This is a genomic window from Rhizobium sp. BK060, assembly GCF_014193145.1.
Taxonomy (GTDB): Bacteria; Pseudomonadota; Alphaproteobacteria; order Rhizobiales; family Rhizobiaceae; genus Rhizobium.
Genome location: NZ_JACHYW010000040.1, coordinates 1 through 47,970 on the forward strand (window position 1 = coordinate 1; position 47,970 = coordinate 47,970).

The 47,970-nt window shown below is 59.4% G+C and carries 39 protein-coding genes, 3 tRNA genes, 2 pseudogenes and 1 riboswitch; of the genes and pseudogenes, 34 read left to right on the forward strand and 10 right to left on the reverse strand.

The genetic code is table 11. The annotated features are described in order from the left end of the window. Positions 1-504 precede the first annotated feature (504 nt). Both FHT71_RS28825 and FHT71_RS28830 read right to left on the reverse strand, forming a co-directional pair. Positions 505-1,469: pseudogene (locus tag FHT71_RS28825) on the reverse strand (hypothetical protein). Between the two features lie 214 nt (positions 1,470-1,683). Beyond that, positions 1,684-1,893, reverse strand: a complete 210-nt coding sequence (locus FHT71_RS28830) for a hypothetical protein (protein ID WP_132593958.1) — start codon at positions 1,891-1,893, stop codon at positions 1,684-1,686. Positions 1,894-2,317: 424 nt separating this feature from the next. On the opposite strand from FHT71_RS28830, the gene FHT71_RS28835 reads away from it, so the two are divergent. Continuing rightward, the gene (locus tag FHT71_RS28835; protein ID WP_132593960.1) at positions 2,318-2,662 is read left to right on the forward strand and encodes a cupin domain-containing protein; all 345 of its coding nucleotides are present in this window, start codon (positions 2,318-2,320) and stop codon (positions 2,660-2,662) included. A gap of 86 nt (positions 2,663-2,748) precedes the next feature. Here FHT71_RS28835 and FHT71_RS28840 read toward each other — a convergent pair whose 3' ends face one another. Together FHT71_RS28840 and FHT71_RS28845 are read right to left on the reverse strand one after the other, a co-directional pair. Next, entirely contained in the window at positions 2,749-4,113 is a 1,365-nt protein-coding gene (locus FHT71_RS28840; RefSeq protein WP_132593962.1) for a sigma-54 dependent transcriptional regulator, read from the reverse strand. Continuing rightward, on the reverse strand, positions 4,110-5,972 hold the full coding sequence (locus FHT71_RS28845; protein WP_132593964.1) for an ATP-binding protein: 1,863 nt from the start codon (positions 5,970-5,972) through the stop codon (positions 4,110-4,112). The genes FHT71_RS28840 and FHT71_RS28845 overlap by 4 nt, the downstream gene beginning before the upstream one ends. Positions 5,973-6,213: 241 nt before the next feature. Here FHT71_RS28845 and FHT71_RS28850 point away from each other — a divergent pair, with 241 nt between their 5' ends. Next, a complete protein-coding gene (locus tag FHT71_RS28850) occupies positions 6,214-7,548 on the forward strand; it encodes a dicarboxylate/amino acid:cation symporter (RefSeq protein WP_183723013.1) in 1,335 nt (444 codons plus the stop codon). 73 nt (positions 7,549-7,621) lie between these two features. Here the strand turns inward: FHT71_RS28850 and FHT71_RS28855 are convergent, their stop codons facing one another. Both FHT71_RS28855 and FHT71_RS28860 read right to left on the reverse strand, forming a co-directional pair. Further along, positions 7,622-8,866 carry a cytochrome P450 gene (locus tag FHT71_RS28855; RefSeq protein WP_183723015.1) on the reverse strand — a complete coding sequence of 415 codons (1,245 nt, stop codon included), beginning with the start codon at positions 8,864-8,866 and terminating at the stop codon, positions 7,622-7,624. 43 nt (positions 8,867-8,909) lie between these two features. Then, positions 8,910-10,115, reverse strand: coding sequence for a GGDEF domain-containing protein (locus tag FHT71_RS28860; protein WP_132593968.1), 1,206 nt, complete (start codon positions 10,113-10,115; stop codon positions 8,910-8,912). Positions 10,116-10,540: 425 nt separating this feature from the next. On the opposite strand from FHT71_RS28860, the gene clpP reads away from it, so the two are divergent. The 6 genes and pseudogenes from clpP (at position 10,541) to FHT71_RS28890 (ending at position 19,587) form a co-directional block, all read left to right on the forward strand. Then, positions 10,541-11,170, forward strand: a complete 630-nt coding sequence (clpP, locus tag FHT71_RS28865; RefSeq protein ID WP_007792131.1) for an ATP-dependent Clp endopeptidase proteolytic subunit ClpP — start codon at positions 10,541-10,543, stop codon at positions 11,168-11,170. Between the two features lie 293 nt (positions 11,171-11,463). Beyond that, a complete protein-coding gene (gene clpX, locus FHT71_RS28870) occupies positions 11,464-12,741 on the forward strand; it encodes an ATP-dependent Clp protease ATP-binding subunit ClpX (protein ID WP_007792128.1) in 1,278 nt (425 codons plus the stop codon). A gap of 415 nt (positions 12,742-13,156) precedes the next feature. Beyond that, positions 13,157-15,571: an endopeptidase La gene (gene lon / locus FHT71_RS28875; protein WP_007792121.1), complete on the forward strand. Its 2,415-nt coding sequence runs from the start codon at positions 13,157-13,159 to the stop codon at positions 15,569-15,571. A 207-nt stretch (positions 15,572-15,778) separates the two neighbouring features. After that, positions 15,779-16,054: a DNA-binding protein HupB gene (hupB, locus tag FHT71_RS28880; protein WP_007531759.1), complete on the forward strand. Its 276-nt coding sequence runs from the start codon at positions 15,779-15,781 to the stop codon at positions 16,052-16,054. Positions 16,055-16,176: 122 nt separating this feature from the next. Further along, positions 16,177-16,325: riboswitch (FMN riboswitch) on the forward strand. Positions 16,326-16,406: 81 nt separating this feature from the next. Then, positions 16,407-17,305 (forward strand): annotated as a pseudogene (locus FHT71_RS28885) (DMT family transporter). Between the two features lie 71 nt (positions 17,306-17,376). Continuing rightward, positions 17,377-19,587, forward strand: a complete 2,211-nt coding sequence (locus FHT71_RS28890) for an esterase-like activity of phytase family protein (protein WP_183723025.1) — start codon at positions 17,377-17,379, stop codon at positions 19,585-19,587. Positions 19,588-19,644: 57 nt separating this feature from the next. On the opposite strand, the gene FHT71_RS28895 is transcribed toward FHT71_RS28890, so the two are convergent. Continuing rightward, on the reverse strand, positions 19,645-20,631 hold the full coding sequence (locus FHT71_RS28895) for an aldo/keto reductase (RefSeq protein ID WP_132593972.1): 987 nt from the start codon (positions 20,629-20,631) through the stop codon (positions 19,645-19,647). Between the two features lie 309 nt (positions 20,632-20,940). Here FHT71_RS28895 and FHT71_RS28900 point away from each other — a divergent pair, with 309 nt between their 5' ends. Next, positions 20,941-21,342 (forward strand): cupin domain-containing protein, encoded by a 402-nt coding sequence (locus FHT71_RS28900; RefSeq protein ID WP_132594000.1) that lies wholly within the window; start codon positions 20,941-20,943, stop codon positions 21,340-21,342. A gap of 6 nt (positions 21,343-21,348) precedes the next feature. Here the strand turns inward: FHT71_RS28900 and FHT71_RS28905 are convergent, their stop codons facing one another. The 3 genes from FHT71_RS28905 to FHT71_RS28915 all read right to left on the reverse strand — a co-directional run bounded on the left by FHT71_RS28905 (position 21,349) and on the right by FHT71_RS28915 (position 23,557). Then, positions 21,349-21,954, reverse strand: a complete 606-nt coding sequence (locus FHT71_RS28905) for a class I SAM-dependent methyltransferase (protein WP_132593974.1) — start codon at positions 21,952-21,954, stop codon at positions 21,349-21,351. A gap of 128 nt (positions 21,955-22,082) precedes the next feature. Beyond that, positions 22,083-23,129: a GGDEF domain-containing protein gene (locus tag FHT71_RS28910; RefSeq protein WP_132593976.1), complete on the reverse strand. Its 1,047-nt coding sequence runs from the start codon at positions 23,127-23,129 to the stop codon at positions 22,083-22,085. A 352-nt stretch (positions 23,130-23,481) separates the two neighbouring features. After that, positions 23,482-23,557, reverse strand: a tRNA-Val gene (locus FHT71_RS28915). Positions 23,558-23,956: 399 nt separating this feature from the next. Here FHT71_RS28915 and FHT71_RS28920 point away from each other — a divergent pair. The 25 genes from FHT71_RS28920 (at position 23,957) to FHT71_RS29040 (ending at position 47,853) form a co-directional block, all read left to right on the forward strand. Further along, positions 23,957-24,033, forward strand: a tRNA-Asp gene (locus tag FHT71_RS28920). 53 nt (positions 24,034-24,086) lie between these two features. Then, positions 24,087-24,163, forward strand: a tRNA-Asp gene (locus tag FHT71_RS28925). Between the two features lie 323 nt (positions 24,164-24,486). Continuing rightward, on the forward strand, positions 24,487-24,852 hold the full coding sequence (locus FHT71_RS28930) for an NADH-quinone oxidoreductase subunit A (RefSeq protein WP_007789653.1): 366 nt from the start codon (positions 24,487-24,489) through the stop codon (positions 24,850-24,852). After that, positions 24,843-25,427 carry an NADH-quinone oxidoreductase subunit B gene (locus tag FHT71_RS28935; RefSeq protein WP_007789655.1) on the forward strand — a complete coding sequence of 195 codons (585 nt, stop codon included), beginning with the start codon at positions 24,843-24,845 and terminating at the stop codon, positions 25,425-25,427. Before FHT71_RS28930 ends, FHT71_RS28935 begins: the two co-directional genes overlap by 10 nt. A 15-nt stretch (positions 25,428-25,442) precedes the next feature. Beyond that, complete coding sequence (locus FHT71_RS28940) at positions 25,443-26,045, forward strand: NADH-quinone oxidoreductase subunit C (protein ID WP_183723019.1); 603 nt, start codon at positions 25,443-25,445, stop codon at positions 26,043-26,045. 72 nt (positions 26,046-26,117) lie between these two features. Continuing rightward, the gene (locus FHT71_RS28945; protein ID WP_007789658.1) at positions 26,118-27,308 is read left to right on the forward strand and encodes an NADH-quinone oxidoreductase subunit D; all 1,191 of its coding nucleotides are present in this window, start codon (positions 26,118-26,120) and stop codon (positions 27,306-27,308) included. Continuing rightward, a complete protein-coding gene (locus tag FHT71_RS28950) occupies positions 27,308-27,580 on the forward strand; it encodes a hypothetical protein (protein ID WP_132593982.1) in 273 nt (90 codons plus the stop codon). The genes FHT71_RS28945 and FHT71_RS28950 overlap by 1 nt, the downstream gene beginning before the upstream one ends. Positions 27,581-27,596: 16 nt before the next feature. Then, positions 27,597-28,733, forward strand: a complete 1,137-nt coding sequence (locus tag FHT71_RS28955) for an NADH-quinone oxidoreductase subunit E (RefSeq protein ID WP_183723021.1) — start codon at positions 27,597-27,599, stop codon at positions 28,731-28,733. An 11-nt stretch (positions 28,734-28,744) separates the two neighbouring features. Then, positions 28,745-30,049 (forward strand): NADH-quinone oxidoreductase subunit NuoF, encoded by a 1,305-nt coding sequence (gene nuoF / locus FHT71_RS28960; protein WP_007789664.1) that lies wholly within the window; start codon positions 28,745-28,747, stop codon positions 30,047-30,049. A gap of 5 nt (positions 30,050-30,054) precedes the next feature. Further along, positions 30,055-30,690 carry a helix-hairpin-helix domain-containing protein gene (locus FHT71_RS28965; RefSeq protein ID WP_132593986.1) on the forward strand — a complete coding sequence of 212 codons (636 nt, stop codon included), beginning with the start codon at positions 30,055-30,057 and terminating at the stop codon, positions 30,688-30,690. A gap of 219 nt (positions 30,691-30,909) precedes the next feature. Further along, positions 30,910-32,991: an NADH-quinone oxidoreductase subunit NuoG gene (gene nuoG, locus FHT71_RS28970; protein WP_183723023.1), complete on the forward strand. Its 2,082-nt coding sequence runs from the start codon at positions 30,910-30,912 to the stop codon at positions 32,989-32,991. 11 nt (positions 32,992-33,002) lie between these two features. Further along, entirely contained in the window at positions 33,003-34,046 is a 1,044-nt protein-coding gene (gene nuoH / locus FHT71_RS28975; protein ID WP_007789669.1) for an NADH-quinone oxidoreductase subunit NuoH, read from the forward strand. 40 nt (positions 34,047-34,086) lie between these two features. Then, a complete protein-coding gene (nuoI, locus tag FHT71_RS28980; protein WP_007789671.1) occupies positions 34,087-34,578 on the forward strand; it encodes an NADH-quinone oxidoreductase subunit NuoI in 492 nt (163 codons plus the stop codon). A gap of 141 nt (positions 34,579-34,719) precedes the next feature. Continuing rightward, positions 34,720-35,334 carry an NADH-quinone oxidoreductase subunit J gene (locus FHT71_RS28985; protein WP_007789673.1) on the forward strand — a complete coding sequence of 205 codons (615 nt, stop codon included), beginning with the start codon at positions 34,720-34,722 and terminating at the stop codon, positions 35,332-35,334. Between the two features lie 29 nt (positions 35,335-35,363). Next, positions 35,364-35,672: an NADH-quinone oxidoreductase subunit NuoK gene (gene nuoK, locus FHT71_RS28990; RefSeq protein ID WP_007531803.1), complete on the forward strand. Its 309-nt coding sequence runs from the start codon at positions 35,364-35,366 to the stop codon at positions 35,670-35,672. A gap of 6 nt (positions 35,673-35,678) precedes the next feature. Continuing rightward, positions 35,679-37,679 carry an NADH-quinone oxidoreductase subunit L gene (gene nuoL, locus FHT71_RS28995; RefSeq protein WP_007789675.1) on the forward strand — a complete coding sequence of 667 codons (2,001 nt, stop codon included), beginning with the start codon at positions 35,679-35,681 and terminating at the stop codon, positions 37,677-37,679. After that, positions 37,679-39,190 carry an NADH-quinone oxidoreductase subunit M gene (locus FHT71_RS29000; RefSeq protein WP_007789678.1) on the forward strand — a complete coding sequence of 504 codons (1,512 nt, stop codon included), beginning with the start codon at positions 37,679-37,681 and terminating at the stop codon, positions 39,188-39,190. The genes nuoL and FHT71_RS29000 overlap by 1 nt, the downstream gene beginning before the upstream one ends. An 18-nt stretch (positions 39,191-39,208) precedes the next feature. Then, complete coding sequence (gene nuoN, locus FHT71_RS29005; protein WP_132593990.1) at positions 39,209-40,654, forward strand: NADH-quinone oxidoreductase subunit NuoN; 1,446 nt, start codon at positions 39,209-39,211, stop codon at positions 40,652-40,654. Continuing rightward, a complete protein-coding gene (locus FHT71_RS29010) occupies positions 40,654-41,418 on the forward strand; it encodes a biotin--[acetyl-CoA-carboxylase] ligase (protein WP_007789682.1) in 765 nt (254 codons plus the stop codon). Before nuoN ends, FHT71_RS29010 begins: the two co-directional genes overlap by 1 nt. 17 nt (positions 41,419-41,435) lie before the next feature. Beyond that, positions 41,436-43,106, forward strand: coding sequence for a ribonuclease J (locus tag FHT71_RS29015; RefSeq protein WP_132593992.1), 1,671 nt, complete (start codon positions 41,436-41,438; stop codon positions 43,104-43,106). A gap of 3 nt (positions 43,107-43,109) precedes the next feature. Then, positions 43,110-43,514 (forward strand): methylmalonyl-CoA epimerase, encoded by a 405-nt coding sequence (gene mce, locus FHT71_RS29020; protein ID WP_132593994.1) that lies wholly within the window; start codon positions 43,110-43,112, stop codon positions 43,512-43,514. A gap of 133 nt (positions 43,515-43,647) precedes the next feature. Then, the gene (locus FHT71_RS29025) at positions 43,648-43,929 is read left to right on the forward strand and encodes a DUF1467 family protein (protein WP_007789695.1); all 282 of its coding nucleotides are present in this window, start codon (positions 43,648-43,650) and stop codon (positions 43,927-43,929) included. A 576-nt stretch (positions 43,930-44,505) separates the two neighbouring features. Further along, on the forward strand, positions 44,506-45,828 hold the full coding sequence (gene proS / locus FHT71_RS29030) for a proline--tRNA ligase (protein WP_132593996.1): 1,323 nt from the start codon (positions 44,506-44,508) through the stop codon (positions 45,826-45,828). Between the two features lie 16 nt (positions 45,829-45,844). Beyond that, a complete protein-coding gene (locus FHT71_RS29035; protein ID WP_007789700.1) occupies positions 45,845-47,155 on the forward strand; it encodes a lipoprotein-releasing ABC transporter permease subunit in 1,311 nt (436 codons plus the stop codon). A gap of 14 nt (positions 47,156-47,169) precedes the next feature. Continuing rightward, on the forward strand, positions 47,170-47,853 hold the full coding sequence (locus FHT71_RS29040) for an ABC transporter ATP-binding protein (protein WP_007789702.1): 684 nt from the start codon (positions 47,170-47,172) through the stop codon (positions 47,851-47,853). The last annotated feature ends 117 nt before the right edge of the window (positions 47,854-47,970 follow it).

Sequence of the window (47,970 nt, forward strand, 5' to 3'; positions counted from 1 at the left end):
GGCGATTTAATATCGACCGCGAAGACGACACTGCTCCCGGCAAACGACAGCTTCGATGTTCAAAAAAGGGCTTGCATTTTACCGCGCGATTAGACACAGCCCTGGCAGAGAGGAGACTGGCGTCCAATGTGGACGATGGTTGCGATGGCGACATTCAAGAAATCCTCGCACCGTCGGAACTGGCTATCCTCCGAAGGTCACTGCTCCGTAGTCGTACTAACAAGAGAGACCTCGTCGGGGGGCCGTAAAAAAAGCCGAGGTCCCCCGTACCCCTTCAGTAAGAATTTCTTGAGCTAGCGCGCATTGCTATTTTGGAAACCCGTTGCATACTCGCGGAAGACATTTCTATCTTCGGATTGTGACTGCTCATAATGGGCACATTACCTTGCTCAGTCCCTTCGGCGAGCACCGGTTCGTGTTCCAATTCTAAGAGATTGACTATGGTGTGAAGATGGTGACTCGCGCGCGCTGCGGGGCGGCCATTCGTTTCGGCGCTTAATCCGGTTATCGAATGACCGGCTCACCATGATAACGGCGCTTTGACGGTTTCGACACGCCAAATCCGACTTCCATCATCAGACGCGGCGTTTGCTTTGCCAGCGTGCCCATATGGAAGCCGAAAGGGTCCTCGACAAAGCCTGTGCCCGCCCTTCCGGTCATGGTGACGGCATTCTCCTCGCCATAGAAACCCAACACGTCCTCGACTGAATGTCCGACGAGCAGCGTCAATTGATGTTTTAGCCGCCGACGGTTGTGGCTGCCTTTGACGTAGACATGGGGACCAGCATCCGCATCGACGTCGGACAAATAGAAGAAGAACTTCAGCATCCGCCAGTCATCGAGATCGAAATGAAACTTGAACGAGGCTCGGCTCAAGTCGGCTTCCGAGGCCGACTTCGTCGGAAAGCTCCACCACGTCCGCGTGGTAATCAAATTCGCCTCGCCGCCGAGATAATGCCTAGCAATGTCGATGAGTAGCGGGTCCTGCTGCACGGCGACCGCTGCCTCGCACTGCAGCACTCGCTCGAAATGATGGCCGCTCAATAGGGTGCGCCCGAAGCGGCCTCGGCTTCTGCGTGGTCTCCTGCGCGAAACTCCAGGCCGCGCTCGAAATTGCCAAAACACGGCGTCTCGTGTCCAAATCTCGCGATTTCCTCACGGATCGCCGGCGGCAGATTTAGGCCGGAAAAGATGCCCGTTCTTCTTAATTCCGCAGCGACTTCTTCTGCCTTGATGTCGCCAAACATGGACGTCGCAGATTTTGCCGACGGCGGCACCGGGTGGGCGGTCAGCCAGTGTGCCCGGCGAAACGGTATCGTACGGGCCAGAACGAACATCGGCAACCAGGCGGGGTTTTCCCGCAAGTCGGTCAAATAGGTCGGTACACGCGCTGCCATGCGGCGGAGAGGTCCTCCTGTGCGGGCAATGGCTTCGAGGTCTTTCGGCTTGGAGTTCGGCGTATCAAGCATTTGATATCCTTATGCGTTCGTGGTAACCCACGGCGTTTCTTGTTCCCGTACCCCAACGTACGGTAACTGATTGGGACTATAATGCAAAGCAACATACTCCTTTTGCGATGCAGCGACCGGAGCCGGCTTCAAATCCAGCAATAGTACTTGGTCAGCTTTCGGAAGAGACAAAACCGGACGTTTTCCCGCCGTCAATTGCCGAAAGCGCGTTCCCTCAGTGGTCAGTCGACAGCGGCATGTCCTCGGCCTGGGGGGCAGGTTTCGGCGGAACCGTGATCGCAGACCGCAGTTCACCGTAGGCGTAAGCGCCAACCACCAACATCGCCAGGATCGCAAACAAGGTCCACCAGACGGCATGATGTCGACCAAATCGATGAGGAGTGGTCCGTAGGTCCAGGTCTCGATTGTCGTCGCCGGTCGTCATTTGGGCTCCACAACATCATAAGGGACGGACACGATAAGGTGCGACGGGTAAACCCTGTCCGATGGTCGACCCGTCGCAATATCTAACCCTCACAGCGCTCGGCCGCCTGGGTGAGTTCCCGTCTTACATGTCAGCGGCCGGACAGCCGGACGGCCGGCGCAAGCTTCCCTCGGACTTCCGAGGTGATCCTGATGGTTCCCCGCATCGTTCTGGCAAGCTTGGCTCCAGCCGAAGGAGGCACGATTGGCCAACGCCAGCATTATCCCAGTGGTTGTAAAGTTGAACAAGGGCATGCTGCGAAAGCTCAACAGATGAACAATGGTATGCTGCGAAGGTGTCGAACGTATATTGCGAACGCGCTCGAAAAAGCTCACGATTTCAATAGCTGCTTATGCAAACGTTTGCTGCGAAGGACACTGAGACGATGGCAAACTACCTGACCTTTGACATTAGCGGCGTCGAACCGGCGTTCGGCGCCCCGGACGCCGACCGTGTGCTTGTTGGGGATCCCCAGTTCAAGACCTGGAGTCTCGAGGAGGCCGATGGCGGCTTCTATTCCGGCGTATGGGAAGCATCCCCCGGCAAGTGGCGCATCGTCTATGACGAGTGGGAGTATTTCAGCGTGCTCTCCGGTTACTCCATCGTGACGGAGGATGGGGGCGATGTCGTGCATCTTCGCGCGGGCGATCGGATGATCCTCAAGCCGGGCTTCAAGGGAAGCTGGGAAGTCGTTGAAACGACTCGCAAGGACTATGTCATCAGACTCTGATTTCAGCGCAGCAACAGGCTGAGCGAAGGGGGGTCGAGGGAGTCCGTCGACGCATTTCCGTCTTGTCCTCCAAGGGCTAGATAGACCTAGCTCCTGTCGGAAGAAGACGCGAAGTCGCTGCGGACGATGCCGTGGCGTTGCAGCTTGTCGTAGAACGTCTTCCTGGGGATGCCTAGTTCCGCGATGGTACGACGCACGTCGCCGCCGTTGGCGTTCAGAGCTTCGCGAATGATGTGAGCCTCGTAGCGTTCGAGCCGGTCCGGCAGCGACAGGGTTTCGTCCGTCTCCGGTGCTGCTGCTGGTATACGGCCAAAGACGTGTCCGACTCCCAGTACAAACCGCTCGGCAAAATGCGATAGTTCGCGCACGTTGCCCGGCCAGTCGTGTTCCCGCAGATGGCGGTGGATCGACGGCGGGATCGCAGGCACGTCCCGCTTGAAGCGGCTCGCGGCGCGCTCGGCGAAGTAGCCGAAAAGAAGTGGAACATCGTCTCGGCGCTCCTTGAGCGGCGGGATGGAGATCGTCACAACGTTGAGCCGGTAATAGAGATCCTCTCGAAAATCGCCGCGTTGGCGGGGGTCGCCGAGATCGATCTTGGAGGCAGCAACGACACGCAGATCGACCGGCCGGACCTCGTTGGTGCCGAGCGGTGTAACCTCGCGCATTTCGAGGACGCGTAACATCTGCACCTGCGTTGCCGGTGGCATGCTCTCGATCTCGTCGAGGAAGAGGGTTCCGCCGCTTGCATGTTCGATGCGCCCGATGCGTTTCTTCTGCGCGCCGGTGAAGGCGCCCGGCTCGTGACCGAACAGCTCGCTTTCAACCACACTCTCCGGCAGCGCCCCGCAGTTGAGCGCGACGAAATTGCCGGATGCGCGCCGGCTCCAGCGGTGGAGCAGGCTTGCAACCACCTCCTTGCCGCTGCCGGTTTCTCCCATAAGGAGAACGTCGACATCAGTATCGGCAATCTGCCGCAAGGTGTGGCGCAGCCGCTCCATCGCCGGTGTCTGGCCGATCAGCGGCAGGTCGTCGCGCGCGTCTTCGGTGGCTTTCCGCAAAGATCTGTTTTCCATGACGAGGCGGCGCTTTTCGGCAGCGCGCCGCACGCTTTGGATGAGTCGATCTGTCGCGAACGGCTTTGTGATGAAGTCGTAGACGCCGTCCTGCATGGCTTTAACCGCCATCGGAATGTCGCCGTGGCCGGTGACCAGGATGACCGGGAGGTCCTCGTCCTGCTGTTGCACGCGGCTGAAGAGTTGCAAGCCATCGATCTCAGGCATTCGGATATCAGAAACGAGAACGCCTGCGAAATCCGGGTTCAATGCGGCCAGCGCTTCGCCAGCGTCCGAAAAGGCGGAAACGGCAAAGCCGGCGAGTTCAAGCGTCTGCTTGGTTGCCCGCAGCAGGTCCTTGTCGTCATCGACGAGGAAGATCGGTGTTACATCGCTCATGCTCTGGCCTTCCGCAGATGCACCGTGAAGCAGGTTCCGGTTTCATCGCTTGTTACGTCGATGCGGCCGCCGTAGTCGGCTACGATGTCCTTGGAAATGACGAGGCCAAGACCCAGACCTCTCTCCTTGGACGTGTTGAATGGTGTGAAAAGCGACTTCAGGATGGCAGGCGAAATGCCCGGACCATTGTCGGCGACTTCGATTGCAACCTCGTCGTCTGTCTCGGTTGCGAAGACGTCGACCTTCGCATCGGCTCGCCCATCAAGCGCTTCCAAGGCGTTCTGGAACAGGTTGATCAGAATCTGCTCAAGCCGGATCCGGTTGCCAAGCACGCATAGCCCCGTTGGCGGCGGCCGGATGTGGAGCGCCTCCAACCGGCCGGCAAATCGGCTTTTCAGCAGAACCACCGCCCCGTCGATAACGCCGCGCAATTCAACAGGCTCCGCCGCTGCACGGCCTTTCCGCGCGAAGGCCTTCAATTCGTCGGTAATCGCGCCGATCCGCTCGGTGAGGCCCGCAATCGCTTGGAGGTTTTCGTCGACGGGACTCGTTTGCTTGCGCTCCAGGAAGACGCGGGCATTGTCCGCGTAAGCGCGTATGGTCGCGACCGGTTGATTGATCTCATGCGCAACGCCTGCCGCGACTTGGCCGAGGATCGCGAGCCGGTTCGCCTGCACCAGCTCCTGCTGCACGATCTGCAGTCTTGCTTCCGTTTCCCGATGATCGGAGATTTCGGCTTGCAGACGGTCGCGTGCCCGACTGAGATCATCGGTTCGGGCGATGACCCGCCGTTCCAGCTCCTCGCGCATCGCTTGTTCTTCCGCGATCTTCGTCGCAGCCGCTTGGCGCCTCCACAGAAGAAATGCCGCGATGGCGAGAAGCGGTAGAAGCACGGCCAGAGACAGCAGCCGCATTTCGCGAACCGACGCCGCGACCGGCGCGTCAGTGGGCACAAGATATTCCAGATGCCAGGGCGTGGTGGGGACGGGTGTCGTGAGGCGCAGATACTGACCCTCACCACCACCGGGAAGCACAGCGGAAACAAGCGATGCCTCGGCGTCGATGGGCTGTGGGCGCATGATCGGCAATGTCGCCAGCGGCGCATCGCCGAACTGCAGACTCCTGCGAATGGCGGCAAGGTCGGCCTCCGGCACAGGCCTGTTCATCATAAAACGCCAGGAGGGGATGCTGGTGATCAGAACAACGCCGCGATCATCCGTAACGTAGACGGGGCGATGCGTGTCGCGCCAGTCGCTCTCAAGTCGGTCGAACTCAAGCTTGACGACCACGACGCCAAGCGGTGCTGTGGCACTGCCCACACGACGGGAAATGTAGAGGCCAGGGCGCTTGCTGACACTGCCCAGGGCAAAGTGCTCGGCGGTTCCTTCGTCCATCGCCTTTCGGAAGTAGTCGCGAAAGGTGTAATCATTGCCGACGAAGCTGATCGGTTCCCGCCAATTGCTCGAGGACACGGCGATGCCGTTGGGGCCGATGACGTAGAGCACAGCTGCCTGTGTTCCCGTGACGAGCCGCTCAAGCTTCCGATTCAATATGTCGATCGCATCGTTGCCTTCGGAGGAGAGACCATCGAGAACCTGTTGGTCTTCGGCAAGAAGCAGCGGTAGCGCGCGGGGTCTCTCCAGGACTGCGTTGAGGAGTGCGACCTTGAGGTTGGCGTCGGTTCGGCTTTGACTCTCAATCGCATCGATGGCGGAGCGGCGCCCATACACGTCCGCGGCAAAGAGTGCGGCAAGGACCAGTACTGCCGAAACGGAGGCAAACACGATCCACACGCGCCGCGCCCGCCGGCCGGTGCGGTCGAACGAGCCGAAACCTGACATCGAAGTCGACTGAAGCATTATTCACCTTGTGTGCAATTCCGCACTCGCGTCAAATCAATTTGTGCGAAAATACGCTCACGTCTTCCGGTCGACCCTACGATCTCTACAGAAAATGATTTCTGAATCAATAATTTAGTCATGAAATCTATGACTTGGCACGCATGTTGCAAATCCTCCGCAAACAGCCGCGTGGGCTGTTGACTTGGTAACGCAATCGCCCCGGGAGGCCACTTTGGTTTTGGGGCACATGGAGGACATCATGGGTGCAGCACTTCCAGTCGCGCAGCCGCGCGGCAAGGTTCCCTTCTATCGACTTCTTTACGTACAGGTTCTTGCCGCCATCTGTGCCGGCATCCTGCTTGGTCATTTCTATCCCGACATCGGCTCCTCGCTGAAGCCGCTCGGCGACGCCTTCATCAAGCTCGTCAAGATGATCATCGCCCCCGTCATCTTCTTGACGGTTGCGACGGGCATTGCCGGCATGTCCGATCTGCAGAAGGTTGGACGCGTCGCCGGTAAGGCGATGCTATACTTCCTCGTCTTTTCAACGCTGGCACTGGCGGTCGGCCTGGTGGTGGCCAATGTCATACAGCCGGGCGCCGGCATGCATATCGATCCGGCGACGCTGGATGCCAAGGCCGTGGCAAGTTACGCGGCGAAAGCTCATGACACGACCATCACGGGCTTCCTGATGAACATTATTCCGAACACCATCGTTGGCGCCTTTGCCGACGGCGACATTCTTCAGGTGCTTTTCTTCTCCGTCCTGTTCGGCATCGCGCTTGCCATGGTCGGCGATCGCGGCCGTCCGGTCGTCGACTTCCTGCAGGCACTGACCGCGCCGGTCTTCAAGCTGGTGGCAGTCCTGATGAAGGCCGCTCCAATCGGCGCTTTCGGCGCCATGGCCTTCACGATCGGAAAATACGGCATCGGTTCCATTGCAAATCTGGCAATGCTGATCGGTACCTTCTACCTGACGTCGCTGCTCTTCGTGCTCGTCGTCCTCGGCGCGGTCGCGCGGTACAACGGATTCTCGATCCTGGCCTTGATCCGCTACATCAAGGAAGAGCTCCTACTCGTTCTCGGCACCTCCTCTTCGGAAGCGGCACTTCCGGGCCTCATGGCCAAGATGGAGCAGGCAGGCTGCAAACGCTCTGTTGTCGGTCTCGTCATTCCGACGGGCTATTCCTTCAACCTCGACGGCACGAACATCTATATGACGCTCGCAGCCCTCTTCATCGCTCAGGCGACGGACACGCCGCTGACCCTGGCGGATCAGATCCTGCTTCTGCTGGTTGCGATGCTGAGCTCCAAGGGCGCTGCCGGCATCACCGGCGCCGGCTTCATCACGCTCGCTGCAACGCTCTCCGTTGTGCCCTCGGTTCCAGTTGCCGGCATGGCGTTGATCCTCGGCATCGATCGCTTCATGTCGGAATGCCGCGCCTTGACGAACTTTGTCGGCAACGCGGTTGCAACGGTCGTCGTCGCCCGCTGGGAAAATGAGCTTGACCAGACGAAGTTTGCTGCTGCCTTAGCCGGCAAGTTGCCGTCGGAACCGGAAGACGGAGTGCCGGCTCTGCAGGCTGCGGAATAACGCCTCGCCGCAAGGCGCCGGAACGAAAAGGAAGGCCTGCGTTCTCCCGAGCGCGGGCTTTCTTATTTGTGGCCTACCAAGCCAGATCCAGGCGGTCCAATCCATGGAAATGATAGACGTCTTTCACGACGGGCGTCCGGGCGAGCCTGAGCCCTGGCAGCCGCTTGAACAGAATTGGCAGGACGATGTTCAGTTCCAGTCTTGCCAGCGGCGCCCCGATGCAGAAATGGATGCCCGCGCCAAAGGAGAGGTTGGCAGCCTCGTTGCGGTCAGGCTTGAAGGTCAGCGGATCGCTGAATTTTGTGGGGTCGAGGTTGGCAGCGGCCAGAATGAGGCTCACCTTGTCGCCTCGTTTGAATGAAATGCCGTCGATCTCGACGGGTTCGAGCGCCCAGCGCTGGAAAATGTGAACCGGCGCGCAGAGGCGCAGGGACTCGTCCACGGTTCGTTCGGTCGTTGCCTCGTCCTTGAAAAGTTCGGTCGGATCGCGCCCGCTTTCCAAGATGATGCGAACTGAGTTACCGATCTGGTGGACCGTCGCCTCGTGACCGGCATTGAGCAGTACGATCGTCGTCGAGACGAGCTCGTCCTCGGTCAGATACTGGCCTTTGTGCTCGGTGTGGATCATGTGCGTCAGCAGATCGTCCCGCGGATTGGCGCGGCGCTCGGCGATGACCGTCTTTATATAGTCCGAAAATTCCTTGGCGGCCCGCTCGGCGCCATCTTCGTCCTCGCGGGTGCGACCGAAGAGATACATGCGAATGTAGGCGTGGGACCACTTCAGGAGCTGCGGTCCCATTTCCACAGGAATGCCGATCATGCGGGCAATCATCGTTACCGGAATAATATCGGCAAATGCTGAAAGCAGCTCGACTTCGTTGTCCTTCTCGAAGCCATCAATGAGCCTATCGGCGAGCTCGGCAAGCTCCGGCTTCATCTTCTCGACGTGGCGAGAGACGAAAGCGCGGTTAACGAGCGTTCGCAGACGGGTGTGCTCGGGTGGCTCCAGCTCTAGCAAGGAGTATCGTTCGGCGAGATCGAAATTCGCCACGTGCTGATCCGGTTCGGGAAGACCAAGCTCATCACGCGAGGCTATGTGAAGGATCTGGCGGCCGAAGCGGCGATCGCGAAGCAGGCTGTTGACGTGGTCGTAGCCGGTGAAGAACCACTGCTTCTGCTGCACCCAATAGAATGTGGGGCAGTGCGCGTGCAGAGCGGCGTAGACGGTGTTCGGATCGCTGTAGAAGGCGGGATTGCTTGCGTCGAGGGAGACGTGACGTGCGGCGGGATCGATGGAAAGGAATGGTGGGATCATCATGCTTCGAGGCTTAGCGGATTTGCCAAGCCTCGAAAAGATGGGCTCAACCTCTGGACAGTGATCCGACGCGGCGAAGCGCATGAATCTGGTCGTCAAGTGTTGGGACAAGTTCGCCACTAGTTTGATCGGGCTGCGGAGGCTGCGGAGCCGCCGCTTCGGCTTCACCAAAGATGACAGTGCAGTTGCGGCCGGCTGCCTTGGCGGCATATAGCGCGCGATCGGCCGCCGAAACCAGCTTGTCCCTATTGGCCTCGATGGCCGAGGCGAGGGCGACGCCAGTGCTGACCGTTGCGGGAATGATCGCGTCGCCGGTGCTCACCGGGACCCGGCAGAATTCGGCACGGATCGATTCCGCGAGCGCTTCCGCCTCGGTCTGGTCGGCCACCGTCGCGAAAGCGGCAAACTCCTCGCCGCCCATGCGACCGAAGGCGCCGGCAGAGACGAACTGGCGGGCCATGCGCGCAAAGACCGTCAGCACGATGTCGCCAGCCTGGTGTCCGAACCGATCGTTGACGCGTTTGAAGTGGTCGAGGTCGAAGAGCAGTACGGCGACCTGGCGGTTGTTGTGGAACGCGCTCTCCTGAATGTCATCGAACCGGCCGAAAAGGCCGCGCCGGTTCAAGACGCCCGTCAGCGAATCGGTCAGGCTGAGCATACGAAGATGCTTCTCCGAACGTTCCATGATGACGACGCAGGTGAGGGCGCACGCTAGGGTCAGCAGGAAGCCCGTCGCCATAGCGGCGGCGCCCGCGAAGTTGGCGGCTTCCGCGTCGGTGGGGCCGATGACCGCCATTGCCGTCGCCGTACCGAAGCACAGGAGGCTCTGGATCACAAAGATAGCCCCCAGTTTGCTTCTTGAGCCCTCGCTGCGCTGGCCGGTCATGCAGACTGCCATTGCTAGCGCCGTCGCGCCGGTGGCCGAGGCCAGGTTGTAGAGAATGACGCGATTGGTGTAGTCGTCATTGACCCACGGCAGGAAGACGCCACCCAACCAAACGAGCGGTGGCAGCAATGCCCACCATTCGAGCTTGCGACGGTCAAGCGCCAGGTACCCGGCAACCCACGCGCTCTGCCCACATAGCGCGATCGTGTTGCCGATCTCGATGGAGAGGATGTCAGGTATCTGCCCGCGCAGCGCAACCATTGCGAAGCCCACGCCGCTAAGAAGAAAACCCATTCCCCAATAGAAATAGGTCTTGTTTCGGACATTGTGGCGCCAGGCCATGAACGCTACCAGCGCGAGCGTCATGGCTTCCGAGCACCAAATGGCTAATCCAGTCGTAACATTGAACACGGCAATACCCCTTGCATTGCGCGCATTCTCTCGGAGGAAACTGGCAACTTCATTAATTACGCCTGGCTCGGCGGCGCATTTTTGTGCCGAGTTGTGGTTAGGCTTTCTGGTCTGTAAACGCAGCATAGTCGCAAGTGGATTCAGAATTCGTTCATCCTGGCACCGACAAAAGCTGTGCGACCGCGCGATCGCCGCTCGCTCTTCGAAGCTATTTGCAGGCATGAGCGTATATCGGGCGAAAAGTTGTTCGCCTTACGCCTGCCCCTCTTAACGTTATCCATCAGCGCGTCTTGAAGAGGAGGGCAGGGAAGCTCTATGTAGGGATAAGGCATTTTCTTTGATTCCCGGCTATAGCCGGCAGACGTTGACAAAGGACGCACATGAGAAACCCAGTCGATACCGCTATGGCCCTCGTGCCAATGGTCGTGGAACAGACCAATCGCGGTGAACGCTCCTACGACATCTATTCGCGCCTGCTCAAGGAACGCATCATCTTCCTGACTGGGCCGGTCGAGGATCACATGGCCACGCTCGTCTGCGCCCAGCTCCTGTTCCTCGAGGCCGAAAACCCGAAGAAGGAAATTGCGCTCTACATCAACTCGCCGGGCGGCGTTGTAACTGCCGGCATGGCGATCTACGACACGATGCAGTTCATCAAGCCTGCTGTCTCGACGCTCTGCATCGGCCAGGCCGCCTCCATGGGCTCGCTGCTGCTTGCTGCCGGCCACAAGGACATGCGCTTTGCCACCCCGAATTCCCGCATCATGGTGCATCAGCCATCGGGCGGCTTCCAGGGCCAGGCATCGGACATCGAGCGTCACGCCCGCGATATTCTGAAGATGAAGCGCCGCCTCAACGAAGTTTACGTCAAGCACACTGGTCGCACCTACGAGGAAGTCGAAAAGACCCTCGACCGCGACCACTTCATGGATGCGGACGAGGCTCAGACCTGGGGCGTCATCGACAAGGTTCTGACGTCTCGCGTCGAGATGGAAGGCGATGCCGCCTAGTGAGAAGTAGGGATGGTGTTGTATCCGCCACAGTTCTATCTCATTTGTGATTGAACAAGGGAAGAAACCCGGTGGCGGGTGCGGCAATCTCAAGTATTAATGCTATGTTGAATTTTTATGACATAGCATCGGCAGTCGAAGGGGAATTCGTTGCCGCCGGAGCCAGGACAGCATAGTTTGGACCGGTTCGTACCCCTTAACGGCCTTGGCCGGCTGGGGCTCCAAGCGTGGAGCAGGCCAATGAGTGGACCGTAATTTCACCTTGAAATGCGGCGTGCTGGAAGGAAAGTGATATGAGCAAGGTCAGCGGCAGCAACGGCGGCGACTCTAAAAACACCCTGTACTGCTCCTTCTGCGGAAAGAGCCAGCACGAAGTCCGGAAGCTGATTGCCGGACCGACGGTTTTCATTTGCGATGAATGCGTCGAACTGTGCATGGACATCATTCGCGAAGAGAACAAGTCCTCGATGGTCAAGTCCCGTGACGGCGTTCCCACGCCCCAGGACATCATCAAGGTTCTCGACGAATACGTCATCGGCCAGCGCCAGGCGAAGAAGATCCTGTCCGTCGCCGTTCACAACCATTACAAGCGCCTCGCGCATGCCACGAAGAACAGCGAAGTCGAGCTGGCGAAGTCGAACATCATGCTGGTCGGCCCGACTGGCTGCGGCAAGACCTATCTTGCCCAAACGCTCGCTCGCATCATCGACGTGCCCTTCACCATGGCCGATGCGACGACGCTGACGGAAGCCGGCTATGTCGGTGAGGACGTCGAAAACATCATCCTGAAGCTGCTGCAGGCTGCTGACTACAACGTCGAGCGCGCTCAGCGCGGCATCGTCTACATCGACGAAGTCGACAAGATCTCCCGCAAGTCGGACAACCCGTCGATCACCCGCGACGTGTCGGGCGAGGGCGTCCAGCAGGCGTTGTTGAAGATCATGGAAGGCACGGTCGCCTCCGTGCCGCCACAGGGCGGGCGCAAGCATCCGCAGCAAGAGTTCCTGCAGGTCGACACCACGAACATCCTGTTCATCTGCGGTGGGGCCTTTGCCGGCCTCGACAAGATCATCTCCGCGCGCGGCGAGAAGACCTCGATCGGCTTCGGCGCAACGGTCAAGGCTCCGGACGACCGCCGCGTCGGCGAAGTTCTGCGCGAGCTCGAGCCGGAAGATCTGGTCAAGTTCGGCCTGATCCCTGAGTTCATCGGCCGTCTGCCGGTCCTGGCGACGCTCGAGGATCTCGATGAGGATGCGCTGATCCAGATCCTGTCCGAGCCGAAGAACGCGCTGATCAAGCAGTACCAACGCCTGTTCGAGATGGAAGACGTGGAACTAACCTTCCACGAGGACGCTCTTCGCGAGATCGCCCGCAAGGCGATCGTGCGCAAGACCGGTGCTCGCGGCCTTCGCTCGATCATGGAAAAGATCCTCCTCGACACGATGTTCGAACTGCCGGCGCTGGAAGGCGTACGTGAGGTCGTTATCTCCGAGGAAGTGGCGCGCGGCTCCGCCCGTCCGCTTTACATCTACGCCGATCGTCAGGACGAGAAGGCCAACGCTTCGGCGTGAGGCATTAGAGATATCTTTAAGATACGAACCGTGAATTTAAGGGGCTTGCCGTCGGCAGGCCTCTTTCTATTTCAAAACCAGTGCACGACCTTGATAAATCTTGCTAAAGAGGTCTGAAAGCGCTTCTGCTGCCGTTGCGGATTTCCAAGTCCGTGGCAATTATGGAATGATTCCGTTGGTGTGTTTCGGCCTTGTGCGTTAGCCGGCGCGGAAGTGGCAAGCGCCGGTCCAGCCTGGCGCTCCAGAGTGAAGGTGTTCCGTTGTAGCATAGCTGTCATGTCCAGGGGGACACCGGCCATGGCGCAGCTTGAAAAGCATAGTCAGAACCTCCACTTGTTGTCTCAAGTGGAGTGCGGCCCGGTTCTAGTGGCCGCGCCAGAAGAGCCCGGCAACGGGACGATGGAAAGGAAATAAAATGACGAAGAAAACGTCAGTTGCGAGCATCGCATATCCGGTTTTGCCCCTGCGCGATATCGTCGTCTTCCCGCATATGATCGTGCCGCTATTCGTCGGCCGCGAGAAGTCGATCCGTGCGCTTGAGGAGGTCATGGGATCGGACAAGCAGATCATGCTCGTCACGCAGATCAACGCGAGCGATGACGATCCGGAACCCTCTGCCATTCACAATGTCGGCACCGTCGCCAACGTGCTGCAGCTGCTGAAGCTGCCTGATGGCACCGTCAAGGTTCTGGTCGAAGGTCGCGCACGCGCCGAGATCGACGCCTACACCGATCGCGAGGACTTTTATGAAGCCCTTGGCCATGTTCTCGAAGAGCCGCATGACGATCCGGTCGAACTGGAAGCGCTCAGCCGCTCGGTCGTGTCCGAATTCGAGAGCTACGTAAAGCTCAACAAGAAGATCTCGCCTGAGGTCGTTGGCGCCGCTAGCCAGATCGACGACTACTCGAAGCTCGCCGACACGGTTGCGTCGCACCTGTCGATCAAGATCACCGAGAAGCAGGAGATGCTGGAAACCACCAGTGTCAAGGCACGCCTCGAAAAGGCGCTCGGCTTCATGGAAGGCGAGATCTCGGTCCTGCAGGTCGAAAAGCGCATCCGTTCGCGCGTCAAGCGCCAGATGGAGAAAACCCAGCGCGAGTACTACCTGAATGAGCAGATGAAGGCGATCCAGAAGGAGCTCGGCGACGGCGAGGAAGGCCGCGACGAGATGGCCGAACTGGAAGAACGCATCTCCAAGACGAAGCTGTCGAAAGAAGCACGCGAAAAGGCCGATGCCGAGCTGAAGAAGTTGCGGCAAATGAGCCCGATGTCGGCCGAAGCGACTGTTGTCCGCAACTACCTCGACTGGCTGCTCGGCATTCCGTGGGGCAAGAAGTCGAAGATCAAGACGGACCTCAACAACGCCGAGAAGATCCTCGAAGCCGATCACTTCGGTCTCGACAAGGTCAAGGAGCGCATCGTCGAGTACCTGGCTGTTCAGGCTCGCGCGACCAAGATCAAGGGTCCGATCCTGTGCCTCGTCGGCCCTCCGGGCGTCGGCAAGACCTCTCTTGCCCAGTCTATCGCCAAGGCGACTGGCCGTGAGTATGTCCGCATGGCGCTCGGCGGCGTTCGCGACGAAGCTGAAATCCGCGGTCACCGTCGCACCTACATCGGTTCGATGCCCGGCAAGGTCATCCAATCGATGAAGAAGGCGAAGAAGTCCAATCCGCTCTTCCTGCTCGACGAGATCGACAAGATGGGTCAGGATTTCCGCGGCGATCCGTCGTCTGCTCTGCTCGAGGTGCTGGATCCGGCTCAGAACTCGACCTTCATGGATCACTACCTGGAGGTCGAATACGACCTGTCGGACGTGATGTTCATCACGACGGCGAACACGCTGAACATTCCGGCGCCCTTGATGGACCGCATGGAAGTCATCCGCATCGCCGGCTACACCGAAGACGAAAAGCGTGAGATCGCCAAGCGACACCTGCTGCCGAAGGCCATCAAGGAGCATGCTCTGCAGCCGAATGAATTCTCGGTCAGCGACGATGCCCTGATGGCGATCAGCCAGCAGTACACCCGCGAAGCCGGTGTTCGTAACTTCGAACGCGAATTGATGAAGCTCGCCCGCAAGGCGGTGACCGAGATCATCAAGGGCAAGACGAAGTCCGTTCATGTGACGGCCGAAAACATCGACGACTATCTGGGCGTTCCGCGCTTCCGCCACGGCGAAGCAGAACGCGAAGATCAGGTCGGCGTGGTCACCGGTCTGGCCTGGACGGAAGTCGGCGGCGAACTGCTGACGATCGAAGGCGTCATGATGCCGGGCAAGGGTCGGATGACCGTGACCGGCAACCTGAAGGAAGTCATGAAGGAGTCGATCTCCGCAGCGGCATCTTACGTCCGCTCGCGCGCTGTCGATTTCGGCATCGAGCCGCCGCGCTTCGACAAGAGCGACATCCACGTGCACGTGCCGGAAGGTGCGACGCCGAAGGATGGTCCGTCGGCCGGTGTTGCCATGGCAACCGCAATCGTCTCGATCATGACCGGTATCCCGGTCGACAAGAATGTGGCCATGACTGGTGAGATTACTCTTCGCGGTCGTGTTCTGCCAATCGGCGGCCTGAAGGAAAAGCTGCTCGCAGCGCTTCGCGGTGGCATCAAGAAGGTGCTGATCCCGGAAGAAAACGCCAAGGATTTGGCGGAGATTCCGGACAACGTGAAGAACAACATGGAGATCATCCCGGTGTCCCGCATGGGCGAGGTGATCAAGCATGCGCTGGTCCGCAGACCGGAAGCGATCGAGTGGGATGGCACGGTGGAAACGCCGGTCATTGCAACGGTCGAAGGGCTCGATGAAACAGGTGCAACCATAGCTCACTGAGCTTTGTTTGCCACATTCGTGCCCAATTGCTTAAAAACCCTGAAAAGGCTGGTGTTTTCGCCAGCCTTTTTTTGTGAAATTGACACGCAGGTGCTTGCATTTCCTTGATTTGCAGGGTCTTTGGGGTGCGGCGGGCCTGATGAACTCTATTCTGTGCCTAGCTTATAGATTTGAGTCGTTTCGAACCATTTAGAAAGGGGTGGAAACATGAACAAGAATGAACTCGTGTCCGCAGTTGCCGAAAAGGCAGGACTCTCGAAGACCGACGCTGCTTCCGCAGTTGATGCTGTTTTCGAAGTCGTCCAGGCTGAACTGAAGGGCAAGGGCGACGTTCGCCTCGCTGGTTTTGGTAGCTTCACCGTCTCCCATCGCGCAGCCACGAAGGGCCGCAACCCGTCCACCGGCGCTGAAGTCGATATTCCGGCTCGCAACGTGCCGAAGTTCACGCCCGGCAAGGGCCTGAAGGACGCCGTTAACGGCTGATATGAATTTGCTTGTCGGCCGGGCAACGAGACCGGCGGTGCAAGTTTCGAAGGGTTCGGCCACGGCCGGACCCTTTTTGTATTTCGCGGACTTGTCGGCACGCGAGGTATGTCTTACGAAAATACTGTTCTCAGGGCGGGGTGAAAGTCCCCACCGGCGGTAAGGGCCTCGGCTCAAGTCCGCGAGCGCCTTTTGGCCGGTGTCGAAAGGGTCAGCAGATCCGGTGCAATTCCGGAGCCGACGGTTACAGTCCGGATGAAAGAGAATGAGCGGAGCGGGCGAGGGCGAATTCTGTCCTGGCTGCGGTATCGCGCTCATGCGTCCTGATTTGTGTTGGTTTCGGAAAGAAAACATGAATCAGACTTCCCCTACATTTTCTGCTTCGCGAGCAATGATCGGCGCTGCCTGGATGGTCGCTGCAGGCATCGCCTTCTCGATCCTCAATGTCGTCACGCAATGGCTGACGATGAGGCTCGCCTTCCCCTCCGCCTCTGCAGCCTTCTGGCAATATGCCTTTGCGCTGGTCTTCTCGTTGCCCTTTCTCCGGCGCGTCGGCTTTGGAGCAATGCGAACGCGCTATCCTTGGCGTCACGTCGTGCGTGTCGCCTTGGCAGCCTTCGGTGTGATGACCTGGGTCGCAGGGCTTGCGTCCGTGCCGATCTGGCAGGCGATCGCCCTGGTAATGACTTCGCCATTCTTCATCATCATGGGCGCACGCATCTTCCTTGGTGAATACATCGGCCTCGCACGGTGGGTGGCGACTGGCACCGGCTTCGTCGGAGCGATGATCATCCTGCAGCCCTGGTCGGACAGCTTCAGTTGGGCGGCGCTCCTTCCAATCCTCTCGGCGCTTCTCTGGGGTGCCTCGTCGCTGATCACCAAGAGCTTACCGGGGTCGAACGGCCGGAAACCATCACCGTCTGGCTGCTGGCTCTCCTGACGCCCATCAACGGCGGATTGGCGGTCGCCGCGGGATTCAGCATCCCTTCCGGTATGACGCTCCTGCTTTTCGTTGCGGCAGGCCTCCTCACCGTGATGGCCCAGTATTTCTTGACACTTGCCTATTCAACGGCCGATGCCGCCTACATCCAGCCCTTCGACGATCTCAAGCTGCCGCTCAATGTTTTCGCCGGCTGGTTGGTCTTTGGTTATGCGCCGACCGGCTATTTGTGGTTGGGGGCGATGCTGATCCTTGGTGCATCGCTCTTCATCATGAGGAACGAAATGAAGAAGGAACGGGAGACCGGCTAGCGCAGTCAGAATGTGACGGCAGTGTCATTCCGGTGTCATGCCTATCCCGCAAAACCCCTTTGTTTGAATTCATGGGGGATTTCATGACAACTCTATCGCGCAAGACAGTGCTCGTTGCAGCGCTTCTGACGACGGCCGCGTTTCCGGCCGCCGCAGAGCCCGTTTTCAACCGCATCGCAACTTTTCCGGTGGCATCCAACCTGCCCGAGGGAAAAGACAAGCTTTCGGCCACTTCGGCGGAAATAATCACGGCCACCGACGACGGCATGACGCTGATCTATAGCGATAGCCCGCTCGGTGCGATCGGATTTGTCGATATCTCAGACGCCAAGGCGCCGAAGGCCGGGGGCGCGCTGATGATGGACGGCGAGCCGACCTCCGTGACGTCCGCCGCCGGCAAGGCGCTGGTGGCCGTCAATACGTCAGAGAGCAAGGCGAAGCCCTCGGGGCGCCTTGCGATCGTCGACGTTGCAACCAAGAAGGTCGAGAGCAGCTGCGATCTCGGCGGCCAGCCGGATTCGATCGCACTCAACAAGGACAAGACGCTCGGCGCGATCGCGATCGAAAACGAGCGTGACGAAGAGGTGAACGACGGCAAGATTCCACAGATGCCGGCAGGCGAGCTCGCCGTGTTCCAAGTCAAGAACGGCACGGTCGATTGCAGCTCGATCAAGCACGTCACGCTGACAGGCCTTGCGGGCATTGCGCCCGAAGATCCGGAACCAGAATTCGTCTCGTTCAACGACCAGAACGAGATTGCCCTGACCCTTCAGGAAAACAACGAAATCGTCATCATTGACGCGGCAACTGCAACGGTGAAGACGCACTTCTCCGCTGGCAGTGTCGATCTGGCCGGCATCGACACCAAACGCGATGGTGCCCTGAAGTTCACCGGCGAACTCAAGGGCACCCCCCGTGAGCCTGACGCGGTGAAGTGGCTCGACAATAACCGCCTGGTCGTTGCCAACGAAGGCGACTATCAAGGCGGCTCGCGCGGTTTCACGATTTTCGACAAGACCGGCAAGGTGCTCTACGAATCCGGTGCTTCCTTCGAACGTGCCGTCGCCAATATCGGCCACTATCCGGACAAGCGTTCATCCGCCAAGGGCGTCGAGCCGGAAGGTCTGGAAGTGGCGACGATCGGAGGCCAGAAATACATATTCCTGCTCGCAGAGCGCGCCTCTGTCGTCGGCGTCTACAGGGATACCGGTGCGGAGCCTGAACTGGTCCAGATTCTTCCGTCCGGCGTTTCACCTGAAGGCGCTGTGGCCGTACCGACGCGCAATCTCCTCGCGACCGCCAACGAAGTCGATCTTGGCGAGGACGGCGGCCCACGGTCGCACGTGATGCTCTACGAACTCGCCGAGGGCGAGGCGGCCTATCCGCAGATCGTTGCGGCCGAGAAGGATAGCAACCCGGTCGGCTTCGCGGCGCTTTCCGGTCTTGCTGCCGTTCCGGAAAAGTCGGGACAGCTGTTTGCCGTCAGCGATAGTGTCCTCGGCATGCAGCCGACGATCTACACGATCGACGCAACCAGGAAGCCGGCCGTGATCACCGAAACGCTGACCGTAAAGCGCGACGGCCAACCGGCACAGAAGCTCGACATCGAGGGTGTGGCCGTTGATGAAAAGGGCTGGTTCTGGCTGGCGTCCGAAGGCAACACTGAGAAGCTGGTGCCGCACGCTCTCTATCACGTCAATCCGAAAGGCGAGATCAAGGAAGAGATCTCACTTCCCAAAGAATTGGCAGCGAACGAAATCCGCTACGGCTTCGAAGGTGTGACGATCGTCGGCTCCGGCGACGACGCGACGCTCTGGATGGCCGTCCAGCGCGAGTGGAAGGATGACGAGAAGGGCCTTGTCAAACTTGTTTCCTACAATCCGAAAAGCAAGGAGTGGGGTGCCGTCCGCTATCCGCTCGACAAATCCGAAGCGGGCTGGATTGGTCTCTCCGAAATCTCCGCTCATGGCGATAGCGTCTACATCATCGAACGCGATAACCTTGTCGGCGACGCAGCGAGACTGAAGAAGCTCTACAAGGTAGCGATATCGGACCTGAAGCCCGCCAAGCTCGGTGGCGAACTGCCGGTCGTCAAGAAGATTGAAGCCCACGACTTCCTTCCGGAGCTGAAGACCGCCACCAATGGCTATGTCCTCGACAAGCTCGAGGGCTTCGTTTTCGATGCCTCCGGCAAGGCCTACGCGGTCACGGACAATGACGGCGTCGATGATTCCTCGGGCGAAACTCTGTTCTTCCAGGTCAATCTCGTTGGCACAAACTGAGATTGGCATGAAACAGAATGGCCGGGTCTACGCCCGGCCATTTTTCTTGCGGCTGCTTTACCAGCGCTGGTGGACATAAGGAGCGACGAGGCGCTCGTAGATCTCGCGTGTGGCGTCCATCACCTCATGCGAGAGCGGCGCGAGACTTGCCGCCGCCGCGTTGGCGCGTGCCTGTTCGGCATTGCGTGCACCCGGAATGACGACGGTGACTGCATCGCTCATCAGGATCCAACGCAGCGCGAAGGCCGCCATCGTCGCGCCAGCGGGAACGAGCTTGCGCACTTCCTCCACCGCCTGCAGGCCGACCTCGAAGGGAACGCCAGCGAACGTCTCACCGACATCGAATGCCTCGCCGTGACGATTGAAATTGCGGTGATCGTCGCTCGCAAACTTCGTATCGCGGGTGATCTTTCCGGAGAGCAGACCACTTGCAAGCGGCACGCGGGCGATGACGGCGATGTTCTTCCGCCGCGCCTCCTGGAAAAACAGGTGATCGGGCCGCTGACGGAAGATGTTATAGATGATCTGGATGCTGACGACGCCAGGATACTCGATCGCCTTCAGCGCTTCCTCGACCTTCTCGACGCTGACGCCGTAGCCCATGATCTTGCCGGCCTTCTGCAGCTCATTCAGGGCTTCGAAGACCTCCGGGCGATAAAGCACTTCTGTCGGAGGGCAGTGCAACTGCACGAGGTCGAGGCCGTCGACGCGCAGATTCTTGAGACTGCGATCGATGAAGCCTTCGAGGTTGGCCTTGGTGTAGCCATCGGCGACATGCGGGTTCAGCCGGCGCCCTGCCTTGGTCGCAACCATCGGCCGTTCGCCGCCACGGCTCGCAAGAACGTCGGCAATGATCTTTTCCGATCGGCCGTCGCCATAGACGTCGGCGGTGTCGATGAAGGTCATGCCGGCGTCGAGCGCCGCATTCAGGGCGTCGCGGCCGTCGGCTTCGCTGACATCGCCCCAGGCGCCGCCGATCTGCCATGCGCCGAAGCCGATATTCGTGACGGTATGGGGCAGGTGGCCGAAAGAATGCTGTTTCATGGAAATCCTCCGCGTGATGAAATGCCTCGCCCTAGCAGTCGCCCAGGCAAGGAGCAAGCGCCTGCAGCTGAGATAGGGCGGCATCGCCGGAGCGCCGCCATTTCTTCTGCGGAGCGACATGAACGCCACGATTCGGAGCGCGCTCTGCTATCCGCGGTTATCGTCGGATTCGCTCCTGTCTCCGATTGGTGACAAGGCGCTGTGGTCAGGGCCACGCAGCCTGGGACCGAGCAATGCGTCGCTTGGACAATGAAGCCGCTTGGCTTACGGTCGCCTGGACAGATCGTCATGCTCGAAAAGGAAACGTCGATGGAGATCAAACCCTGCGGATCGCGGCCCTCTATGAAGGCGCCGAAAGAATATTTCACGGGGTCGGTCCGTCAGGACCCACTGATGGACGCGCCAACCCCGGCAAGGGTGAGGGTGGTCAGCGTCACGTTCGAACCGGGCGCTCGAACCGCCTGGCATACGCACCCGTTGGGGCAGACCCTGATCGTCACCGCAGGCAAGGGGCTGGCGCAGAGCGAGGGCGGCCCCCTTCGTGAAATTTGCGCCGGCGACACGGTCTGGTTCGCGCCGGGCGAAAAGCACTGGCATGGCGCCGGACCCGATACCGCAATGACCCACATCGCGATCCATGAAGCGCTGGACGGCAGCGCCGCCGACTGGATGGGACAGGTCAGCGACGAGCAATACGCAGGAAAGGCCTGAAGCGGCTCAGAGGCGCTTCAGGCAATAGGAAAAGTGAGCGTGCGATTCGACCGTCAGGAACTCGAATTGCCAGCCATAGTCCTTGCAGAACTTGGTGACCGCTTCGACGACGCCGTAGACGATCGGCTTAACGGCATTGCCGGTGCAAAAGTCATGCCCGGCGATTCTTCCCGTTCGTTTCACTTTCTTCTCGCACAGCAGGAGTTCCTGCCAGGTGAGCCCGAAGGAATGATCGGTGTCGATGTAAGCCCAGTCGAGAAAGTCATCTTCGAATTCGGCGAGCTTTTCGAGCGATGTGCCCTGCATCAGGTGCAATTGGCCACTCTCTATCTGGTCTTTGAACTGATTGTGGATTTGATCGAGCCCCGAACTGTAGCGGTCCATGCTCCAAGGATCGATCAGGTAAAGCTGTGCAGGCCGATTCTTCTCAAGGATTTCCGCCGTATACTCCCCAAAGGCAGCTCCAACTTCGACGCCGATGCCGCCGTTCGGGATACGGTAGAGCAATTCGCTCCGATCAGGCAGCAGCCGTGCATTTTCCATATGGTGCGTGCTCAACTGTGTGCGCGGCATACTAGCCCGCTGTGCCTGCCGTTCCTCGCGTGTCTTCATGATGATGTCTCGGATAATGCGTGTGTTGTTGGACCTTGCGGCCCGCGGGAACCACCTTATAGCCAGCGCAACGCGATGTTGGCTAGGCTTCTTCGGGAGGCGCAACGACAGATCGCTGCGATCTGATCTTACCGATAGATCAGCCAGTCCTTGGGCACATGCGAGACATTGGCCACACCATGGACAGAGACGTTGTCTCCGCCCGATGCCTTGGCCATGCCGAGCGCCTGTTCGGCGAATGCTATAAGCGCATCAGCCGTCCGGGCTTCCTTCGACATACATATCCCGACCGAGAATGAAATTGGCGCTGCCCGTTTTCCCGATACGGGATGCACCACCGGCAATCCCCTAAGCCGATCGCGGAGCCTATCGACAAGCCGCATGATCTCCGTCTCGTCCGCCGTTCGGAAAATGAAACCGAAGCGCCCCCGATCGAAGCGGCAGGCCAGATCCTTTTCACCGAACATCGCCTGGATCAACTCGCCGATTTTCCTGAGGACGGGCTCAAGAAGGTTTGGAACGGCTGCAATGGTCTCGTAGCGGTCGATATCCGCAAAGGCGATTCCGCACAGATCAGGCAGTCCTGATTTCTCATAGACATTGGCGAGTTCCTTGTTGAATACCCGACGGTTCCCCAGGCCGGTCAACGTATCGACAAATCTTGCGGCGTTTGCCGCGGCGGCCTCGCGCTGTACCTCCTCGAGCTTCTGGGATTTTTCCACCACCTTGGAAGCGAGCATTGCACTTTGCGCCTCGCGAGTATGTGTTGCCGAGCTTACCGATTGCAGCGATCGCGTGAGCGCGGCCGTGTCTGTCACATCATTGGCTTCAAAGACGCGGGCCGCTTGGCTGATGATACTTCCGTAGCGCGTCAGTGCTGACTTTTCCTCGTTGAGTAGGGAGAGAATGCTCTGCAGTTCCTGCTGCACCTGGCCGGAACGGGCCTCGAGCAGGCTGCCTTCGAAGTGGTGGGGCAGGTAACGGCGTCCGATTCCATCCAGGGCCTCCTGTGTCTTTACCGGGCCAAGTGATCTTAGCTCGCGGGCGAGATCCGGACTGTTGCCAGTCAGGGCCTCGAATACGAGCTCATAGTTGCGCGGCAGCCCTTCGATTCCAAGTTGTTGCAAAACCGTTGCAATGCGAAAGGCTAGATTCGTGTGCGTATTGGACTGCACCAGATGCCCTCTCCGACGTGACTTCGTCTTTACCACTGACGAGGCTGGGTGACATGAGCGGCGGCCATGGCCGGCTGTGTCACTATTGCAGGCAAGCTATGCTGGAAGCTTTTCCTGCAACCGCTTGCGCTGTGCCGGAAAGCAGAAGAATGACGTATGTAGAAAGCCACCGCGGAACATCATGCTCCGTATGACAAACAACTTATGAGGACAATACTGCGCCCGCTCAATTAAAACGAAGTAAATGAGCACTCTGGCGCAGCGAGGGGGGTACGCAACGCACGCCACCTGCTCGAGCGGATCCGATACGTTGCCATCATCAGCAGCAAACTATGAGTATGTAGGAAAGAAATGGTGGGCGATGAGAGACTCGAACTCCCGACATCCTCGGTGTAAACGAGGCGCTCTACCAACTGAGCTAATCGCCCTCGCGAGATCGGTCCGGTTCGGCCCGCCGCGTCGGTGGCCGTGATCTATGCGGATCGCGGACAAACCGCAAGAGTGTTTGTGAAGATTTTTTGATTTTTTTGAATGGAGCTGCTCACCCGGCTTTCGTCTCGGCGATTTCTGAGCTGTAGAAAGCCGCCGGCGAGTACAGCGTGAGGGCTCGGGGATTGATTGCTTGTGCAAGCCCGACAAGCACTCCTCTAATAATACACTGAATTTGCCTAGGGATTTTCGTTCTCCAAAAACAATTCGCAGACTGTCATCGTTTTGTCTCCAAAGCTGCTTGACACTCAAATGCGAACCCCTTAGTTAGCCGCTCATCGAAGCGGCGAAGCTGCTTTGACACGGACGCGAAAGCTTCCGGATCGCTTGAAATGAATGCGGGTGTAGCTCAGTCGGTTAGAGTGCCGGCCTGTCACGCCGGAGGTCGCGGGTTCGAGCCCCGTCACTCGCGCCATTTCAAAATGGAGTGCCGTGTGGCGCTTGGTCCGGTCCTTCTGTCCACGATGCGCGGGTGTAGCTCAGTCGGTTAGAGTGCCGGCCTGTCACGCCGGAGGTCGCGGGTTCGAGCCCCGTCACTCGCGCCATTTTCTTCTCTCTTTCTATAATATGGTGTCCCGGGCGAGCGTCGGTTTTCGCAGTTCTCTCTTGGTTTGGACTTTCTCCTTTGTTGCGAGCCATGCAATATCCGACGGGCTGACATGCAGTCTGAATCAACTAGTGTGGATTTGTCGCGACATCATTGCATCTGCTTGATAATGTCGCGCCTCGACAGTCGAATTGGTGCTCTAAAAGTCTTGCGCCCTGGCGCTGGCTGCGCTAACGACGGCTCTGTTGCAACGCACGTTCGCTTGCCGGGCAATTGCCCACTGGTGCCTTCCTGGCGCAGCCGCAAGCAGGGATGAACCTGATGACTGGACTGCTCAGTTCCTATATTCCGATCGCTATTTTTATTGGTATCGCCCTTGTAATCGGCCTGGCGCTTCTGATCGCGCCGTTTGCCGTTGCCTTCAAGGCGCCCGATTCGGAAAAGCTTTCGGCTTTCGAGTGCGGCTTCAATGCATTCGACGACGCTCGCATGAAGTTCGATATCCGTTTTTATCTGGTGTCGATCCTCTTCATCATCTTCGACCTCGAAGTCGCCTTCCTCTTTCCGTGGGCTGTTTCGTTCGGCGCGATCGGCTGGTTTGGTTTCTGGTCCATGATGGTCTTCCTCGCTGTGCTGACCATCGGCTTTATTTATGAATGGAAAAAGGGAGCCCTGGAATGGGAGTAGCCCAAAGCGATAAGGCGCTCGTCGCGCCGCACCCGAAAGGCGTCATCGACCCGGCAACGGGCAAGCCGATCGGCAGCGACAGCGCCTTCTTCGGCGAAATCAACGATGAACTGGCCGATAAGGGCTTTCTCGTTACCTCGACCCGCGATCTCATCACCTGGGCCCGTACGGGCTCGCTGATGTGGATGCAATTCGGTCTTGCCTGCTGCGCAGTCGAAGGCCTGATGCAGGTCTCCGGTCCGCGTTACGACATGGAGCGCTTCGGTGTCGCTCCGCGCGCGTCGCCGCGCCAGTCTGACGTCATGATCGTTGCCGGCACGCTGACCAACAAGATGGCGCCGGCGCTCCGTAAGGTCTATGACCAAATGCCTGAGCCGCGCTATGTTATCTCTATGGGATCCTGCGCCAACGGCGGCGGTTACTATCACTATTCCTATTCGGTCGTGCGTGGTTGCGACCGTGTCGTTCCTGTCGATATCTACGTGCCGGGCTGTCCCCCCACGGCAGAAGCGCTGCTCTACGGGGTGCTGCTTCTGCAGAAGAAGATCCGTCGAACCGGAACGATCGAGCGCTAAGGGCGGAGGACTGTCATGACTGAAGCCTTGAGCGAACTGTCTTCGTATCTCCGCGAGATGCGGGGCGATCTCTTTGTCGATGCAGCCATCAGCTACAATGAGCTTAACGTGACTGCGACGCCGGAAACGATTCTGGCGCTGCTGACGTTCCTGCGCGACGATGCGCGCTGCGGTTTCATCAGCATGATCGATATCTGCGGTGTCGACTGGCCGCAGCGCGAAAAGCGCTTCGACGTCGTATATCACCTGCTGTCGCCGAAGCAGAACCTGCGCATCCGCATCAAGGTCGCCGTGGCTGACGGCGAGTCGGTGCCGTCGGCAACCGGCGTTTACAAGGGTGCCGAGTGGTTCGAGCGCGAAGCCTGGGACATGTACGGCATTCCCTTCTCCGGTCATGCTGACTTGCGCCGTCTTCTCACCGACTACGGTTTCGAGGGGCACCCGCTGCGCAAGGACTTCCCGACAACCGGTTACGTCGAGGTGCGTTATGACGATGCTGCCAAGCGCGTTGTCTACGAACCCGTCGAGCTGAAGCAGGAATTCCGCAATTTCGACTTCATGTCCCCTTGGGAAGGCACCGAATACGTGCTGCCGGGAGACGAGAAGGCGGCGAAGTGAAGATGAGCTCGGATTTCTTGAAGCCTCTCTGTTCGCCGTCTCATGCCAATTGCCAGCGCGGAGCGCGTCGCTATGACTGAACATAACGTTCGCAATTTTACGATCAATTTCGGACCGGAGCATCCGTCCGCGCACGGTGTTCTGCGCCTCGTGCTTGAACTCGACGGTGAAATCATCGAGCGCGTCGATCCGCATATCGGCCTTCTGCATCGCGGGACCGAAAAGCTGATCGAGACGAAGACCTACCTGCAGGCCGTTCCCTATTTCGATCGTCTCGACTACGTCGCGCCGATGAACCAGGAACACGCTTTCGCGCTCGCCGTCGAAAAGATGCTGAAGCTCGAGATTCCGATTCGTGGCCAGCTGATCCGTGTTCTCTACTCGGAAATCGGCAGAATTCTGTCGCACATCATGAACGTGACGACGCAGGCGATGGACGTCGGCGCGATGACGCCGCCGGTCTGGGGCTTCGAAGAGCGCGAAAAGCTCATGGTGTTTTACGAGCGCGCCTGCGGCGCCCGTATGCACTCTGCCTACTTCCGTCCGGGCGGCGTCCACCAGGACATTCCGCCGGAACTGGTCGAGGACATCGGCAAGTGGTGCGATCCGTTCCTGAAAATCCTCGATGATATCGAAGGGCTTCTGACCGACAACCGCATCTTCAAGCAGCGTAACGTCGATATCGGTGTTGTGTCGCTGGCGGATGCGTGGTCGTGGGGATTTTCGGGCGTGATGGTGCGCGGTTCGGGCGCTGCCTGGGACCTGCGCCGCTCGCAGCCCTATGAGTGCTACAACGATATGGAATTTGACATTCCGATCGGTAAGAACGGCGACTGCTACGATCGCTACCTGATCCGCATGATCGAAATGCGCCAGTCGGTTCGTATCATGAAGCAGTGCGTCGAGCGCCTTATGGGAAGTGCGAAGACCGGTCCGGTCTCGTCGATCGACGGCAAGGTCGTTCCGCCGAAGCGCGGCGAGATGAAGCGTTCGATGGAAGCGCTCATCCACCACTTCAAGCTCTATACGGAAGGCTATCATGTGCCGGCCGGCGAGGTTTACGCGGCTGTCGAAGCGCCGAAGGGCGAATTCGGCGTCTACGTGGTCGCCGATGGCAGCAACAAGCCCTACCGCTGCAAGATTCGTGCACCGGGCTACGCGCACCTGCAGGCGATGGACTTCCTCTGCAAGGGGCACATGCTCGCTGACGTGACAGCCGTGCTCGGCTCGCTCGATATCGTGTTCGGTGAGGTAGACCGCTGATGAAGCTGTTGCGGCTTGTCGCTATCGTTCTTTTCGCTGCTTCCGGGGCCTTCGCCCAGGAAGTCGGCGGAATGGGGCCGAAGCTGGGCCAGGACGAGGTGCAGCCACCGGCGGCAAAGGCCTCTCTGGGTGAGCTCTTGTCCAAGGGCTATGAAATCAAGGCCGCCGTTCCGAACGGCGGCAAGTTCGTTGTGTTTTTGCAAAAAAACCAGTCGGCCTACGCGTGCGAGATGAAGTCTCTGACGGCATCGCAGTGTGGGACCATAAACTGACAAGGCGTGAGGAAGAATGTCCGTTCGTCGATTAGCCGAAGATCAATTCCAGCCTGCCGCGTTCGCCTTCAATGATGAGAACGCTGCCTGGGCGGAAAAGACGATCAAGAAATATCCTGAAGGCCGTCAGCAATCGGCGGTCATTCCGCTGCTGATGCGGGCGCAGGAACAGGATGGTTGGGTCACGCGCGCCGCGATCGAACAGATCGCCGACATGCTCGACATGGCCTATATCCGTGTTCTCGAGGTCGCGACCTTCTACACGCAATTCCAGCTGAACCCGGTCGGCACGCGCGCCCATATCCAGGTCTGCGGGACGACGCCTTGCATGCTGCGCGGCTCGGAAAGCCTGATGGCGGTTTGCAAGAGCAAGATCCATCATCATCCCTTTGAGCGGAACGCCGAGGGTACGCTTTCCTGGGAAGAAGTTGAATGTCTCGGGGCCTGCGTCAACGCTCCGATGGTCATGATCGGCAAGGATACTTATGAAGATCTGACGCCTGAGCGCCTTGAAGAGATCATCGACGCGTTTGAGGTCGGCAATGGCGCAAGCATCGAGGTTGGTCCGCAAATCGATCGTCACTTCTCCTCGCCGGAAGGCGGCCCGACGACGCTGCTGAGCGAAGAGCCGAAGGCAAAGAAGGCTTCTGCCAAGAAGACCGTCGCGGAAGCTGTGACTGCAACGGTCGATGCAGCACCGGTCCCGCCGTCCGAAGCTGCGCGTGCAAAGAGCACCGACGTCGAGACGAATGCTGCGCTGAAGACGCCGGCGACTGATCCGAAGGCCGCCGCGAAGAACGTCAAGGCTGTTGAAGAGCAGCCGGCCCCCGCCACGGCTGCGCAGGTCGAGCATGCCGCAAAGCCCTCGCTCAGCGACAAGAACCGCCCCGCCGGCGTCGAAAAGCCCGCGACGCCTGACGATCTGAAGATGATCTCCGGCGTCGGCCCGAAGATCGAAGCGACCCTGCATGAGATCGGAATCTTCACCTTCGCGCAGGTCGCGGTATGGAAGAAGGCCGAACGCGAATGGGTTGACGGCTACCTGAATTTCAAGGGCCGTATCGAGCGCGACGATTGGGTCAAGCAGGCCAAGGCGCTCGCCAAGGGCGGCGAAGCGGAATATATCAAGGTTTTCGGTAAGAAGCCGCGGTAAGAAGGTGAAGCATGTTACAAGATAAAGACCGCATCTTTACCAACATCTACGGCCTTAAGGACAAGTCCCTGAAGGGCGCGATGAGCCGCGGCCACTGGGACGGCACAAAGCAGATCCTCGAAAAGGGTCGCGACTGGATCATCAACGAGATGAAGGCCTCGGGGCTTCGCGGACGTGGCGGCGCGGGCTTCCCGACCGGTCTCAAGTGGTCCTTCATGCCGAAGGAAAGCGACGGACGCCCGCACTATCTCGTCGTCAATGCTGATGAGTCGGAGCCCGGTACCTGCAAAGACCGCGATATCATGCGCCACGATCCGCATACGCTGATCGAAGGCTGCGTCATCGCAAGCTTCGCCATGGGTGCGAACGCCGCCTACATCTACGTCCGCGGTGAATACATCCGCGAGCGTGAAGCGCTGCAAGCTGCTATCGACGAATGCTATGACTACGGTCTGCTCGGCAAGAGCAACAAGCTCGGCTACCCCATTGACATCTACGTCCATCATGGTGCTGGCGCGTATATTTGCGGCGAAGAGACGGCATTGCTCGAAAGCCTCGAGGGCAAGAAGGGCCAGCCGCGCCTGAAGCCGCCGTTCCCGGCGAACATGGGTCTCTATGGCTGCCCGACGACCGTGAACAACGTTGAGTCGATCGCCGTTGCTCCGACCATCCTGCGTCGTGGTGCGGGCTGGTTCTCCTCGATTGGTCGTCCGAACAACGTCGGCACCAAGCTTTTCATGCTTTCCGGTCACGTCAACAAGCCGTGCACGGTCGAAGAAGAAATGGGCATCACCTTCCGTGAACTCGTGGATCGTCACGCTGGTGGTATTCGCGGCGGCTGGGACAACCTGCTCGCCGTCATCCCGGGCGGCGCATCGTGCCCAATCGTCCCGGCCAAGGACATTATCGACTGCCCGATGGATTTCGACGGCCTTCGCGCTGTCGGCTCGTCCTTCGGTACGGCTGCCGCGATCGTCATGGACAAGTCCACCGACGTCGTCAAGGCGATCGCTCGCATCTCGGCCTTCTTCAAGCATGAGAGCTGCGGCCAGTGCACGCCGTGCCGCGAAGGCACCGGCTGGATGTGGCGTGTGATGGAGCGCATGGCCAAGGGCAATGCCCAGAAGCGCGAAATCGACATGCTGTTCCAGGTCACCAAGCAAATCGAAGGTCACACTATCTGTGCGCTCGGTGATGCCGCTGCATGGCCGGTGCAGGGTCTGATCCGGAACTTCCGTCACGAGATCGAAGCGCGTATCGACCAGTATACGGCAAGCGCGCTGGATCACGGGGCGGTTCTTGAGGCTGCAGAGTAAGGGCGATGACGACGAAGGCGTCCGACAGCATGAAGAAGGAAGGAGCGGCTGATTTCTCGGCCGACTTCGGTCGTCTTGCTGCCGAGATGCTGGAAAACGCTCGCGCGCTGCCCGTGCCGCCGGTGATGGTCAACCCCGCTGCGGCAATGGCTGCGGCGACGGCGATCGGTTTCGGCTTTTCGACACAGATGGCCGGCGCGTTTTTCGGAGCCTTGCAGGGTGCGCTCGATGCAACGAGCAAGCTGGCGGCAGTACTTGACGAAACGCCGCCCGATGAAGGCAAGCCTGAGGTCGAGATCCGGCCGGAGAATGTTCACCCCACGCCTGCTAAGAAGGCAACCGCCAACGTCAAGCTTTCGGTTGTTCCGGCTCGGCAACCGGACGTAAAGCCCGAGGTGGTTACAAAGCCCGCATCGCGTGCCCGAAAGGTTGACGATCTGAAGCAGATTTCTGGCGTCGGCCCGAAGATCGAGCAGGTCTTGAACGCCAAGGGTATTCGCAGCTTCACCGCCATCGCTGCCTGGTCTCACGAGGACGTGGCACGTATTGACGCGGAGCTCGGCTTTGATGGGCGCATTGCGCGTGACGGCTGGATAGCGCAGGCAAAGGCGCTCGCCGCCAAGGGGCGCAAACGAAAGTAAGTTTTTCGGCCGGAACGGCCGGAGCAAGGTCAAGGCTGAAGAGTGAAGGGCAGGGGCCCGAAACCGCAGAGGCCGAAAGCTGATCCCGGATCTCGGGGTGAGCAGAGAATTTGAGCGACACCGATGCCAACGGGACAAGAATCCGGCCTGGCAGCGAAACTGTTGCAAAGTGGGTTTGTTTGCCGCCATCCGGCAAACGGAAAACAGGACTGAGTGACGATGGCAAAACTGAAGATTGACGGCAACGAGATCGAAGTTCCGGATCATTTCACGCTGCTGCAGGCGTGTGAGGAAGCCGGTGCTGAAGTTCCGCGCTTCTGCTTCCATGAGCGCCTTTCGGTTGCCGGCAACTGCCGCATGTGCCTCGTTGAGGTAAAGGGCGGCCCGCCGAAGCCGCAGGCATCCTGCGCCATGGGCGTGCGCGATATCCGCGGCGGTCCGAACGGCGAGCTTCCGGAGGTCTTCACCAACACGCCGATGGTCAAGAAGGCCCGCGAAGGCGTGATGGAATTCCTGCTGATCAACCATCCGCTGGATTGCCCTATCTGCGACCAGGGCGGCGAATGCGATCTGCAGGACCAGGCGATGGCCTTCGGCATCGACAGCTCGCGCTATCAGGAAGACAAGCGCGCCGTCGAAGACAAATATATCGGACCGCTCGTCAAGACGGTCATGAACCGCTGCATTCACTGCACGCGCTGCGTTCGCTTCACGACCGAGGTGGCCGGCATCTCCGAACTCGGCCTGATCGGCCGCGGCGAGGACGCCGAAATCACCACCTACCTCGAGCAGGCGATGACCTCCGAGCTACAGGGCAACGTCGTTGACCTCTGCCCGGTCGGCGCGCTGACCTCGAAGCCGTTCGCCTTCACGGCGCGTCCGTGGGAGTTGAGCAAGACCGAAACGATCGACGTCATGGACGCGCTCGGTTCCGCCATCCGTGTCGACACGCGCGGCCGCGAAGTCATGCGCGTGATGCCGCGCGTTAACGACCAGATCAATGAAGAGTGGATTTCCGACAAGAGCCGCTTCATCTGGGACGGCCTGAAGACGCAGCGCCTCGACCGCCCATACGTCCGCAAGGATGGCCGATTGCAGGCAGCGACCTGGGGCGAAGCCTTCGGTGCGATCAAGGCTGCCGTGGCCGCGACCAGCGGCGAAAAGGTCGGCGCGATTGCCGGCGACCTCGCATCCGTCGAAGAAATGTACGCTTTGTCGGAGCTGGTGAAGTCACTCGGTTCCGACAATCTCGACTGTCGTCAGGATGGGACGGCACTTGATCCGTCGCTCGGGCGTGCAAGCTACGTCTTCAACCCGACAATCGAGGGCATCGAACAGGCGGACGCGCTGCTGATCATCGGCGCCAACCCACGCTTCGAAGCGGCCGTGCTCAACGCCCGCATCCGCAAGCGCTGGCGTCGCGGCAACTTCCCGATCGGCTTGATCGGCGAAGCCGGCGAACTGCGCTATGACTATGAATATCTCGGCGCTGGCCCGGATACGCTGAAGGATCTCCTCGACGGCAACCATGCCTTCACGAAGGTTCTGACGGATGCCAAGCAGCCGATGATCATTATCGGCCAGGGCGCTCTGTCGCGCACCGATGGCGCTGGCGTTCTCGCAACGGCAGCTAAGCTTGCCGGCACCGTCGGCGCGGTTGTCGAAGGCTGGAACGGATTTGCAGTCCTCCATACTGCTGCGTCGCGTGTCGGCGGCCTCGACCTCGGCTTCGTTCCGGGCGCAAAGGGCGTCAACGCTGCAGAGATGCTGGCGTCCATGGACGTTCTCTTCCTGCTCGGCGCCGACGAGCTTGATTTCGCCGCCAAGAAGGCAAAGCTGACGGTCTACATCGGCTCGCACGGCGACAACGGCGCCCATCATGCCGACGTCATCCTGCCGGCTGCTGCCTATACCGAAAAGTCTGGCACCTGGGTCAACACCGAGGGTCGTGTTCAGATGGGTAATCGCGCAGGCTTCGCGCCGGGCGACGCCCGCGAAGACTGGGCAATCCTGCGTGCGCTTTCCGACGTGCTCGGCAAGAAGCTTCCATTTGATTCGCTTGGCGAATTGCGTGCAAAGCTCTATGCGGCATTCCCGCATTTCGCAGCGCTCGACGAGATCGCTGAAAGCGACAGCGCCAAAATTGCCGCAGTTGCGAAAAAAGCCGGCAAGATGAACAAATCCGGGTTTGCGTCGCCGGTCAAAGACTTCTATTTGACGAACCCGATCGCGCGCGCTTCGGCAGTGATGGCCGAGTGCTCGGCATTGGCCCGCAATAACTTCAAAGTCGCGGCAGAGTAAGGGCAGGGACTATGGAATCGTTTGTTTCAACTTATGTCTTGCCCGGCCTCCTTATGGTCGGTCAGTCGCTTCTTCTTCTGGTTTGCCTGCTCGTCTTTATCGCCTACATCCTATTGGCCGACCGCAAGGTCTGGGCGGCCGTGCAGCTCCGCCGCGGTCCGAACGTGGTGGGCCCGTGGGGCCTTTTCCAGTCCTTCGCCGATCTTTTGAAGTTCGTCTTCAAGGAGCCGGTCATTCCTGCCGGCGCCAACAAGGCGGTCTTCCTGCTGGCGCCGCTCGTCACCGTGCTTCTGGCGCTGTCGACCTGGGCCGTCGTGCCGCTGGCAGATGGCTGGGTCATCGCCAACATCAACGTCGGCATCCTGTACATCTTCGCGATCTCGTCGCTCGAAGTGTACGGCATCATCATGGGCGGCTGGGCTTCGAACTCGAAGTACCCGTTCCTCGGTGCACTGCGTTCCGCCGCGCAGATGGTGTCCTACGAGGTCTCGATCGGCTTCGTTATCGTCACCGTGCTGCTCTGCGTTGGTTCGCTGAATCTGACGGATATCGTCCATGCCCAGCAGGCCGGCCTCGGCACGCGTCTCGGTCTGCCGTCGTCGTTCCTCGACTGGCATTGGCTGGCGCTATTCCCGATGTTCATCATCTTCTTCATTTCGGCGCTTGCCGAAACGAACCGCCCGCCTTTCGACCTTCCGGAAGCAGAATCGGAACTCGTCGCCGGCTTCATGGTCGAATACGGCTCCTCGCTCTACATGATGTTCATGCTCGGCGAATATGCGGCCATCGTTTTGATGTGCTCGCTGACGACGATCCTGTTCCTCGGAGGCTGGCTGCCGCCGGTCGACGTGTGGTTCGTGAACTGGGTTCCGGGCGTAATCTGGTTCACGCTTAAGTCGTGCCTGGTGTTCTTTATGTTCGCGATGGTCAAGGCATTCGTGCCGCGCTATCGCTACGACCAGCTGATGCGCCTCGGCTGGAAGGTCTTCCTTCCGCTGTCGCTTGCCATGGTCGTTATCGTTGCATTCGTGCTGAAGCTGACGGGTTGGGCATGATCATGCCGGCCCTCGTTTCAAGCAAAATTGGAGGTTGAAGATGGCAGGCTTGTCCAACGCTGTCAGCTCGCTGTTCCTGAAGGAATTCGTCAGTGCGTTCTGGCTGACCTTCCGGTACATTTTTAAGCAGAAGGCAACAATCAACTACCCGTTCGAAAAGGGGCCGGTCAGCCCGCGCTTCCGCGGCGAACACGCACTGCGTCGCTATCCCAACGGTGAAGAGCGCTGCATCGCCTGCAAGCTCTGCGAGGCGATCTGTCCTGCCCAGGCGATCACCATCGAAGCCGGCCCACGCCGCAACGATGGCACGCGCCGCACGGTTCGTTACGACATCGACATGGTCAAGTGCATCTACTGTGGCTTCTGCCAGGAAGCGTGCCCGGTCGATGCGATCGTCGAAGGTCCGAATTTCGAATTTGCAACGGAAACCCGCGAAGAACTCTACTTCGACAAGGCGCGGCTTCTGGAGAACGGCGACCGTTGGGAGCGCGAAATCGCGCGCAACATCGCGCTGGACGCACCGTACCGTTGATCGAAATTGAAATGCCGGAGTGCCGCCCGTTGCGTGGCTTCCGGTCAACATGCACCGAGGCTTTGCCGGATCCCGTCCCGCGAAGCTTCATCGGGCAGGGAAACTCCCGGCTGCCCGGGGGAAGATGAAAAAGGCACCAACATGGGTCTGCAGGCTCTATTTTTCTATCTTTTCGCCTTTGTCGCGGTAGCGTCGGCGTTCATGGTCATTTGGTCGAAGAATCCGGTACATTCGGTTCTTTTCCTGATCCTGGTTTTCTTCAACGCGGCCGGCCTTTTCCTGCTGCTTGGCGCCGAGTTCCTGGCGATGATCCTGCTCGTCGTTTACGTCGGTGCCGTGGCGGTTCTCTTCCTCTTCGTGGTCATGATGCTCGACATCGACTTCACGGAGCTGCGCGCCGGCGTTCTCGAATACGCGCCGATCGGTGCGATCATCGGGTTGATCCTGGCGGCGGAGCTCATCGTTGTCGTCGGCGGCACGGTCATTTCGCCGGAGATCGCCAAGACGGTCGCGATGCCGATCCCGGCTCTGACCGAGCGCACCAACACCGCCGCACTCGGCGACGTTCTCTATACGAATTACGTCTACTTCTTCCAGATCGCTGGTCTCGTGCTGCTCGTCGCTATGATTGGTGCAATCGTGCTGACGCTGAAGCATCGCACACACATCAAGCGGCAGAACATTGCCAGACAGGTTGCCCGCAATCCGGCGACCGCCGTTGAGGTGGTCAAAGTCAAGCCGGGGCAGGGCGTTTGAGGCAGGCGCGAGCTTAAGGAACAAACACAATGGTCATCGGACTTTCCCATTACCTGACGGTCAGCGCCATCCTCTTCACGCTCGGCGTCTTCGGCATCTTCCTTAACCGGAAGAACATCATCGTCATCCTGATGTCGATCGAGCTCATCCTGCTTGCGGTCAACATCAACATGGTCGCCTTCTCGTCATTCCTCAACGACATCGTCGGCCAGGTTTTTGCACTGTTCATTTTGACCGTTGCTGCTGCTGAAGCGGCCATCGGTCTTGCAATTCTCGTCGTCTTCTACCGCAACCGCGGCTCGATCGGCGTCGAAGACGTCAATATGATGAAGGGCTGAGGGCTCATGTTTTTATATAAAGCTATCGTCTTTCTTCCCCTGATTGGCGCGATCATCGCCGGGCTCTTCGGCCGCGCGATCGGCGCCAAGGCATCGGAATACGTTACCTGCGGTTTGATGATCATCGCCGCCGTTCTCTCGTGGTACGTTTTCATTACGGTCGGCATGGGCCACCACGAAGGTGGTCCGATCAAGGTCGAGGTCCTGCGCTGGATCCAGTCCGGCGGCGTTGACGTTTCCTGGTCGCTGCGCATCGATACGCTGACCTCGGTCATGCTGATCGTCGTCAACACGGTCTCGACGCTGGTACACGTCTATTCGATCGGATACATGCATCATGATCCGCATCGTCCGCGCTTCTTTGCCTACCTCTCGCTCTTTACCTTCGCCATGCTCATGCTGGTGACCGCCGACAACCTGGCCCAGATGTTCTTCGGCTGGGAAGGCGTTGGTCTGGCTTCGTACCTGCTCATCGGCTTCTGGTTCAAGAAGCCGTCGGCAAACGCCGCTGCGATCAAGGCCTTCATTGTCAACCGCGTTGGCGACTTTGGCTTCATCCTTGGTATTTCCAGCCTGTTCGTGCTCTTCGGCGCGATCAATCTCGATACCATCTTCGCCAACGCTGCGAGCTTTGCTCCGGCCGAAGCCGGCGGCGAGGGCGGCGAAATCGTTCTCAACCTCTTCGGTATGCACCTGGACAAGGCACAAGCGCTGACCGGCGCCTGCCTGCTGCTCTTCATGGGCGCAATGGGTAAGTCGGCACAGTTCCTGCTGCATACTTGGCTGCCTGATGCAATGGAAGGCCCGACGCCGGTGTCGGCACTTATCCATGCCGCAACCATGGTTACCGCAGGTGTCTTCCTTGTCGCCCGCATGTCGCCGCTGTTCGAGCTTTCGCCAGATGCGCTTGTGTTCGTAACGACGATCGGTGCCATTACGGCCTTCTTCGCCGCGACTGTCGGCCTCGTGCAGAACGACATCAAGCGCGTCATCGCTTATTCGACCTGCTCGCAACTCGGCTACATGTTCGTCGCGCTCGGCGTTGGCGCTTATGGCGCGGCCATCTTCCACCTCTTTACGCACGCCTTCTTCAAGGCTCTGCTGTTCCTTGGTGCCGGCTCGGTGATCCACGCCGTCGATGGCGAGCAGGACATGCGTTACATGGGCGGTCTGCGCAAGCACATCCCGGTCACTTTCTGGATGATGACGATCGGCACGCTGGCGCTGACCGGCGTCGGCATCCCGTTCACCCCGATCGGCTTTGCGGGCTTCTTCTCCAAGGACGTGATCATCGAGGCGGCTTACGCGTCGCATTCGCCGGTCGCAGGCTTTGCCTTCACGCTTCTGGTCATCGCAGCTCTCTTCACCAGCTTCTATTCCTGGCGTCTGGCGTTCCTGACCTTCTTCGGTCAGCCGCGCGCTTCGCACGAAGTCATGCACCACGTTCATGAATCTCCGCAAGTCATGCTGGTTCCGCTCTACCTACTTGCCGCCGGCGCGGTTCTTGCCGGTGTCCTTTTCGAAGGCCGTTTCTACGGCGAGGAATACGCTGAGTTCTGGAAGGGTGCGCTCTTCACCTCCGAGCACAATGAACTGCTGGAAGAATTCCACCACGTTCCAGCGTGGGTCGGCCTCAGCCCCTTTATCGCCATGCTTGTTGGTTTCGTCACCGCTTGGTACATGTACATCAAGTCGCCGTCGACGCCGCGCGTCCTCGCCAAGCAGCATCGGGTTTTGTACCAGTTCCTCTTGAACAAGTGGTACTTCGACGAACTTTACGACTTCTTGTTCGTACGCTCGGCAAAGGCGCTCGGCCGCTTCTTGTGGCAAAAGGGTGACGTCGGCGTCATCGACACCTACGGCCCGAACGGCATCGCTGCCCGCGTCGTCGATGTCACCAACCGCGTCGTGCGCTTGCAGACTGGTTACCTCTATCACTACGCGTTCGCCATGCTGATCGGCGTTGCGGCGCTTGTTACCTGGATGATGCTCGGGAGTTCCTTCTGATGACCGATTGGCCTATTCTTTCAACGGTCACCTTCCTGCCGCTCGTCGGCGTGGTGCTCCTACTGCTGATGAATGAAAACGGTCCGAGTGGCCGCCGCAACGTCCTCAACATCTCGTTGATTACGACGGTCGCGACGTTCGTCCTTTCGCTCTTCCTCTGGATCGGTTTCGACAATGCGAACCCGGGCTTCCAGATGATCGAGAAGCATGGCTGGCTGGGCACCGGCATCAGCTATCATCTCGGCGTTGACGGGATCTCGATGCTCTTCGTGATCCTGACGACCTTCCTCATGCCTTTCTGCGTGCTGGCGAGCTGGCTGTCGATCGAGAAGCGCCTGAAGGACTACATGATCGCTTTCCTGATCCTGGAAGTGATGATGGTCGGCGTCTTCGTTTCGCTTGATATCGTTCTCTTCTACGTCTTCTTCGAAGCCGGCCTCATTCCGATGTTCCTCATCATCGGTGTCTGGGGCGGCAAGGATCGCGTCTACGCCAGCTACAAGTTCTTCCTCTACACGCTGCTCGGCTCCGTTCTGATGCTGCTCGCCATTATGGCGATGTACTGGCAGGCCGGCACGACCGATATTCAGGCACTGCTCGCCTACCAGTTCCCGCCACAGATGCAGACCTGGCTCTGGCTTGCCTTCTTCGCGTCCTTCGCGGTGAAGATGCCGATGTGGCCGGTTCACACCTGGCTTCCGGACGCGCACGTTCAGGCGCCGACGGCCGGCTCGGTCATCCTGGCCGGCGTGCTCCTGAAGCTAGGCGGCTACGGCCTGATCCGCTTCTCGCTCGGTATGTTCCCGGTTGCCTCCGAGTTCTTCGCACCGCTCGTCTTTGCGCTGTCTGTGATCGCCATCATCTACACCTCGCTGGTGGCCCTGATGCAAGACGATATGAAGAAACTGATCGCATACTCGTCCGTTGCCCACATGGGTTACGTGACGATGGGTATCTTTGCGGCCAACGCGCAGGGTCTGCAGGGCTCGATCTTCCAGATGCTGTCGCACGGCATCGTCTCGGGCGCTCTCTTCCTTTGCGTCGGCGTCATCTACGACCGAACCCATACCCGCGAGATTGCGGCCTATGGCGGTCTGGTCAACAACATGCCGAAATACGCCGTTGCGATGATGGTCTTCACGATGGCAAACGTCGGCTTGCCGGGCACCTCGGGCTTCATCGGCGAATTCCTGACCCTGATTGGCGTCTTCCGCGTCAACACCTGGGTCGCGCTCTTCGCCGCAACGGGCGTTATCCTCTCCGCTGCCTATGCGCTCTGGCTCTATCGCCGGGTCATCTTCGGCGCGCTGGAAAAGGAAAAGCTGAAGGCGCTGCTCGATCTTTCTCGGCGTGAACAGCTGATCCTCTATCCGCTGATTGCACTGACCATCTTCTTCGGCGTCTATCCGGCTCCGGTCTTCGATGTGACCGCTGCATCGGTTGACCAGCTGATCCATAGCTACACGGCCGCAGTCCAGGCAGCGCACGACGTTGCGCTGTCGATGAAATGATGACGGGACTTTTGGGACATGACCTCTGAAACAATTCTCGCAAGCCTGCATCTTTCCATTCCGGAGTTGATCCTCGCGGTCGGCGCCTTGGTGTTGTTGATGGTCGGCGTCTTCTCGGGAGAGCGCTCCGGCCGTATGGTCAGCGTTCTCGCGCTGATCGTGCTGGCGGCGGCCGCTCTCTGGCTGATCTTCGTTCCGAGTGAAGGCGTTGCTTATGGCGGCGTCTTCCTGTCGGACGGCTTTGGTCGCTTCATGAAGATCACGGCGCTGGTCGGCTCGATGGTGGCGCTCTTCATGTCGCTCGGCCTTGCCAGGGAAAACCAGCTCGACAAGTTCGAGTTTCCGGTGCTGCTCGTGCTCTGCACGCTCGGCATTCTGCTGATGATTTCGGCCAACGACCTCATCTCGCTCTACCTCGGCCTCGAACTGCAGTCGCTGGCGATCTACGTCGTTGCTGCGATCAATCGCGACAGCGTCAAGTCCACGGAAGCCGGTCTGAAGTACTTCGTGCTCGGCGCGCTCTCCTCGGGCATGCTGCTTTACGGCATGTCGCTGGTCTATGGCTTCACCGGCCACACGCAGTTCGCTGCGATTGCTCAGGCATTGACCGTTGACGGCGCGCGTTCGCTCGGCCTCATTTTCGGCCTTGTCTTCATCCTTGCCGGTATCGCCTTCAAGATTTCGGCCGTTCCGTTCCATATGTGGACGCCGGACGTTTATGAAGGTGCGCCGACCCCGGTCACGGCTTTCCTTGCAAGCGCCCCGAAGGTTGCTGCGATGGCGATGATGACCCGCATCGTCATTACCGCCTTCCAGCCGGTTCTGGCCGACTGGCAGCAGGTCGTGGTCTTCATTTCGATCGCCTCCATGCTGCTCGGCTCCTTCGCCGCAATCGGTCAGAGGAACATCAAGCGCCTGATGGCCTATTCGTCGATCGGCCACATGGGCTATGCGCTGGTTGGTCTTGCCTCCGGCACGCAGACCGGCGTCTCGGGTGTCATGCTCTACATGGTCATCTACATGGTCATGACACTCGGCAGCTTTGCGATCATCATGTCGATGCGTCGCAAGGACGGCACGGTTGTCGAGGAGGTCAACGATCTGGCCGGCCTGTCGACCACCAATCCGTTCATGGCGACGGTGCTGACCATCCTGATGTTTTCGCTGGCCGGTATTCCTCCACTCGCAGGCTTCTTCGCGAAGTACTTCGTGTTTGTCGCTGCAATTGAGGCAAAGCTCTATGCGCTTGCCATCATCGGCATTCTCGCATCGGTCGTCGGCGCGTACTACTATCTCCGCGTCATCAAGCTAATGTGGTTCGATGAAGCCACCGACGAATTTGCACGCGTGTCCGGTTCGCTGCGCCTGGTCTTCGGTGTCTCCGGTCTCTTCGTTCTCGCCTATGTCCTCATCGGCGGTCCGATCGGCGGCGCAGCCGAGCTTGCTGCTGCGACGCTCTTTTGATGAACTCCGAGGCACGGCGCCGGATATCGCTCGACGATTTCAGGCACGAGGCTCTGTCGGAGACATCGTCCACCAACAGCGAATGCCTTGCCCGTGCGCGGGCAGGGGACCGCGGTCTCCTTTGGATCACGGCGGAAAAGCAGACCGGCGGCCGTGGCCGCCGGGGTCGCCCCTGGGTTTCCGAGCGGGGCAATCTCTATGCCTCGCTTCTCCTTATCGATCCGGCGCCCATGGAGCGTCTGGGCTCGCTGCCGCTGGCGATTGCCGTCGCAGTGCATCAGGCCGTGCGCCAGGTGTTGCCGCACACGGCCGAGCGGCTGGAAGTGAAATGGCCGAACGATATCCTGATCGGGCGAAAGAAGACCTGCGGCATTCTCGTCGAGGCCGAAGCTCTGCCTGACGGGCGCCACGCGCTCGTCATCGGTATCGGCATCAATGTCGCTTTCATGCCCGACAACCCGCTTTACCCCGTGACTTGCCTACGCGAGCAGGGGAGCTCTGCTTCCCCTGAAGAGGTTTTCGCGCATCTCTTCGCGTCGATGGCCGAAGTCCTCGAGGCATGGGATCGTGGCCGTGGAGTGCGCGAAATCACCGAACGCTGGCGCCAAGTCGCCTGCGGTATCGGCGAAAAGATAACTGTGAACCTGCCGGACCGGTCGATTTCCGGCCACTTCGCCGGAATTGATGATAATGGCCTGTTGATGCTGGATACTGGCGCAGGCAGGATGATGACGATTGCTGCCGGCGATGTCTTCTTTGGTTGATTGGAAAAAAGAATAATATGGCGAAGCAGGACGAATTGGTATTTCTGCCGTTGGGCGGCGTTGGCGAGATCGGAATGAATCTCGCCCTTTATGGCTACGGCCCGCCGGACCATCGCCAGTGGATCATGGTCGACTGCGGCGTCACCTTCCCCGGACCTGACCTGCCGGGCGTCGATCTTGTGCTGCCCGACATTCGCTATCTCGCGAGCGAGCGGAAGAGCCTGAAGGCGATCTTCATCACCCACGCCCATGAGGACCATTACGGCGCGCTCGCCGATCTATGGCCGGGCCTCAATGTCCCGGTCTATGCCTCGGCCTTTACCGCCGGGCTGCTCGAGGCGAAGCGAAACTTCGAGAAGTCGGCCATCGGTGAGATTCCGGTGACACTGTTTACGGCGGGCGATACCGTCAATGCCGGCCCCTTCAGTGTCGAGGGCGTCGCGGTCAACCATTCCATTCCCGAGCCGATGTCGCTGGTGATCCGCACACCACTCGGCAATGTAATCCATACCGGTGACTGGAAGATCGACCATGAGCCGTCTCTCGGTCCGCTGACGGACGAGACGCGTTTCCGCCAGCTCGGCGATGAAGGCGTCTTGGCGCTGATGTGCGATTCCACCAACGCCCTGCGCGACGGTGTCTCGCCCTCGGAAAAGGACGTCTCGGAGAGCCTGCGCAAGATCATCGAGAATGCCGAGGGTCGCGTCGCGGTGACGACGTTCTCATCGAATGTCGGCCGTATCCGCACAGTAGCCGAGGCGGCGGAGGCTGAAGGCCGCGAGGTCCTTCTGCTCGGCAGTTCGCTCAAGCGCGTGGTCGACGTTTCCCGCGATATCGGCCTGATGGAAGGCATCAAGCCGTTCATTTCAGAAGACGAGTACGGCTATATTCCACGCGACAAAGTGGTCGTCATACTTACGGGAAGCCAGGGTGAGCCACGCGCGGCCCTTGCCAAACTCTCGCGCGACGAGATGCGCAACGTGGCGCTTGCCTCCGGCGATATCGTCGTATTTTCCTCGCGCGCTATTCCCGGCAACGAGAAGGCGATTCAGGATATCAAGAACGGCCTCATCGAGCAGGGTGTCCATGTGATCACCGACAACGAGGCTCTTGTCCACGTTTCCGGACATCCGCGCCGCAACGAGCTGCAGAAGATGTACGAGCTGACGAGGCCGAAGATCGTCGTGCCGGTGCACGGCGAGGCGACGCACCTGACGGCACACAAGGAACTCGCGGAGCAGTCGGGCATCTCGATCGTGCCGCGCGTGCGCAACGGCGACATTCTTCGTCTGGCGCCAGGACCAGTCGAGGTGATTGACGAGGCGCCGCATGGCCGCATCTACAAGGACGGCGCGCTGATCGGCGATTTTGACGAAATGGGCATCGGCGAGCGTAAGAAGCTCTCCTATGTCGGCCACGTCGCCGTCAACGTCGTGATCGACAGCCGCTACGATATCGTCGGCGATCCGGACCTAGTTGCAATCGGCCTGCCTGTCTACGACGACGAGGGCGACGAGATGGAAGACACGCTCTATGATGCTGCAGTTGGTGCCATCGAAAGCATTCCGCGGGCTCGCCGCAAGGATCTCGACCTGCTGCAGGAGTCGGTTCGCCGTGCTATCCGCGCAGCGGCAAACCAGACCTGGGGGAAGAAACCCGTCGTCACAGTCTTTGTTACGAAGGTCTGACGAATGCTCGGCCGGGTCAACCACGTTGCTATCGCCGTTCCCGACCTTGCGGCCGCATCGGCTGCATATCGGGACACACTCGGCGCAACCGTCTCAGCCCCGCAGGCTCTACCGGAACACGGCGTCACCGTCGTCTTCGTCGAGTTGCCGAATACCAAGATTGAACTCCTGCAGCCGTTGGGAACGGAATCGCCAATTGCGGCTTTCCTGGACAAGAACCCGTCCGGCGGAATGCACCATATCTGCTACGAGGTCGGCGATATCCTCGCCGCCCGCGACCAGCTGACCCAACGCGGGGCAAGAGTGCTCGGCAGCGGCGAGCCGAAGATCGGCGCGCATGGCAAGCCGGTGCTCTTCCTGCATCCGAAGGATTTCTTCGGCACCCTGATCGAGCTCGAGCAGGTCTGAGCAAGCCTGCGGCAGAGTGACCGAAATCCCGCAAAAGTTGGGAAGGGGTCTGAACCGGCTTTGAGTTGACGGGTATTTCGGCCTATAAGCACGGCAACTGCGATAACCGCAGAGAGCCTAGCGGGACAATTCGATGCTGCAGATATTTCTACAGGGCTTCGCCGTCTACTTTATCGTGTGGTGGATCACCCTCTTTGCCGTGCTCCCGATCGGCCTGCGCACGCAGGCAGAGGATAACGACGTCGTTCCCGGCACCGTCCCGAGCGCGCCGACCCGGTTCCGGCCTGTCTTTGTCTTCTCGATGACAACGCTCATTTCTGCCATCATCTATGCGCTTTGGTATATTGCTTCGAATTACTTCGGATGGGGCTTCGACGCCCTGCCGCAGATCGGCCCGTCATTTTCGAACGTCTAAGGGCGTTTGCCCAGTTTTTGGGCGGATGCAGATTGCGGCTGTCATACTACGTGTCATGAAGTTGCGGCATGGAGGTGCCGTTACGTGATACGGGCATTGCGTAACGGCAGGCGAGCTATTCCAGAATTTTCTTGAGCAGCGAAAAGCCAAAAAAAAACAAGGCTGAAAGCCTTGTTTTAAGTATCGCGTGATCCTTATCCGTTGCCGGGGCTGCGACAAGCGCGCCTAAGATCTGATCCTCCCAAGACTTGACCGCGAAATCGACAGGGATTTGAGCTCCCTGCCTGTTTTGTGGGCTAAAACTAGCTCAAAGATTGGGCTTTGTCATTAGGTTTTTTTGCATTTTTGCTACACTCCAGCAAATTTTTTCTGTTGATAAGAATTTCGTACAAACCATTATAATTCCGCCTTTTTCTTACTTTGTCTGCTTCGCAAGTGCGAACATGCTTTAACGGAAGGCCGCTTGAGCCCGTCGCGGGTTTCTTTCCTTTCGCGAAGCAGTTATGAACGCTGCCAATATCTGTAATCGCCTTCGATTCCGCGACCTGCGGTGTCTCAACAGCTCTGGAATTCGCCATGCGCCTGTCTCGCTATTTCATGCCCATCCTCAAGGAAAATCCCAAGGAAGCGGAGATCGTCTCTCACCGGCTGATGCTGCGCGCGGGCATGATCCGGCAGCAGTCGCAGGGCATCTATTCCTGGTTGCCGCTCGGCAAGCGCGTCCTGGACAAGGTCAACAACATCATCCGCGAGGAGCAGAACCGCGCCGGCGCGATCGAGTTGTCGATGCCGACGCTGCAGTCTGCTGAGCTATGGCAGGAAAGCGGGCGCTACGACGCCTACGGCAAGGAAATGCTGCGCATCAAGGATCGCCAGGATCGGCCGATGCTGTATGGCCCGACGAACGAGGAAATGGTCACGGATATCTTCCGGTCCTACGTGAAGTCCTACAAGAGCCTGCCGCTCAACCTGTATCACATCCAGTTGAAGTTCCGCGACGAGATCCGTCCGCGCTTCGGCACCATGCGCTCGCGCGAATTCATGATGAAGGACGCTTATTCCTTCGATCTGACGCGCGAAGATGCAGAGCACTCCTACAACAAGATGTTCACCGCCTATCTGCGCACCTTCGACCGCCTCGGCTTACGCGCTATTCCGATGCGCGCCGATACCGGCCCGATTGGCGGCAATCTCAGCCATGAGTTCATCATCCTGGCCGACACCGGCGAGTCCGAAGTGTTCTGCCACAAGGACTTCGTGAACTTTGATATCCCGGCCGAAGATACCGACTTCGAGAGCGTCGAGGGCCTGAAGGCTGTCTTCGACAAGTGGACATCGCTTTATGCAGCCACATCGGAGATGCATGACGAAGCTGCGTTCAATGCGGTTCCCGAAGGCGACCGCCTCTCCGCCCGCGGCATCGAAGTGGGCCACATCTTCTACTTCGGCACCAAGTATTCGGAGCCGATGGGCGCGAAAGTGCAGGGTCCGGATGGCAAGGAACATACTGTCCACATGGGTTCCTACGGGATTGGACCGACGCGCCTTGTTCCCGCCATCATCGAAGCATCGCATGATGAGAACGGAATCATCTGGCCGGCGTCCGTGGCGCCGTTCGATGCGGTCGTAATCAACATGAAGGCCGGTGATGCGGCGTGCGATGCGGCCTGCGAGAAGATCTATGCGGTGCTGTCGAACGCCGGTAAGGATGTCCTCTATGACGATACAGACGATCGCGCCGGGACGAAATTTGCGACCGCCGACCTGATCGGGGTTCCGCTGCAGATCATCGCCGGCCCGCGGGCGGTTGCGAGCGGCGAAGTAGAAGTGAAGGACCGCAAGACGGGCGCCCGTGAAACGATGACCATCGACGCGGCGATCAACAAGCTCTTGGGCTGAGCAGGCGGGAGACAAAATGGCAGATGCAGCGGTGAGCCAGCAGCAGGGTTCCAAATCCGGCTCGGCGCCGGCCAGCCGGCCATTTTCCGCCTTCGAACGGCTTGTGGCGTGGCGCTATCTGCGTGCCCGCCGCAAGGAGGCGTTCATTTCGGTGATCGCCGGCTTTTCTTTCATCGGCATCATGCTCGGTGTCGCCACGCTCATCATCGTCATGGCTGTGATGAACGGATTTCGTACGGAGCTGATCTCCCGCATTCTCGGCATCAACGGGCACATGATCGTTCAGCCCGTCGATACGCCGTTCAACGACTATCCGGCGTTGACCGACAGACTTGCTGCCGTGCCGGGTATAAAATTGGCGCTCCCGCTGGTGGAGGGGCAGACACTGGCGTCGGGGCAGGGCGGAGCCGGGACGGGCGCGCTGGTCCGTGGTATCCGGCCTGAAGACCTGGACAAGGTGAAGACTGTCTCCGGCAACATCAAGTCCGGCGACCTTGTTGGTTTCGCCGCAGGACAAGGCGTACTGATAGGCTCGCGTATGGCCGAGCAGCTCGGCCTCCAGGCTGGAGACAGCATCACGTTGATATCACCGGAGGGTGACATCACGCCGATGGGCGTCAACCCGCGGGTCAAATCCTATAAGGTCTCGGGCATTTTCGAGATCGGCATGTCGGAATACGACGCCACGATCATCTACATGCCGCTCGAGGAAGCACAGCTCTATTTCAATGCCGAGGGGCTGGTTCAATCCATTGAACTCTTCGTCGACAATCCCGACGACATCGACAATATGCGGCCGAAGGTGGAAGCCGCGGCCGGCCGCCAGATTGCGATCACCGACTGGCGCCAACGCAACCAGACCTTCTTTTCGGCCTTGCAGGTCGAGCGCAATGTCATGTTCATGATCCTGACGCTCATCGTTCTCGTTGCTGCGCTGAATATCATTTCCGGCCTCATCATGCTGGTGAAGGACAAGGGCAGCGATATCGCCATCCTGCGCACGATGGGCGCAAGCTCCGGCGCGATCATGCGCATCTTCTTCATGACGGGCGCGGCAATCGGTGTCGTCGGCACGTTGGCCGGCGTTCTGCTCGGCGTCATTGTCTGTATCAATATCGAGAAAATCCGCGAGTTCTTCTCCTGGGTTTCCGGCACGGTGCTGTTTGATCCGCAGCTCTATTTCCTCAGCCAACTGCCGGCAGAAATGAGCCTCAGAGAGACGCTCTCTGTTGTGATTATGGCGCTGACACTGTCCTTCCTCGCCACCATCTTCCCGGCATGGCGAGCCTCCAAGCTCGATCCCGTGCAGGCCCTGCGCTACGAATAAGGAATGCCCTGTTCATGAAACGGAATACCGTTCTCAAGCTTTCCGGTGTCGAGCGCCACTATGGCCAGGGCGAGACGCTGCTCTCGATCCTCAAAGGTGCGGATTTTACGTTGAAAAGCGGCGAAATCGTCGCCCTCGTCGCACCGTCAGGCACGGGAAAATCGACACTGCTGCATGTTGCCGGCCTGCTTGAGCATCCCGACGGCGGCGAGGTGACGATTAATGGCCATGCCTGCGACGGCTTGTCGGACGACAAGCGCACCATGATCCGCCGCAACGAAATCGGCTTCGTCTACCAGTTCCATCATCTACTGCCGGAATTCTCCGCGATCGAGAACATCATGATGCCGCAGATGATCGCTGGCCTGCCGCGCAAGGAAGCGAAGGAGCGGGCCGGCCAGCTGCTCGACTACATGCGGATCGGCCATCGCGGTACCCATCGCCCCGGGGAGCTTTCCGGTGGCGAGCAGCAGCGCGTCGCGATTGCCCGCGCCGTCGCCAATGCGCCGAGTCTGCTGCTGGCGGACGAACCGACGGGAAATCTTGATCCGGAAACCGCGAGCTATGTTTTCGATGCCTTGGAAGCGCTGGTGCGCCAATCGGGCTTGGCAGCGCTGATTGCGACCCACAACCACGAACTCGCCGCCCGTATGGATCGTCGTGTGACGATCGTCGACGGCAAGGTGGTGGATTTCTAGCTAGTGCCCGTCCATAAACGGCTGGTTTTCTAGTGCTTGCAGCGCGTTTGGGTTCCGCTTGGTGGCCGCTTTGAAGCCATGCGGTGTGGCTTATGGGTGCTAATTGCGGCGGCCAGG

Excerpts from the sequence above, each read along its gene's own strand:
- FHT71_RS28830 (WP_132593958.1), bottom strand. The coding sequence starts at position 1,893 with ATGACGACCGGCGACGACAATCGAGACCTGGACCTACGGACCACTCCT.
- FHT71_RS28835 (WP_132593960.1), top strand. The coding sequence starts at position 2,318 with ATGGCAAACTACCTGACCTTTGACATTAGCGGCGTCGAACCGGCGTTC.
- FHT71_RS28840 (WP_132593962.1), bottom strand. The coding sequence starts at position 4,113 with ATGAGCGATGTAACACCGATCTTCCTCGTCGATGACGACAAGGACCTG.
- FHT71_RS28845 (WP_132593964.1), bottom strand. The coding sequence starts at position 5,972 with ATGCTTCAGTCGACTTCGATGTCAGGTTTCGGCTCGTTCGACCGCACC.
- FHT71_RS28850 (WP_183723013.1), top strand. The coding sequence starts at position 6,214 with ATGGGTGCAGCACTTCCAGTCGCGCAGCCGCGCGGCAAGGTTCCCTTC.
- FHT71_RS28855 (WP_183723015.1), bottom strand. The coding sequence starts at position 8,866 with ATGATGATCCCACCATTCCTTTCCATCGATCCCGCCGCACGTCACGTC.
- FHT71_RS28860 (WP_132593968.1), bottom strand. The coding sequence starts at position 10,115 with ATGACGCTCGCGCTGGTAGCGTTCATGGCCTGGCGCCACAATGTCCGA.
- clpP (WP_007792131.1), top strand. The coding sequence starts at position 10,541 with ATGAGAAACCCAGTCGATACCGCTATGGCCCTCGTGCCAATGGTCGTG.
- clpX (WP_007792128.1), top strand. The coding sequence starts at position 11,464 with ATGAGCAAGGTCAGCGGCAGCAACGGCGGCGACTCTAAAAACACCCTG.
- lon (WP_007792121.1), top strand. The coding sequence starts at position 13,157 with ATGACGAAGAAAACGTCAGTTGCGAGCATCGCATATCCGGTTTTGCCC.
- hupB (WP_007531759.1), top strand. The coding sequence starts at position 15,779 with ATGAACAAGAATGAACTCGTGTCCGCAGTTGCCGAAAAGGCAGGACTC.
- FHT71_RS28890 (WP_183723025.1), top strand. The coding sequence starts at position 17,377 with ATGGGGGATTTCATGACAACTCTATCGCGCAAGACAGTGCTCGTTGCA.
- FHT71_RS28895 (WP_132593972.1), bottom strand. The coding sequence starts at position 20,631 with ATGAAACAGCATTCTTTCGGCCACCTGCCCCATACCGTCACGAATATC.
- FHT71_RS28900 (WP_132594000.1), top strand. The coding sequence starts at position 20,941 with ATGGAGATCAAACCCTGCGGATCGCGGCCCTCTATGAAGGCGCCGAAA.
- FHT71_RS28905 (WP_132593974.1), bottom strand. The coding sequence starts at position 21,954 with ATGAAGACACGCGAGGAACGGCAGGCACAGCGGGCTAGTATGCCGCGC.
- FHT71_RS28930 (WP_007789653.1), top strand. The coding sequence starts at position 24,487 with ATGACTGGACTGCTCAGTTCCTATATTCCGATCGCTATTTTTATTGGT.
- FHT71_RS28935 (WP_007789655.1), top strand. The coding sequence starts at position 24,843 with ATGGGAGTAGCCCAAAGCGATAAGGCGCTCGTCGCGCCGCACCCGAAA.
- FHT71_RS28940 (WP_183723019.1), top strand. The coding sequence starts at position 25,443 with ATGACTGAAGCCTTGAGCGAACTGTCTTCGTATCTCCGCGAGATGCGG.
- FHT71_RS28945 (WP_007789658.1), top strand. The coding sequence starts at position 26,118 with ATGACTGAACATAACGTTCGCAATTTTACGATCAATTTCGGACCGGAG.
- FHT71_RS28950 (WP_132593982.1), top strand. The coding sequence starts at position 27,308 with ATGAAGCTGTTGCGGCTTGTCGCTATCGTTCTTTTCGCTGCTTCCGGG.
- FHT71_RS28955 (WP_183723021.1), top strand. The coding sequence starts at position 27,597 with ATGTCCGTTCGTCGATTAGCCGAAGATCAATTCCAGCCTGCCGCGTTC.
- nuoF (WP_007789664.1), top strand. The coding sequence starts at position 28,745 with ATGTTACAAGATAAAGACCGCATCTTTACCAACATCTACGGCCTTAAG.
- FHT71_RS28965 (WP_132593986.1), top strand. The coding sequence starts at position 30,055 with ATGACGACGAAGGCGTCCGACAGCATGAAGAAGGAAGGAGCGGCTGAT.
- nuoG (WP_183723023.1), top strand. The coding sequence starts at position 30,910 with ATGGCAAAACTGAAGATTGACGGCAACGAGATCGAAGTTCCGGATCAT.
- nuoH (WP_007789669.1), top strand. The coding sequence starts at position 33,003 with ATGGAATCGTTTGTTTCAACTTATGTCTTGCCCGGCCTCCTTATGGTC.
- nuoI (WP_007789671.1), top strand. The coding sequence starts at position 34,087 with ATGGCAGGCTTGTCCAACGCTGTCAGCTCGCTGTTCCTGAAGGAATTC.
- FHT71_RS28985 (WP_007789673.1), top strand. The coding sequence starts at position 34,720 with ATGGGTCTGCAGGCTCTATTTTTCTATCTTTTCGCCTTTGTCGCGGTA.
- nuoK (WP_007531803.1), top strand. The coding sequence starts at position 35,364 with ATGGTCATCGGACTTTCCCATTACCTGACGGTCAGCGCCATCCTCTTC.
- nuoL (WP_007789675.1), top strand. The coding sequence starts at position 35,679 with ATGTTTTTATATAAAGCTATCGTCTTTCTTCCCCTGATTGGCGCGATC.
- FHT71_RS29000 (WP_007789678.1), top strand. The coding sequence starts at position 37,679 with ATGACCGATTGGCCTATTCTTTCAACGGTCACCTTCCTGCCGCTCGTC.
- nuoN (WP_132593990.1), top strand. The coding sequence starts at position 39,209 with ATGACCTCTGAAACAATTCTCGCAAGCCTGCATCTTTCCATTCCGGAG.
- FHT71_RS29010 (WP_007789682.1), top strand. The coding sequence starts at position 40,654 with ATGAACTCCGAGGCACGGCGCCGGATATCGCTCGACGATTTCAGGCAC.
- FHT71_RS29015 (WP_132593992.1), top strand. The coding sequence starts at position 41,436 with ATGGCGAAGCAGGACGAATTGGTATTTCTGCCGTTGGGCGGCGTTGGC.
- mce (WP_132593994.1), top strand. The coding sequence starts at position 43,110 with ATGCTCGGCCGGGTCAACCACGTTGCTATCGCCGTTCCCGACCTTGCG.
- FHT71_RS29025 (WP_007789695.1), top strand. The coding sequence starts at position 43,648 with ATGCTGCAGATATTTCTACAGGGCTTCGCCGTCTACTTTATCGTGTGG.
- proS (WP_132593996.1), top strand. The coding sequence starts at position 44,506 with ATGCGCCTGTCTCGCTATTTCATGCCCATCCTCAAGGAAAATCCCAAG.
- FHT71_RS29035 (WP_007789700.1), top strand. The coding sequence starts at position 45,845 with ATGGCAGATGCAGCGGTGAGCCAGCAGCAGGGTTCCAAATCCGGCTCG.
- FHT71_RS29040 (WP_007789702.1), top strand. The coding sequence starts at position 47,170 with ATGAAACGGAATACCGTTCTCAAGCTTTCCGGTGTCGAGCGCCACTAT.